Origin of the sequence: Streptomyces sp. NBC_01006 (assembly GCF_045162725.1) — a bacterium.
Lineage (GTDB): Bacteria > Actinomycetota > Actinomycetes > Streptomycetales > Streptomycetaceae > Streptomyces.
The window spans coordinates 227,895-284,805 of the sequence record NZ_CP108701.1; the positions used below are offsets into that span (position 1 = coordinate 227,895).

Sequence of the window (56,911 nt, forward strand, 5' to 3'; positions counted from 1 at the left end):
GGGTCCGGCCACCGGATTCGCGCAGTGGTGCGCGCAGACCCTGGGGCCCGCCGTCCTCGCCACCTCGGAGGCAACCGATGCCCACTGACCGAACCGAGCCGCCCGTCACTGCGTTCATGCTGGTCAAAACCACGCCCGAGTGGCTGGCGATGACCGTGGCCGAACGCGTCGAGGCCTTCACCACCCACGTCGCCCCGGTGATCGAGGCCCGCACCCGCGGCGTCCGCTCCCGCTTCTACGACACGGAGTTCTACTCGGCGCGGGTCACCGACGTCTGGGTCTGGGAGGCGGACGACCACGACGCCTACCGGCTGCTGATCGACGCGCTGCGCGAAACCCCCTTCTGGGACCGCTACTTCGAGGTGGTGGACCTGCTCGTGGGCATCGAGAACGGCTACGCCCGCACCTACGGCCTGGAACCGGTGGCCACCTTCGCCACCTGACGTTCCTCCCTGCCCGGCGAGCCGGACGAGCATCAGGCGGATCATCGCTACCTTGATCATGGCCTCGGAGTTGTCGCACTGGCACACACCACGTGATCATTCCGGGGGCCGTCACCATGCCCGGAGGGCAGATCGCGACCGTCACCCTTCACGCATGATCAGCCACCAGAGAGGCTCTGAGCGTCGCCATCCGCTCGCATCCGACTCCGCGGCACCAATGTGGCATCCAACGCCGTCCAGCATGCGGCGAGGTCCGGACAGGCATCACCGCGACGCCCGTCCGGACCTCGTGACGTACGCTCAGGCAGCCACGCAGCCGCCGCTGTGCCCATGGTGCTTGGCCGGGCGGCAGCGGCGCGTGTAGTAGGCGTAGGTCAGCACCAGTACGAGCGGACCCCACAGCATCCCGGGGGCGATGCAGATGCGGGCCAGTGTCTGCCAGCCGCCACTGCTGAACCCGGCGGCGTCACCCACACCTAACCAGCTCAGCAGCACGGGTGCCCAGAACGCGGTCGCGCCCAGGCCGCCGAGGGTGGCGGGGATGATCGCCGCAAAGGGAGCGATCCGCTTCCCGCCGATGAACGGCAGCCATGCGGGGGCGACCTCGCCCCATCCCCGCACCAATCCGAAGGACAGCAGCGCCAACCCCTCCGTGATCAGGCTGAGCCCGAAGACGTAGGGGACGGACACCCACAACGACGACGGCATCGCCCCGTCCACGTCCAGCCCCATCTCGAAGCCGAAGGCGAACGGCAGCCGCCACAGGCACTGGGGCAGCAGCAGCAAAGGGATCGCATGGGCGGTGATGGAAGCCCATGGAGGGACCGGCCGTTCGGTGCCGTGCGCAGTCGTGGTCGGGTGAGGGCCGTCGATCGCTGTCATGGCATCAGCCTCTTCGGTCCTCGGCGGCTGGTCGTCATCCCCGAGTTGGTACCGCCGTCTGCACGGGGGAGCCTTGAGTCAGCCTTCGGGATGATGCCTCGGCGGGAGGAGGCCCCCGGTCCCCGGTCCCCCTGCCATGTTCGCTCCGGCCTCGGAGCGAACGACAGGGCGGAAGAGACACGTGATCGTGGACACGATGGGCCTGATGCTGGTCATCGCCGTCACCTCCGCGTCCGTGCAGGGCCGGGCCGGAGGCCGCGACGTCCTGGCGCGGCCCACTGCCGACTTCCGCCCGGTCAGTCTGGTGTGGGCCGACGGCGGCTACGCCAACTCCGTTGATTCCACGCTTCTTTCATCGGCCCGGGATGTGTTGAACATCGTCGTCGACAGGCTCTAAGCCTGCGCGGTGGGGCGGACGACGATGTCGCCCACGTCCACGTTGCCCGGCTGCTCGACGGCGAAGGCGATGGCGCGCGCGATGGCGTCCGGCGGGATCGCGATCGCGTCCATGCGGTCGCGGATCTGCGTCCGCATCTCCGGTGCCATGGAGTCCGGGAAGTCCGTACGCGTGAAACCCGGCGAGACGACCGTCACGCGCAGGCTGTCACCGGCCTCCTGGCGCAGGCCCTCGGAGAGGGTGCGTACGGCGTTCTTGGTGGCGGCGTACACCGCCTGGAGCGGAGTGACGCGCAGTCCGGACACGGAGACCGTGTTGACGAAGTGCCCGGTGCCCTGCTCCCGGAAGACCGGCAGCGCGGCGGCGATCCCGTACAGCACGCCCTTGAGGTTGACGTCGATCATCTTCTCCCAGTCCTCTACGCGGAGCTCGTCCAGGGGGGAGATCAGGCCGATTCCGGCATTGCTGACGAGGACGTCGAGCCTGCCGAACCGGGCGCGCGCCACTTCGACGAGCCCGGTCAGGTCCTCGCGCACCGTGACGTCGGTGCGCGTCCACGCGGCTTCGCCGCCGGCCTGTTCGATGCGTGCGGCCAGCGCTTCGAGCCGCTCCGAGCGGCGCGCCCCGAGGACGACCTTGGCGCCGCGTTCGGCGAGCAGCAGGGCGGTCGCCTCGCCGATACCGCTGCCGGCGCCCGTGATCGCCACGACCTTGCCTTCGATTCCCGACATGAGCGGCAGTCCTTCCAGGAGGAGGAGTACGGGCAGGCCAGGGCATGCCCTAGAGTCAAGTGGAGGCGCCACCACTTATCGAAGGCTAACTGGGGGCGCCTCCACTTAGCAAACGGACCGAGCGGGAGAGAGGACGGCGGCCGCCGATGACCCCGGACGCAGCACGCCCGTTGAGAGCCGACGCGCAACGCAACAGGGACAAGATCCTGGCTGCCGCGGTACGGGTGTTCACCGAGGAGGGACTGGACGCGCACCTCGAACGCATCGCCAGGGAAGCGGGCGTGGGCACCGCGACCCTGTACCGCAACTTCCCCACCCGCGAGGCGCTCGTCGAGGCGGCCTACCGCAACGAAGTGGCCCAGCTGCGCGACGTCGTCCCCGGGCTGCTGGCAGCGCAGCCCCCGTACGAGGCGCTGCGCGCGTGGACCCGTCTCTTCATGGACTACGCCACGGCCAAACTCGGCATGGCCGACGCCCTGCGCGCCATCGCCGCTTCGGGGAGCAACCCGTACGCCCACAGCCACGACATGATCCAGAGCGCCATCGCCGCGCTCATGGACGCGTGCGCCGATGCCGGGGCGATCCGGACCGACATCAGCGCGACGGACCTGTTCGCCGCCCTCGCCGGGATCGCCCTCACCTCGGCCAAGCCCGAACAGCGGGAGCAGGCCGAACGCCTGCTGGACCTCACCCTGGACGGGCTGGCACCCCCTCGATCGCCGCGATGACGTCGCGCGCCCACTCGGCGGGCGGCGGGGTGGCCAGGAGGGCGGCGAGGCGGGCGGTGTGTGCCCGGCGCTCCGCGGGGGACATCGCCAGGGCGGTGCGCAGCTTCTCCACCATGTCGTGCGGGGAGTACGGGTCGGTGAGGAGGGCGTGGCCCTCCACGTAGGCGGCGGCGCCGGCGTGGCGGGAGAGGATCAGCACGCCGGAGCGGCCGGTCGCCGCCTGGACCGTGAGGAACTCCTGGGCCGTGAGGTTCATGCCGTCGGCCAGGGAGCTCACCCAGAAGACGTCGGCCGCCAGGTAGTGGTCGACGACCTCCTCGAAGGGCAGCCCCCGGGAGATGTACTCGACCGGCTCCCAACCGGCCTTCCGCTGGCGCCTGTTGAGTTCCCCGATGGCCCGTTCGAGCCGGCTGCGGGTGGTGTCGTACGCGCGGATGCCCGGCTCGGGCGGCGGGCAGACGAGGCGGTAGCGCAGCCGTCCGCGCAGTTCCGGCTGCCGGTCGAGGAGTTCCGCGAGGGCGTGGATCTTGTGTACGGGGGCCTTGGCGTAGTCGAGCCGCTCCACCGAGAGGATCACCGGGCCGTCGTCCCGGCCGCCGGTCGTGGCCGTGCCGGCGGCGCGGGACCGGGCGAGGGAGGCGACGGCCCGGCGGTCGATGCCCAGGGGGTGCACACCGGTGCGCGGTACGCGGGAGGCGGCCGCGCCGCTCAGCAGGGTGCGGAAGTTCTCGGCGAACGCGTCGGTGTGGAACCCGGCCCAGTCCAGCTGTCCGAGCGACGCGCACAGCTGCGCCGCCGCGGGCAGGCGCCGGAACGTCCGCGGGTCGGGGAAGGGCGTGTGGTGGAACAGGCCGACCGTCAGATCCGGCCGGTCCCGCTTGAGCAGGCCGGGGACGAGCCAGAGGTTGTAGTCGTGCAGCCAGACCGTTCCGCCGTACGCCGCGTGGACGCTGACGTGCTGCGCGAAGGCGGAGTTGACGGCCTCGTAGTCCGCCCAGTCGGCCGGGTCGTGCCGGATGAGGTGCGGCTGCGAGGTCAGGGCGGGCCACAGCGTCTCCTTGCAGGCCCGGTGGAAGTACCCGGCCCACTGGCCGGCCGGCAGCGGCAGGAGGGTCAGGGGCAGCCCCGGTGGGACCGTGGCCGCCGTGGCGGCGTCCTCGGTCGTGGCGGCGGCCCATACGGCGTCCAGCCGCCCGCCGGGGTCGGCCCCGAGGGCGGACACCAGGGTCGGGAGGATGCCGTTGGGGCTGGCCGGCGGCCGCCAGTGTCCCTCGTACCGCTGCCACGGCGGACGGTGGTATCCGATCACCACGCGCCGGGGGCGCCGCAGCCGCACCCAGCCGAGCCGTTCCAGTACGTGCAGTACGGCGGCGGCGCCGTCGAGTGCCGGGTGGTGGACCAGCGGGTCCCCGGCCACCTGGGCGACCAGCGCGGGCTCGGCGTTGCCGACGACGACGCCGTGCGTGCCGAGGCGGAAGAGCGACAGGTCGTTGAGGGAGTCCCCGGCCACGAGCAGGTGTGCGCGCGGCCAGTGCAGGCGGCGCATGAGCGCCCGCAGGGCCGGGCCCTTGCCGGCGCGGGGCGGGAGCACGTCGAAGTACCGGTCCGCGGAGTACGTCCAGGAGCAGCCCATCCGCTCGACGGCCGCCGTGATCTCGTCCGAGAGGTGCTCGGCGGCCAGGTAGTAGGAGCACCGGCCCTGCTGTGCCACGGCGTCCTGGTGTACGAGCTGCGGGAACCGGCGCAGTGCCCGCCGGACGTGGCGGTGCCCGGGCCATCCGGTGCGCAGCGGTCCTTCGAGGGACTCGGCATGGGACATGTCGGTGGTGTCGATGATGCTCGCGCCGACGTCGGCGATGATCCACCGCGGCCAGGGTGCGAAGGGGTCCTCGGTGAGCACGGTCCGGACGGAGGCGAGGCTGCGACCCGTCGCGTAGACCACGGTGATGTCGGGATGCCGGTCCAGCGCGTGGCGCAGATGGCGCCGGCTGTCCTCGTCGCCCGCCAGGAGCGTGCCGTCGAGGTCGGTGACCAGGACCCTTGCCGTGCTGCCCATGACGTGTCCTTCCTAGGCCGGCAGGGCCCGGCCCCCGGGGGCGGAGGCTCACCAGGCGGGGTCGTGGGTCACCGGGTCGATGGCGGCGGGGCCGGAGGGTTCCGCGGGCGGCGAGCCGGCGGTGTTCCCTTCGGTGTGCAGTGCGTGCTGGACGGCTCGCACGGCCCGGCCCAGCCTCACCGCGTGGACGTCGTCGCTCGCCAGGAGGCGATCGACGCTCTCGCGCGGGGCGTCGAGGGCGCAGCCGAGCAGTTCGTCGACCGGACGGGCCCGTGCGTTTCCGGACGGCAGCATCACGGAAACGTCTTCCGAGCCGTGCGGAATGCTGAAGGCGAAGGCGACGTCGCCGCCACCACCCTGCCGCGTGGCGGGCGGGTCCTGCGTCAGGGTGACGTGCACGTGGGTGTACCCGTGGCGGGGTCTTGTGTGCTCGATCCTCGGTGGCACGGCAGTACCCCTTCCTGTGAACGGGCAGCGGCTCCAGCATTGCCGCCAGGTGGCGCGCGGGCACCTCGGGAGCGCCCCGGGCTCGGCCGTTGGGGTGACGCCTGGACCTACCCCGGGGCGGCGGGTGCGGTGAGGAGGCGGTGGAGCCAGCGGGTGCGGGTTTCGCGGGCGGCCCGGGTGAGGGCGGCCTCGGGGGCCAGGCCGTCGAAGCCGTGGTACGCGCCGGGCCAGACGTGGAGTTCGGCGTGGCCGCCAGCCTGCCAGATGGCGTTCGCGTACGCCACGTCCTCGTCGCGGTAGATCTCGGCCGACCCGACCTCGATGAAGGCCGGCGGGAGTCCGGACAGGTCCGCGGCGCGGGCGGGGGCCGCGTAGGGCGGCAGGTCGGCGGCGCCGTGGCGGTCGCCCAGCAGGGCCTTCCAGCCGGTGGTGTTGGACGTGAGGTCCCAGACGCCGAGGCCGGTCATCTGGTGGCTGGAGAAGGTGGTGCCGCGGTCGTCGAGCATGGGGCAGAGCAGCAGTTGACCGAGGGGGACGGGACCGCCGCGGTCGCGGGTCAGGAGGGCGAGGGGGTGTCTTACGGATCAGGCCGGATCAGGGAGCGGCGTCTGGTGCCGTGCATCGCAAGGCCGAGGAGGGAGTCGACGCGGAGTGTCGGCGACCGACGAGAACGCGGCGAGGCGCGGCACTCGACGGAGATGACGGCCAGTTCCAGGGGGAGGGCCCACTCGCGGAGGATCCGCGGGAGCACGGACCAGGCGTTGCCCATGACCATGCCGCCGCCGTGCACGTAGTAGAGGAGGGGCAGCGGCCGCCCCGCGAGCCCGGCCGGACGGGCGCTGACGAGCGTGACGGCGGGGCCGTCCGGTGGCCCGGGGACCTGGAACTCGCTCACCTCGAAACGGCCTTCGGCGCGAAGGTCCTCGGCCGCGGGCCGGGGCCGGGACGTGGCGTCCCGCTCCTGCCGGGCGGCGAGGTTGGCCGGGGTGATCGGCTCGCGCGCCCTCGCGTCCAAGGCCGCGAGGGCGACGGCCAGTTCGGGGTCGAAGGGCGGTACGGGCATCCCCGTCGGCGACTGGTTTCCTTCACCGGTGAGACCCATACGGCGTATCCCATCACACCGTCACCCGGGCGCGGCGGGGCGGCACATGACAGCTGTCATACGGCACAGGTGACCTGGAGCCCTGCCCCCGAGACCCCTCCCCCGGAAAAATAGCGATCATCACACCGACCACGGGGGCAGCGGCATGAACATCCTGAAGAAGAAGAACGGGAGCGCACCGGCCGAGGCGATCGACACGAGCGCCATGACACCGGCCGACTACCGGCTCCCGCTCTGGTTCTTCGGCTTCGAAGGGGTGCTCGCGGCCGCCTTCGACATCCTGAAGGCCTTCCCCTCGGTCTGGCCCGTACTGCTGGTCCTGCTGGCCGTGAACATCATCGTCTCGCTGACGATGATGCGCAGGCGGATCAAGCTCGCCAAGGCGCTGTGGCGCGGCAAGGAGACGCGCAAGGTCGCGTTCGCGCTCATCGCCCTGCGGGTCGGCAGCCACTTCGCCCTGAGCGCCCTGGGTCTGGCCGTGACCTCGACCCTGGGCCACGTGCTCTTCGCCCTCGTCATGAGCGCGATGACGATCGGCCTGCTCGCCTACTCCCAGGAGACCGCCATCCGCGCCCTGACCGCCAGGGGCACCCGCTAGCGGGCGCTGCCCATGTTGCGGTCGGCGGCGGAGCCTTCGAGCATCAAGGTGGTCTCCTCGATGCGGTCGAACCGGCCGTCGGGCGCGAGGTCCGCGAACACGTAGACCTCCATGGCCACGGTCGAGCCGTCCTTCTTCGTGATGTGGGCGGTGTGCCGGTCGGCGTACTTGCTGCCGTCGTACAGCTCCTCGTGCACCTCGACATGGCCGTCGGCCACCAGGCCGCGCACGTGGGTGATGTGCTCGATGAACCCGGCGCGGTCGGCCCACTCCCCGTCCGTGCGCTGGCGGTACTCCGGGGTGAAGTAGCGGTCGGCGGCCTCCTCGACGGTGATGTCGCGATTGAAGAGCAGGTCGTTGAGGGCGGCCTTGATACCGGTGCGCGTCATGGGATTTCCTCACGGGACGAAAGAGCGAAGGAGAAGTGCGTGCGATTCGCACGCATCTCCATCACTGTAACATCAACAGCGTGTGCGGCGCACGCTATTCTTGTGGCGTGGAGAACGAAGCAGGTCATGAGATCGCGGACGCGCTGGGCATCCTGCTCAGGCGCACCACGCGCACGCAGCTGCACCGGCGGCTCACCGAGGACATGGGCGAGGGGCTGGACGAGCTGACGTACCCGGTACTCAGCGCGCTGGCCCGGACCGGTCCCCGCAGCGCCGCCGATCTGGCTCCCGACGTCGGAGTCGACCGTTCCGGCGTCACCCGCCGCGCCTCCCGGCTGGAGGCCGCCGGCCTCATCCGCCGCGAGCCGGACCCCGCCGACGGGCGCGCGCACCTGCTCGTCCTCACCGAGCAGGGCCGGGCCGCGGTGGCGGAACTGCGGGCCCGGCTGGCCGCCCACATCACGGCGAGCCTGTCCTCGTGGCCGCCGGGCGAGGCCGAACGCTTCGCCCACGACCTGCGCCGCTTCACGACCGAGGGCCCGTTCGCCTAGTCCTCGCTAGTCCTCGTCAATGAGGACCTGTACGCCGTCCAGGATCCGGTCCAGTCCGAAGGCGAGCGGGTCGGCGGCGGGCGGCGGGGCGAACGCGCCGTCGGCGATCGCCCTGGTCAGGGCCGGGAAGCGGGCGGCGTGCCGGTCGAGCAGTTCGCCGGTCAGCCGCCCGAACTCCCGGGCGTGCTCGGCGTCGAAGTCGGCCGACTGCTGGGCGAGGGCCCGTACATGGCCGACCACCAGGAGGAAGACCTGGTGGCGTTCGGCCGCGGTCAGCCCGGTCCGCTCCAGCGCCGCGTGCGCCTCGTCCAGCCAGCCGAGCTGGTTCGGCCCCATCAGGCGGCGCCGCATCGCGGTGGCGACCAGCAGCCACGGGTGGGCCTCGTACACCGCGAGCATCCGGTGGGCCCAGGCCGTCAGCCGGGGCCGCCAGCAGGAACCCGCGTCCGCCACGTCGGGGCGTTCGGCCAGAACGGCCTCGACCATCAGCTCCACGAGCTCGGCCTTGCCGGGCACGTAGCGGTAGAGCGCCATCGCCGAGACGCCGAACTCCGCGCCGACCTTGGTCATCGACACGGCCTCCAGCCCCTCCGCGTCCGCCAGCGCCACGGCCGCGGCGGCGATGCGGGACGGGGTGAGGCTGGGCTTGGGGCCCCGGCTGGGCTGCTCCTGCTCACCCCACAGCAGCGCCATGCCCGCGCGCAGATCGCGCGCCTTGTCCTCGCGTGCCTTGGCCATCCCGCATCCCTCGTTCGCATCTCGGTGCCGTCATGGCGGTCGGCGCCCGGGTGTTGACGCCGCCCAACAACTGTATATACCTTAAACCCACTAACTGATGATGTAGTAAACAGTTTAAGGAAGTAACAGTCATGGTCGACGTCGCCCTCATCGCCGCTTCCGCCGCCGCCCTCCTCACCGCCCCCGCCCTGGCCGGCTACCGCGGGCTGCGGCGCGCCGCTCACGCGCGGCGGCTGCGCATCACCACGCCCCACGGCATCGACGAGGCCGGCTTCGTCCGAATCGGCGGCATCGACCAGTGGATCTCCGTGCGCGGAGACGACCTGTCCAACCCGGTCATCCTTGAGCTGCACGGCGGCCCCGGCGCCACGAACCTGCCGTACGCCCCCCGCACCCGCGGCTGGGAGCGCCACTTCACCCTCGTCCGCTGGGACATGCGCGGCGCCGGCAAGACCTTCGGCCGCTCGGGCCCCGAGGGCCGGGGTGAACTCACCCTGGAGCGGCTGGAGTCCGACGCCCTGGAGGTGACCCGCCACATCCGCGGCCGCCTCGGCGTGGACCGGGTCGTCCTGCTCGCGATGTCATTCGGCTCGGTCATCGGCCTCCGGCTGGCCCGCCGCCACCCCGAGCTGTACTCCGCGTACGTCGGCACCGACCAGAACATCAACGCCGGCGGGCGCGACCGCACCGCCTACGACGGCCTGCTGGACCGGCTGACCGCGGCCGACAGCCGCAAGGAGCTGGCCGCCGCCACCGCGATGGGCCCCGACCGTGCGGCCTGGGCCACCGAGCAGTGGGCGCAGTACAACAAGCTGACCGTCGGCTCCGACCCGCTGACGCTCGACACCGTCAAGAAGGTGGTGCTCGGCTCCCTGCTCACCTCGCCCCGGCACGGCCTGGGCGAACTGCGCACCCACATGAAGGCCATGGCCTTCTCCGAGCACCTCGGGCCGGAGTCCGTCGCCATCGACGAGCGGGCCGAGGGCGTCGACTTCCGGCTGCCGTTCTTCGTCTTCCAGGGCGCCCAGGACGTCATCACGCCGGTCGGTCCGGCCCGCCGCTTCTTCGACGAGGTCGCGGCCCCCGTCAAGGAGTTCGCCCTCATCGAGGACGCCGGCCACTTCGCGGCCTTCCGCCACCCGGACCGCTTCCTCGGCCTCCTCCTCACCAAGGTCCGCCCGGCCCTCACCGGCGCCCCGGCAACGGCCCCGACGGTTGTCACGGGCGTATCGAAAAGCGCATACACCGCCGCAACGGCCCTGCGTCTGCAATGACGCTATGAACCACAACGCGCCCCCGCCCGTACCGCCGGCGGTCTCCTGGTCACGGTCCGGCTCCCCGGCACGACCTGGCACAACCCCCTGACCGAAGGGAGGAGCCGCGGGCGGCCGGGATCGGCCGTCCGGGCGGTGTGACCAGGACGACGGCGAACCTAGCGTGGAAGGACCGCAGGGGGGACCTGCTGGGATCGGAGGCCGTCGTGCCTGCTCACCGCGTTGACATCACCCTGCCCGCCACGCCCGAGGCCGCCCGCTCGGCCCGGCGGGCCCTGTCCGAAGCCGCCATCGGCAGCGACCTGGCGGACGACGCCCGCCTCCTCGTGACCGAGGCCGTCGGCAACGCGGTCCGGCACACCGTGAGCACCCGGATCCGCATGGTGGTCGCGGTCGAACCGGGGACCGAGCGGCTGCTGTGCGCCCTGCGCGACGACACCCCCCACCTCGGCCCCGCGAACCCTGCCGCCGCGGGCTGCGCGAGGCGCGAGTCCGGGCGGGGGCTCGGGCTGATCGCCGCCCTCAGCCAGTCCTGGGGCGTCGCCACGGACGGGGCCGGCAAGTGGGTCTGGTTCTGGCTCGCCGCCTCCGCGGGCCGCGCCTGAGGGTGGCAGCGCGGTCCTGAGGGGTCAGCGCAGTACGGACTCGGGCGCGCGGATGGCGCGCAGTGCGCGGTCCACCGTCTCGTCCTGCTCGCCCACCGGGGCCGCGTAGCCGATGGCGCCTCGCGCGGCTTCCTCGCCGAGCGTACGGGTGATCACCCACGCGGCGAGGTACTGCGACGCCAGGCAGCCGCCCGCCGTGGCGATGTTGCCCTCGGAGTGGAACGGCGCGTCCAGCACGGTGACGCCGCAGGCCTCGACGTACGGCCGGCTCGTCAGATCCGCGCACGCCGGCATCCCGCCCAGCAGCCCGAGCCGGGCGAGGACCAGCGCGCCGGAGCACTGCGAGCCGATCAGCTGCCGCGCCGGGTCCAGGGGCAGCATGGCGAGCAGCCGGTCGTCGGCGACCACGTCGCGCGTTTTCACCCCGCTGCCGATCAGTACGACGTCGGCCTCGGGAATGAAGTCCATGGGGCGCTGGCCGGTGACCTCGACGCCGTTCATCGAGGTCACCACGGGCGTGGGCGTGGTGATGAAGGCCTCCAGGCCGTCCTTGCGGCACCGGTTGATCAGGGCCGACGCGATGAAGCTGTCGAGCTCGTTGAACCCGTCGAAAGTGACCACCGCTACCTGCATCACAACCTCCTGAGCATGACGTTCGAGGGACCTGGGGGCCAGCCTCTCAGTTGAGTGGGGACGGGTCACAGGCCAATCCGCCGCCATTGGCCTACTTAACGCATCAATTTCGATGCATCTTTCTTGATGCATCAAGAAAGATGGATTACCTTCGTGCCGTGGCCGCCGGAACCTGCCGGGGCGCGGACGGAGGGGTGGGGGACGACATGCAGAAGTGGGCCGGCAATCCCTGGGCGGCCCTGGTGACCGTGTCACTGGGGTTCTTCAGCACACTGGCCGGTGCGGCGTCCGGGGTGAACAACACGATCCGTCAGATCGGCTCGGTCATCGGGGCGGCCTCGGTCGGGGCGCTGCTCCAGGGGCGGCTGGCCGCGGAACTCGCCGCGGGCAAGGCGTACGCGGACGCCTTCGTCGCCACCCTGCACGTGACGGCGGCCCTGCCGATCGCGGCCCTGGGGATCGCGGTGCTGCTGTGCCTGCTGGTACGCAACCACACGAAGAAGCCGGCACCGGAGCCCGAGCCCGTACGTACGGCCACGACTCCCGGCGCGGGAGCCACGCAGGCGGCCGACACCTCAGCCGCCTAGACGGCCGGGGCGTCCGGGGTCAGGCGGGCCAGCACCTCGGGCGAGAGGCGCTGCGCGAGGGCGTCCAACAAGGCGACGACCTCGGCGAGTTCGGCGGGGTCGCTGGTGCCGAGCGCGGCGGACAGGGCGCCGTCGACGGAGGCGGAGGCGACCTCGGCCCGCCGGTCGGAGAGCTCGGGGTTGCGCCGCAGGAGCGTGCGCCGCCGGTCGCGGGGGTCGGTGGCGGTGACCACGGAGCCGGTCTCGCGCAGCCGGGCCACGCAGGCGGACACCGCGCTCTGCGGCAGGCCCGAGCGGACGGCGATCTCGCCGACGGTGGTGTCGGGGTGGGCGTACACGTCGAGCATCACGATCAGGACCGATCGCGTGCTCGTCGTGCGCTTGCCGACTCCGCCGGCCGGGATGGCCTCTTCGCCGATCTTCATCAGCGTCCGGCCCAGCAGGAAGAGCTGCACTGCGTTCATGCGCCCGACCGTACATCAGGACAGATGTATCCGATCTGATGCAACCTTGCGACCTCCGACCTCCGACTTCCCTGCCCTGACCGAGAAAAACCCTTGGCACGGCCACGTAAGCGGCGGATACGTTCCCGTCCATGCCCGATACGAAGATGCATGCCGACGAGGTCGACATCGACGAGTCGCTCGTCGAGCGGCTGGTCGCGGCGCAGTTCCCGCAGTGGGCTCGGCTGCCCGTACGGAAGGTGCGGTCGGCCGGTACGGACAACGCCATGTACCGGCTGGGCGAGGACATGACCGTACGGCTGCCGCGCATCCCCGGCGCCGAAGGCCAGGTCGGCAAGGAGCAGCGGTGGCTGCCGCACCTCGCGCCCCACTTGCCGCTGGACGTGCCCGTACCGCTGGGGCACGGGACCCCGGGCGAGGGCTACGCGTTCGCCTGGTCGGTGTACCGGTGGCTCGACGGCGAGAACCTGTACGACGAGCCCCTCGCCGAACGCGGACTGCGTGACGCGGCCGCCGGGTTGGGGCGTTTCGTCGCGGCGCTCCACCGCGTCGACACCGCCGGTGCGCCGGCGTCGTTCCGGGGCGGGCCGGTGGGCAGGGCCGACGAGGGTGTCCGCGCGGCGATACGGGACCTGGGCGCCGACGGCACGCACGACGCCGAGGCCGCGACCGCCGCGTGGGAGGCGGCCGTAAGGGCACCGCAGTGGCAGGGCGCGCCCGTATGGCTGCACGGCGACCTACTGCCCGGAAACCTCCTCGGCCACCAGGGCCGGCTCAGCGCCGTGATCGACTTCGGCGGGGTGGGCGTGGGCGACCCCGCGTGCGATGTGATGGCGGCCTGGACCCTGCTGACCGCCGACACCCGCGAGGTGTTCCGCGAGGCGGCGGGCGTGGACGACGCGACCTGGGCCCGCGGCCGCGGCTGGGCGCTGCGCTTCGGGGTCACCGCGGAGCACTACTACCGGGTGACGAACCCCGTCCTGGCCCGTGTCGCCCACCGGGCGGCGGCCGAGGCCATCGCCGACCACCACGCCTCCTGACGCCGGATATCAGGCGTCAGACGTCAGGCGTCGAAGCGGCGGCAGGATGCCTCGATCTCGCCGAAGTACCGGTGGGTCCAGTCGCACAAGCCGTCGATCGTCTTGCGCAGCGCCCTGCCCGGCTCGGTCAGCGTGTACTCGACCCGCGGCGGCACGGTGGGGTACGCGGTGCGCTCCAGCAGTCCGTAGCGCTCCAGCATGCGCAGGTTCTGGGTGAGCATCTTGTGGCTGATGCCCTCGACCTCGCTCCGCAGCTCGCTGAAGCGCAGGGTGTCGTCACCGAGGGCCTCGATGATCAGGAGCGCCCACTTGTTGGCGACGTCGGAGAAGATCTCCCGCCCCAGTGAATCGGCGCGCCGCAGGTCCGCCTCGTCGCGTACACCGTCGCTGAACTGCTTGGTCACCATCAGGTTCCCCAGTCACCAAAAAGTGCGTTCTTCCATGTCAGCGACCACTCTCCTACGGTTCCTGAGTAACCACAAGAGATCACGACACGGAGGCTGTGCACCATGGCCATCACCCTGCTGAACCCCGCCGGACTGCCCGAGATCCCCGTCTACCGGCAGGTGTCGGTCGCGTCCGGCTCGAAGCTCGTCTTCATCGCCGGGCAGGTCGCCTGGGAGGGGGACGACCTCGCCACCCAGGTCGAGCAGGCCTACCTCAACGTCGCCACCGCCCTGGCCGCGGCCGGCGGCTCGTTCGACGACGTGGCGAAGCTGACCGTGTACGTCGTCGACTGGACCCCGGACAAGATGCCGCTCCTGCTGGAGGGGATCGACCGGGCGACCGCGAAGCTCGGCGTCACCCCCGTACCGCCGGCCTCGCTGCTGGGCGTCGCGGCCCTGGACGTACCCGAGCACCTGGTCGAGATCGAAGCCACCGCGGTCCTCGACTGACGAGGCGGCGCAGGAAGGCGGGACCGCCGCGCGGCGCCGGGGGCTGCGGGGGCTGCGGGGGTGTGAGGGCCAGGATCGTCAGGAGGCTCACTTCGCGGTGATCCTCACCGGGAGGCTCTCCAGTCCGTTGACGACGATGGAGCGCAGCGGTACGGCGGGCCCGGTCTGTTCGATGGAGTGCACGGAGTCCAGGAGTTCCGTGAACAGGATCCGCATCTCCGTACGGGTCATCATCGCGCCCAGGCAGAAGTGCTCGCCGGCCCCCAGGGCGAGGTGCCGGTTGGGGCGGCGCGCGATGTCGAAGGCGTCCGGGTTCTCGAAGTAGCGCTCGTCCCGGTTGGCGGAAGGCGTCCACATCACGACGCGGTCGCCCGGTTCGAGCTGGCGCTCGCGCAGCATCACGGGTTCGGTGACGGTCCGCATGATGTGGGTGGCGGTCGAGGTCCAGCGCAGGACCTCCTCGACCGCCGTGGGCATCAGGCTCCGGTCGGAGCGCAGGCGTTCCCAGTCGGCCGGGCGGTCCAGGAAGGTCTGCATACCGCCGGCGACCGCGAGGCGGACGTTCTCCGTACCGCCCACGAGGAGGTTGTCGCAGTTGAGGAGGATGTCCTCCTCGGTGAGCATTTCGCCGTCGACCTCGCCGTTGACCAGGGCGCTCACGAGGTCGTCCGCGGGCTCGTCCATCCGCCGGTACATGAGCTCCACGAAGTAGGCCATGATCTGCTGGTGGGCGATGCTGCGGGTCTCGGGCTCGCCCGCGCCGAAGGCCTGGCTGGTGAGCGAGAAGAGCATCTCCTGCTCGTGCTCGGGCACTCCCATGAGCCGGCAGATGACGTAGAGCGGCAGCCGCGCCGCGATGTCGGTGACGAAGTCGCACTCGCCGAGGGCGACGGCGCGGGCCAGCACCGCCCGGACCGCCTCGCGCATCGCATCCTCCAGCGCCCGCACCGAGCGGGTGGTGAACCAGTCGGCCACGAGGGTGCGCAGCGCCTTGTGGTGCGGCGGGTCGGTCAGGGCCAGGGTGCGGCCGCCGCCGGGGTCCTGGCCGTGGCCCTGGGGCCGCAGCAGGATGCCCTGGGCGGAGCTGAAGACGCGGGCGTCACCGTAGACGGTGCGGATGTCGTCGTACCGGGTCACCGACCAGAAGCCGGGGTACTCGGTGGCGCCGTGCCAGCGCACCGGGTCGTTGTCGCGCATCCAGCGGAAGACGGGGTACGGGTCGCCGGTGGCGTAGAGCTCGGGGTCGACGAGGTTGACGGTCTCGGGTGCGAGCAGGGTCATCGGGGGTCTCCTTCGGGCAGCGGCAGGGTGTGGACGAGGTCGGCGAGGCCCTTGAGGAGTTCGCGGGCGACGGTCTGCGGCACCGCGGCGGTGCGGTGGCTGACCGCGAGCCGCAGCCGCCCGTCGGGGCGGGGCCAGATCTCGGTGTGGACTTCGAGCGGGAGGTCCAGGTAGGGCGGGCGCAGGAGCCTGGTGCCCAGGCCTGCCAGAGGCAGCTCGGCCGGGGCGTTGTCCTGGAGTACGAGCAGCGTCTGGAAGAGCGGGGGCCGGCCCGTGCGCGGCGGGTTGAGGTGGCGTACGAGGGCGTGGAAGGACACGTCCTGGGCGCCGAAGGCCTCGCGGAGGATCCGCCCGGCCTCGGCGACGGCGGCCGGGCCGCCGTCGAGGACCGGACCGCGCAGCCGCAGGCAGGCCATCTCGATGTGGCAGCCGACGACGTCGTGGAGCCTGGTGTCGTCGCGCTGGGCCACGGGCACGCCGACGGCGAAGTCGCGCCCGCCGGTGACCCCGGCGAGCAGCCGGCCGTAGAGCGCGAGCAGGACGGCGTACCGGGTCGTACCGGCGAGGGCGGCGGCCGCGTCCAGGCGGGAGCCGGCGTCCGCGTCGAGGAGCAGTTCGGCGCGGGCCGTGGCGCCGTCGGGTGCGGGGCCCGGTACGGGGGCCGCGGGCCAGCGCAGTTCGGGTACGTCGCGCAACTCGGCCGCGAGGGCGGCGAGCTGACGGTCCGGGTCGGTCTGGGCGAGCCGCTCGGCGCGCAGCCGGGCCGCCTCGGCGACGGGGAGCGCGGCGGGCAGGGCGACGGGGAGCGCGGGGTCGGTGGCCCGGCGGGCCGCGTCGTAGGCGGCCGCGAGGTCGGCGCCGAGGACCGATTCGGACCAGCCGTCGAAGGCGATGTGGTGCACGACGCAGCCGAACACCCGGCGGGTGCCGCCCTCCAGCGGCACCAGGGCGGTGCGCCACACCTCCCCGTCGGTGAGTTCGAGGGGGTCGCCGAGGATCTCGCCCAGGAGCTCGACGGCCGTGCCGGTGTCGGGGCACGTCTCCAGGATTTCCAGGACGGGAGCCGGGAAGTCGCAGGGCCGGGCCACCGGTCGGGGGTCGGCGAGATAGGCGGTGCGCAGTGTCTCGTGGCGTTCGTGCACGGCCTCGATCGCCGATTCTAGGGCGTCCTCGTCCAGTGCGCCGTCGATCTCGAAGAGCAGCAGGCAGTGGGCCGACCGGTCCTCGGGGTGGAGGAGGTGCTGGGTGAGGTAGCCGGTCTGCATGGGCGTGAGCGGTACGTCGGATCCGGCTGCGGCGGGGGCCGCGGCGGCCTCGGCGGGGCCTGCGGCGAGCCACTCGCCCAGCGCGCGGGCGCTCGGGTGGGCGTACAGCCGCGACACGGGTACGGGCCGGTCGAGTTCGGCGGCCAGGCGTGCGCAGACCCGCCCGGCCGCCAGCGAGGTCCCGCCGAGGTCGGCGAAGGGGACGTGCGGGGGTACGGAGGGCAGGCCCAGTACCGCGGCGAACACGCCGGCGGCCAGTGCCACCAGCGGGTGCTCGTCCACCGCCGGCCCGGGCGCACCGGCCGGGGCCGTCGGGGGCGGGGCCGGCGCGCCCGCTGCCCCGGCGGACTCCAGCAGCGCCCGTTCGTCGAGCTTGCCGTTGCCGGTCAGCGGGAAGGCCGCGAGGGTGATCACCGCCTCGGGGCGCTGGTAGGACACGAGCGCTCCGCGCAGCACCTCCTCGGCGCCGGCCAGCGTGTCGCCCGGTCGCGCGGGCACGCAGAAGGCCAGCAGGGCCTCAGCGGTGCCCGCGGCGTCCCGGCGGGGCACGACGCGGCAGGCGCGCACGCCGGGCAATACCGCCTCGATCTGCCGTTCGACCTCGGCGGGTTCGATCCGGTGGCCGCGGATCTTCACCTGCCGGTCGGCCCGGCCCAGGTAGTGCAGTACGCCGTCCTCGTCGAGGCGGCCGAGGTCCCCCGTGCGATAGACGCGGGTCACGGAGCCGTCCGCGAGGACGATGTGGGGGAACTTCTCCTCCGTGAGCCGGTCGTCGCCGAGGTAGCGCAGCGCCAGCCCGTCGCCGGAGACGCAGATCTCCCCGTCGACGAGGTGGACCGCGGTGCCGGGGACGGGGCGGCCGACGGGGATCCCGCCGGGCAGTTCGCAGTCGGCCTCGGTGATGCGGTGCGTGGTGGCGAACACGGTGCTCTCCACCGGTCCGTAGCCGTTGATCAGGGCGATCGAGGGGTGCCGGCGCAGGAAGGCGCGCACGTGCGGTACGGAGAGCCGTTCGCCTCCGGTCATCACCTGGGCCAGTCCGCGGAAGGCGTCCGGGTCCTCGTCCACGGTCATGTTCAGCAGACTGCTGGTGAGCCAGAGGGTGTCGACGCCGTGCACGGTGACCGCCTCGCGGATCGCCTGGCCCGACAGGTACGGCTCGTCGACGACGAGCGAGGTGCCGCCGCCGAGCAGCGCGCCCCACAGTTCGAGGGAGAACGCGTCCCAGGGCAGGGCCGCGGCCAGCGGGATCACCGTGCCCGTGCCGAAGCGGGCGAAGGTGCCGGGGCGCAGCAGGCGTGCGGTGGCGCGGTGGGGGGTCAGCACGCCCTTGGGCCGGCCGGTGGTCCCGGAGGTGAAGAACACGCAGGCCGGGGCGGAGGGGTCGGTGTCGGCGGGCCGGAACCCGGCGGGCGGACGCGGGACTTGACCGGCGGGGGGCGGGTTCCAGGACGGCAGTCCGGCGCAGGCACCGGCGGCGCTGTCGCCGATGATCAGCGGCGCGTCGAGTTCGGCGGCCACCTCCCGGATCCGCCGGTCGGGCCAGGCGGGGTCGAGGAGGGCGTAGGCGGCGCCGAGCTTGAGGATCGCGAGGACCGCGGTGATCAGCTCGATGCCCCGGGGCAGCAGTACGGGCACCAGGTCGCCTTCGGCGACGCAGTGCGCGCCGAGCTCGGCGGCCCAGGCGTCGGCGGCGGCGTCCAGTTCCCGGTATCCGACGCGGCGTGCGCCGTGGATGACGGCGGTGGCGTCCGGGCGCTCGGCGGCCCGCAGGGCGACCGCCGTGTGCAGGGTCTGCGGGCGGTGGCCGCTCATGCCCCGGCTCCGACGGCCGCGTGCAGGGCCCGCCCGAACACCTCGATCTCGTCGAGGGTGTTGTAGTAGTGGACCGAGGCCCGTACGGCGGTCTCCACGCCGCGCTCCGCCATGAAGATCGGCGTGTGGTGGCCGACGATCTTCCAGACGTTGATGCGCTGCTCGGCGAGCCGGGCCCGGATCACCTCGGCCGGGACCCGGTCGTGGCGGAACGAGACGATGCCCGACTGCCGGGTGCCCGGGGCGATCAGCTCGGTGCCCGGGGTGGCCTCCACGGTGGCGCGCAGCGCCTGGAACACCTCCTTGTGGTCGAACGGGGTGCCTTCCTCGAAGAGGGTGAGGGCGGTGTTGAACCCGGCCGTGGCGGCGGTGCCGCGCTCGGCGAGCTCCAGGGAGCGGGCGCTGTGGTCGTCGACGCGGTAGCCGGTGGGCGAATCGACCTGGGCCACGTGCAGATCGTGGAAGTCCGTGTCGAGGGCGGCGCGCAGTTCCGGGGCGATGTACGCGAAGGCGGTGCCGCGCGGGCCGCGCAGGAACTTGCGGCCGGCGCCGGTGAGCAGCTGGCAGCCGATGCGGCGGGCGCTCACCGGGATCTGGCCGATGGACTGGCAGGCGTCGACGGCGTAGAAGCAGCGGTAGGGGGCGAGCAGCCGGCCGATCTCCTCGACGGGGTTGACGATGCCGCAGCCGGACGGGATGTGCGTCACCGAGACCAGGGCCACGTCGTCGGAGATGTTCGCGGCCATCCAGTCGAGGTCGAGGTCTCCGCCCGGGAGGGTGGGGACGACCTCGATGCGGCAGCCGGTGCGGTCGCGCAGGTTGAACAGGGAGATGAGGTTGCCGGCGTACTCGTACGGGGTGACCCAGACCCGGTCGGCGGGGCCGAGGCGCAGCCTGGGCACCACGGCGCACCAGGCGCGGGTGGCGCTGTCGAAGAGCGCCACGTCCTGGGCAGGGGCGTCGAGCACGCGGGCGATCCGCCGGTAGACCTCGTCGCCCACGATCGGGGAGTAGTACTCCTCGGTCTCGTAGCAGCCGTGTGCGGCTTCACGGTCGAGGACCTCCGCCATGGTCCGCCGGACCTCCGCGGGTACCAGGCCGGCGCCGGCCGTGTTCAGGTGAATCATGTTTCCCACTGCTCTGCCTCTGCTCGTTCGGGTAAGGGCGCGCTGCGGCGCGGTCAGTAGCCGGCGCCCACGGTGTGGCCGCGGTCGTGGTGGCGCTCGGCGATGTCGGCGAGCGCGGTCAGCACCATCGGCGGGTGCTCGGCCAGCCGGTGCAGGAGGTGCAGCCACCAGTTCTCGCCGTAGGTGGCGTAGATGCGGCAGGCGTGGCCGGCTTCGCGGTACGTGCGCAGCAGCTCGGGGCGCACCCCGTGCAGCATCTCGATCTCGGTGACGCGCTCCAGCAGGCCGCGCTCCGCCGCCTCGGCGAGGACCGCGGGGTCCTGCGTGGCCAGGCTCAGCCGGGCGCCGCGGTCGACGAGTTCCCCGGCCAGCTCCAGGTAGCGCTGGTCGAGGGCGGGGCCCCGGCCCAGGGCGGTCCCGGTGGGCTCGTTGAAGGCGCCCTTGACCAGGCGGATCTTCCGGCCCTCCAGGGGGAGGGAGTCGAGGTCCGCCGCGGTGCGGTGCAGGTAGGCCTGGAGGGTGACGCCGAGGTTGGCGTGGTCGGCGGCGAGTTCGCGGTAGGCGCCGAGGACCTCGTCCACGGCGGGTGCGCGCTCCATGCTGAGGACGACCTCGGCGCCGCGGGCGGCGGCGGCGTCGGTGATCCGGGCGGTGTTCTTGACCGCGAGTTCGCGGGACACGGTCAGGCCCAGGTTCGAGAGGTCGAAGCCGAGCTGTCCGGGGACCGGCTCGTGCTCCAGGACGGCGAGGTACTCGTCGACGACCCGCTCGATCTCGGCGGGGTCGGAGTTCTCCTCGCCGACGAACTCCACGGCGATCCGATAGGACTTGTCCCGAAGCGTCCGGAGGTGGCCGAGGAACTCCTCGCGGCCGGGGGCCAGTACGTAGCGCCGCGCGGCCGGCGAGAGCACGTCCTGGAGGACGGAGCCGGGAGTGGTGAAGGCGTCGCGGCAGCGTTCGTCGGCGGCCAGGATGCGCAGGCCCTGGCCTGCGGCCTGGTGCAGTGCGCGCTGGGACATGGCGGAGGTCATGACAGCACCTTGATCTTCTCTTCGGTACGGGAGGTGGGGGAGGTATAGGCGTCGGTGGAGGAGAGCGTGTCCGGGGCGGGAACCAGGGAGGCGGGGTCCACGGGGGTTCCGGCCCGGCCGGCGAGCATCATCAGCTGGGCGAAGCTGGGCCCGGCCGCGGCGGGGTCGCCGCCGGCCTGCCGCCAGACGCGGTACTTGGCCGCGTAGCTGATCACGGTCTCCTTGTCGCGGCGGGAGCGGGGACGGGTGAAGGCGCCGGCCCACAGGCCGTCCCAGGCCGCGTAGCCGGGGTCGGCGAGCAGGACCTCGTGGGCGCGGCCCAGGTTCCAGAACGGGATGCCCGCGTTCATGTGGTGCACGAGGTGGTAGCGGTCGTTGTGACGGCTGATCAGGAACCGTTCCAGGAAGATGCCGTGGCGGTTGCGGGTGAGCAGGACCTGCTTGTTCTCGCTCTCCGGCATGGGGTAGTGCTCGGAGAGTTCGGCCAGCCAGCCGATCGCCACGTTGGTGGTGAACAGCGGCACGAACCAGAACAGCAGCAGCTGGGGCAGGACTCCGAGCCAGGCGCAGGCACCGAAGATCGCGGCCCACTGGCCGAGGAAGACGATCCGCTCGGTCCGCAGCGGGACCGGCACGGAGACCGTGATCTGGGAGCTGTCGCAGAAGACCCGCTCGCGGGCTATGTAGCCGAGGTAGGCGAAGGTGCGCAGGCCGAGCGCGGAGAGGATGACCTCCTTGAGGAAGAAGTGCCGGTCCGAGCGCTCGGTGTCGTAGAGCCCGCACTCGATGTGGAAGGAGTAGTCGGGGTCGTTCTGCTCGTCGCCGAGGTTGCGGTGGTGGTTGCCCACGTGGGAGCTGCGGTAGGGGCCGTAGAGGTGCCACACGAGGTAGCCCGCGAGGACGGAGCCGCCGAACAGGTTGAGGGCCTTGTTCTTGGCCAGGACCTTGTGGCTGGACTCGTGCAGGAAGTGGGCGAGGAAACGCTGGACGGAGCCGATGACGAGCAGGGCCAGCGGGTAGAACCAGTAGGAGACCCCGACGCACAGCGCCACGGAGGCGGCGATCAGCGCGTACTCGAAGAGGATGGCGAGCGGACCGTGGTGGTTGTCCAGGGTGCGCAGGGCGCGGAGCTCCTTGCGGACGCCTGGCGCGAGCCGGTCGAAGTTCAACTGTTCGAATGCGGACATGCGGATGCCTCTGTTCGTTCGTGGAGAGCGCGCTCAGTGCGCGGGTGAGAAGCCGAGTGCCTGCCCGTAGAGCCGCAGCTCGGCCCGCAGCGAGTCGGCGACGGTGGCGGAACGCCGGAAGCCGTGGCCCTCGCCTTCGAAGGTCAGATAGCGGTGGGGGGCGCGGGTCGGGTCGATCCGCTGGAGCAGCCGCTGCGCCTGCGCGGGCGGGCAGACGGTGTCGTCGAGCCCTTGCAGCAGTACGAAGGGGGTACGGATGGACTCGGCGCCGGACAGCGGGGACTGCTTCTCGTACCGGTCGGCGGCCTCCGGCCAGGGCCCGATCAGGCCGTCCAGGTAACGGGACTCGAAGTCGTGGGTGCCGCCCTTGGCGCGCCAGCTGACCGGGTCGAGCACCGGGTAGTAGATCCCGGCCGCCCGGTAGAGGTCCGGTTCGGCGACGAGCGAGGCGACGGCCGTCCAGCCGCCGGCGCTGCCGCCGCGGATCGCGATCCGTCCGGGATCGGCGAGCCCTTCGGTGATCAGGCCCCGGATGGCGGTGGCGCAGTCGTCGACGTCGGTCAGCCCCCAGCTGTGGCGCAGCCGTTCCCGGTAGGCGCGGCCGTAGCCGGTGGAGCCGCCGTACTGCACGTCGAGCACTCCGATGCCGCGGCTGGTGAAGTAGCTGATCTCCTGGTTGAGGACCAGGTGGCTGCGGCTGGTGGGGCCGCCGTGCACGAAGACCAGCCAGGGCGGCAGTTCGCCGTCGGGCCCGGTGAAGCCGGGGTGGTACGGCGGGTGGACGTGCGCGTGGACGTCCTCGCCGTCGGGCCCCCGGTAGGTGCGCCGGTACGGGGTCGTGGCGTAGGCGTCGAGCGCGCCGCCGGACGGGGCGCGGACGGTGTCGACGCTCCCGTCGGCCGGGTCGGCGAGCACCACGGTGCGGCGCTGTCCGGGCGAGGAGACCACCGCGGCGATGCGGCGGCCGTCGGTCGCGGCGAAGTGCCATTCGGTGGCCGGGCCCTCGAAGTCCGTCAGGGTGCCGTCGGCGGTGAGGATGCCGAGCCTGCGCTCGCCCACTCCGTGGACGACGGCGAGCCGGCCGTCCAGCAGGGGAAGGCACCAGCGCAGGCCGATCCGCCACAGCGCCTCGCCGAACTCCTCCGGGCGCGGGCAGAGGTTGCGGGGCCTGCCGTCCGGGGGGATCGCGTGGACGTTCCACCAGCCGTCGGGGTCGCTGACGGCGTAGAGGGTGCCGGATCCGTCGGCGGCCCATTCGGTCTGGGTGACCGACTCCCCGCGGCCGCCCATGAGCGGCAGCGCCCGGGCGAGGGTGGCGTCGGCCCGGATCTCGGCGACCATCAGGTCGGTGGTGTCCCAGGGCATGTCGGGGTGGTCCCAGCCCAGCCAGGCCACCCGGTCCCCGCCCGGCTCGATGCGCGGGCCGGTCATGAAGTGGTGGGTGGCGGCCAGTTCGCGTACGGCGCCGGGGTCCGTGGCGGCGCGGCCGTCGAGCGGCAGCGCCACCAGGTGGCGTACGGCCTCCACGGCCCGTTCGTCGCCGACCGTCTCGCGCATGCACCACACCTCGGCGCCGCGGACGGCGAAGTCGGCGTAGCGCAGTTCGCCCGGCCAGGCCCCGGCGGGGCTGAGCGGCACCGGGTCGCCGCCCGGCTGCCAGCGGTAGACCCGCTGGTCGGGGCCGTGCGTGAAGACGATGCCGTCCTCGGCCCGGTCGCCCAGGGCCAGCCACGGGCGGCCGCCGTACTCGATGACCCTGGTGCGCACGTCCCAGCCGGGCGCCAGCACTTCCCGCACTCCCCCGGGCGTACGGCGCATCAGCGCGCTGCGGCCGTCCTGTTCGGGGAGCACCTCGGTCCAGCACACGTCGGCGCCGAGGAAGCCGACCCATTCGAGCAGGGCGTCACCGCGGGCGGCGTCCTCGGGGGCGACCGGGGAGGGCCAGCTTCCGTACGGGAGCGGCTGCCTTGCGGCGGTCATGCCGCGCCGCCCTGTCCGTACGCGATCCGGGGGATGCCCGGGGCGCTGCTGTCGAGCCCGTACTCCGCCACGGCCGGGTCGTCGCTCACCCAGAAGTGCCCGTCCAGGTCGGACCAGTCGCACAGCCCCGCGAGCTGCGCGGCGTACGCGATGGCGCGCGGCGGCTCCAGGAAGCAGCCCAGCATGCGGGCGGCGCCCTGCCCGGTCGCGGCGGTCAGCGCGGTGAGGGCGGGCAGCAGTCCGCCGAAGCGCATCGGCTTGACGTTGAGGCCGCCGGCCACGCGGACGGCGAACTCGGCGTCGGCCGGGGTGGCGATGCCCTCGTCGAGGAGGACGGCGGTCGCGGGCAGCGCGGCGCGGATCTCGGGGAGCAGCGCGGGATCGCGGACCGGGTCCTCCAGGACCGTCGGGGCGAGTTCGCTCACCAGGGGGCGCAGCCGCTCCCAGTCGGCCCGGTCCCAACCGCGGTTGGCGTCGAGGATCAGCGGGGCGTCGACCCCGAGCAGGGAGCGCAGTACCGCCTCGTCGTCGGGTCCGCCGAGCTTGATCTTGAGCGGCCGGCCGTCGCGGGGGATCTCCTCGCCGATGGGCACGGTGTGCAGGAGCCGGATGCGGCCGGGCTCGGGCAGTCCGAGGAGCTGCCACACCGGTACCCCGGACCGGCGGGCGGCGCGGTCCAGGAACGCCATCTCGACGAGCATCCGGGCGGGCGCGCTGACCCCGTCGGCCGCCGCCTTCGCCAGGCGGGTGCGGATCGGCTCCACCGGGTCGCCGGTCGCGGTGCACTCGCCGGCCAGGGTGCGGGCCAGTGCCTCGGCCTCGGCGGCGATGGCCCGGCCGTCCTGTCCGTAGCCGAGGTCGGCGGCGATCTCGCCCTCGCCATCGTCCCCGCCCTCGCCCTCGCCGCCGTCGGCGGACAGCAGCCGCAGGCGGACGATGTCTACCGTCTCGATGGTCATGTGGGAGATCTGGAAGGAGCTGGTCAGCCGCCTCGGCTCCACGGTGACGGCCACCTCGGGCGCCGGTGCGGGCGGTTCGACGGTGATCCGGACGGAGTCGACGAGTGCGCGGGCGAGTTCCCGGGCCTCCTCGGGGGTGTCCGCCCCGACGACCACGGCGCCCACCCGGTCCCCTCCGCTGCGGAAGCCGGAGACGGTGTCGCCGGGCGCGAGGCGGAGTTCGGCGTGCAGTACGGCCGGGTGCGCGGCCACCTCCGCCCAGCCCTCGACGGCGGTGACCCGGCCGGCGGGCGGGGCGAAGTAGCGGGTCGCCGCGGCCCGGGTGAGGGCCGGCAGCTCCACGCTCCGGCCGAGCGCGTCGTCGTAGACGGCCCCGTACGGCTCCAGGCCTGCTCGGGCGTGCGGCAGCATCCGGTGGATCCAGCCGCCGCCGATGCGGGCGTGCACCTCGCCGAGCACGATTCCCTCGGCGGTCAGCCACAGTTCGACGTGGAACAGTCCGAAGCGCAGGTCGAGGGCGGTGAGCGCGGCGCGGACCGTGTCCTCGATCGCCCGGCGCGTGTCCTGGGGGAGGGCGGCGGGCAGTACGTGGCCGATCTCGACGAAGTACGGGGGCGCCAGCTTCTCCTTCGCCGTGACGGCGAGGACGCGGGGGGCGCCGCCGAGGAAGATCCCCTCGACGCTGAACTCCTCGCCCTGGACGAACTCCTCGACGAGGAACGGGGCTTCGGGGTCGGGCAGCCGGTCGAGCGCGGCCCGCAGGTCGGCGGGGCCGGTGACCTTGCGCACTCCGGCGCTGTCCGCGCCGTCGCGCGGCTTGACCACCCAGGGCCCGGGCGTCGCGGCGAGGAAGGCGAGGGCGTCGGCCTCGCCGTGGCACAGGCGCACGGCGGGCTGGCGGAATCCGGCGGCGGCGAGGGCCTCGCGGCAGGCGTCCTTGGTGCGGATCCGGCGGACCGCGGCGGGCGGGTTGCCGGGCAGGCCCAGCCGCTCCGCGGTCTCGGCGACGGCGACCTGGGCCATCTCCCGTACGCCGAACACGACGGCGGGGGTGTCGCCGGATGCGGCGCGGGCGGCGGCCCAGTCGGCGGTCTCGCCGGGGCGGGTGAAGTCGACGGCGGTGGCGCCGTCGGCGGCGGCCGTGACCTCGGGGGTCGCGGCGAGGGTGTCGGCGAGGTTGGTCACGTGGGTGCCCAGTCCCCGGGAGCGTGCCTGCTCCAGTGCCCGTACGGCGACGTCGACGCTGAGGGTCATCGCCCCGCCGCCGCCGATCAGCAGCAGCCCGGGGGCTTCGGATGCGGTGTTCATGCGGCCGCCTTCGCGTCCTCGCGCAGGAGGTACACGCGCTCCGCGAGCTCCTGGATGCGGGCGTAGTCCCGTTCGAGGACCTCGGTCGAGTCGTGGCGGGTCCACACCACGAGGGTGGCGGTGTAGAGGTCGACCGTGGGGCGGATGCGGCTGCCCGGGGCGAGCTTGGGGATCGCCAGGTGGACGGATTCCAGCGCCTGGATCTGCGCGAGGACGTCCTGGTCGAGGCTGTCGACGACGCCGTCGAGGGTGGTCGCGGCGAAGATCTGGCTGGCCTCGGTCAGTTTGCGGTAGGGGCGGCCGGCGTACCGGTCGAGGAACTCCTGCGGCCGGGCGTAGGCGAGGGCGGTGAGGTCGGCCTGGTTGACGCCCACGCAGAGGTCGTGGAAGTCGGGCAGGACGCCGCCGGAGAGGCGGGCGCCGATCTCGACCAGGGCCGGCCCCTGCGGGGTGACGATGACCTCGGCGTGGGTCGGTCCGTACTGGATGCCGAGGGCGTCGAGCACCTCGTGCATGTAGGCGGTGATCTCCGGCTCGGGGCTCGACCCGGGCGTGGTGATGGAGTCGCGGTCGTAGATCCGGTGGGTGCCGTCGAGGCGCTTGTGGTACTGCCAGATGCCGCACGAGCCGCGCTGCCCCGCGTACGAGACGAAGTCGACCATGTACTCCTCGCCCTGGAGGAAGGACTGGACGAGGACCTCGTCGTTGCGCTCGCCGAAGATGTTGACGGTGCCCAGGACGGCTTCGGCGGCCTTGCGCACCTCTTCGGGACCGCGGCAGACGGCCACCCCGTCGGTGGCGGCGGAGGACAGCGGCTTGACGACCACCGGGTACTCGCCGCGCCGCTCGGCCCAGTCGACGAGCTCCTCGGCGCTGCCGCTCTTGAGCTGGTCGGCGCAGCGGACTCCGGCCCGGCGCAGGGTCTCGATCATCTCGTACTTGTCGCGGCGGGCGCGGGAGAGCGCCGTGCCGTTGGTCGGCAGGCCCAGCAGCTCGGACAGTTCGTCGGCGAGCTCCACTCCGGGCTCCTGGCCGGCGACCACGCAGACCGGGTCGAACTCCCTTAGCCGGTCGGCGGTTTCGGCCGGGGTGCCGTACGGGACCGCTGCCCGGTATGCGGTGAGATCGGGCAGCCGCATCGAGGTCATCAGCTCGGGCGTGCTCTGCACGTGCACGACGTCGACATCCAGCTTGGCAAACGCCGGGGGCAAGTGGTTGCCGCTGGTGTACGCGTCCACCAGCACCGCCACCGGGCGCTTTTGAGCGCTCCTCATGTTCTCCACCTTGTGCTCAGAAGACCCACACAACCGGTTGGGCCGGGGTTGTTTCCAGGGATTGGCAAGAGATTGCCACACGGGTTGCCTAGCTGGCAATATCGTTCCGGCACCATCCACTGATCCCGTACGCGGAGGGACGGCCATGACCGTCACAGCACTCGACACACCATCCCGACCGGGCCTGAGCCGCGGCACCGCGGTGGCGCTCGCGACCGCGGGCGCCCTCACCGTCGCGAACATCTACTTCCCGCAGCCGCTGTTGGACGCCATCGCCACCGGTCTCGGCATCTCGGGATCGGCCGCGGGCCTGGTGGCCACCGCCGCCCAGGTCGGGTACGCACTGGGCATCGGCCTGGTCGTCCCGCTCGCGGACGGGGCCCGGCTGCGCCGGCTGACCACGGTGCTGCTCCTGCTGACCACGGCCGGGCTGCTGGCGGCGGCCCTCTCCCCCGGGCTGGCCACGCTGACGGCCGCGACGGTGGCCCTGTCCACCACCACCGTGCTGCCGCAGGTGATCATGCCGACGGCGGCCTCGATGGCGGGCCCGGGCCACAGCGGCCGCGCCCTCGGCATGATCGGCATCGGGCTGACCCTGGGCTCGACGCTCTCGCGCACGCTCTCCGGGGCGGTCGTGGGCCTCAGCGGCGACTGGCGCACCGCCTACTTCGCGGCGGCGGCGCTCACCGGCTCGCTGGTGTTCTTCCTGCCGAGGCTGCTGCCCGAGCGGGCGGCCGGCGGCGCGGTGCCCTACCGGCGGCTGATCGCCTCACTGCCGCGGCTGGTGACGGCCCATCCGGAGCTGCGGCTGTCGGCGTTCCTCGGGGCGACGGTCTTCGCGGCGTTCAGCGCGTTCTGGGCCACGCTCGCCTTCCACCTCGCCGGTCCGCCCTTCGACAAGGGGGTCGCCTGGGCGGGTCTGTTCGGCCTGTTCAGCCTGCCGGCGGCGCTGCTGTCGTACTCGGCGGGCCGGCTCAGCGACCGGCGCGGCCCCCGCCACGTCAACCTGGTGGCGTTCGCCTGCGTGTGCGCCGCCTTCCTGGTCCTCGGCCTCTTCGGCGACCGCTCGACGGCCGCCCTGGTCGTCGGCTCCAACCTGCTGGTCTACGGCGGCAGCTGCTGGCAGATCGCCAATCAGGTGCGCATCTTCCGGCTGGACGAGGGGATCCGGGCGCGGCTCAACACGCTGTTCATGCTGGCCAGTTTCGCGGGCGGCGCGGCGGGGTCGTTCACCGGCACGGCGCTGTACGCGGCCCACGGCTGGGGCGGGATGGTCCTCGGCTGCGGCGGCTTCCTGGCGCTGGCGGGCGCGGGCCTGGCCGCCGGGCGGCGGCTCGGCTGAGGCGGTACGCGGCATACGCGAAGGGGGTGTCGTACGGGCGGGGCCCGTACGACACCCCCTTCGGCTGCGCGGTGCGCGGTGCGCGCCGCAGCCGTCAGGACCGGGAGGTTCCGCGCGACCGGGCGAGGGTCTCGGCCAGCAGCCGCCAGATGTCCGCGGCGAGGTCGATGTTGGAGGCCGCCTGGGCCTGTTCGGCGAGGCGCCGCATCCGCTCCAGCCCCTCCTCCTCGTCGCCCTCGATGATCAGCAGCCGGCTGTCCAGGATGTCCAGCCGGACCCGGTTGCGGTACGTCATGTTCGGGTCGGCGCCGCGCACCCGGTCCAGCAGGGTGCGGGCGTCGGCGAACCGCCCGCCCTCGAAGGCGATCTCTGCCTTGAGGGCGTTCACCTCCTGTCCCAGCGCCGGGATGCCCACGAAGGCGAGGCTCGTCTCGGCCTGTTCGACGTAGCTCTCGGCGACGTCGAGTTCCGGCGGGGCCTTCTGCAGGTGCAGCCGGGCGGCCGCGACCCTCAATCGCGTCCACAGCGACAGGTTCTCGGCGCTGCCGAACCCGGCCAGGGCCCGGTCCAGGAGCTTCTGGGCGCTGGTGAGATCGCCCTGCCGGACCCGGACGGCGGCGGCCGTCCACAGCGCCTCGGCCCACAGGGTGTCGGTGCGGCCCTCGGTGAGGGCGGTCAGCTCGTCCGCGTGGGCGCGGGCCTCCGAGAGGCGGCCCGCCTCGGACTCGACGGAGACCAGCGCGAGCAGGCTGGCGGCCACGTCGGCGACCGGGAGCCGGTGTTCGCGGGCCAGCCGGTGGGCCTCCGAGGCGGCCTCGGCGGCCCGGGGGATCTCGCCGCACGCGCGCAGGCAGCGCGCCAGCTGGGTCAGGCTGCGGGAGCGCAGTTCGGGCAGGCCGAGTTCGTCGCCGAGCCGGACCAGCTCCTCCAGCGCCTCCCCCTCCTGCTTGTGCTCACCCCGGCGGCGGCGCCACTGGGCGACCATCCACAGGGCCTGCCAGCGCAGCAGCGGATCCTGTCCGCCGCCCGCGTCGAGCGCGCGCTGGACCTCCACCAGGTTCTCGTCGGAGTCGGCCGAGGCCGCTATGGCCAGGGACCGCGTCAGCGAGTCCGTGACGGCCTCGGCGAACGCCGAGGCGTCGACTCCGAGTTGCGCGGACAAGTGCTCCACGGCACGGGCCGTGGGCTGCCGGGCGCCGGACTCCAGCCTCGACAGGTAACCGGTGGACATGCCCTCGCCGGCCAGGGCGGCCTGCGAGAGCCCCCGCTCGGTCCGGAGCTGCTTGAGCCGGCGGCCGAACAACGGCTGTTCCAACACGTGATCAACCCCAGGGATCGGACGGACAGGGGACTTGGGGGGGGCCGCGGGCGGGGCGGGTGGTCCCGTCGCTCTCCATGCGGCGGGAGGGGTTCCGCTGCAGACAAGGCGAGGCTAGCCCGTAACGGGACGGCCGGGCAAATTCTTGCCCAATGGGCGGACAGGGGAAACCGCGGACATCAGAATCCGGCCAGTACCTGAATTGCCAATCACTTGGCAACATCTTGCCAAGGCGTGGGTACCTGCACTAGCTTCATCGTCATCGCGGCAGTCACGACCACGCCGCGGACCTCCTACTTTTCCTCTGCCAAGGAGTCGTTTTGCGTTCCTTCATCCGTGCCATCCGGGTTCGCGTCGCCGCGGGCGCCATCGCCTTCGTCGCCCTGCTCGCCGTCACGGGAGCGGCCGGAAACTCCCTCGCCGACATCGGCTGGCCGTCGCCGCCGAAGAGCAACGTCGTCGCCGGCGACATCGGCTGGCCCGCCGCCGTGGTGTCGTCGAACGTCGCCCGCGGCGACATCGGCTGGCCGTCCCCGCGCCCGTAACCGCGCCCCTGACCCCGCCCCCGAGCGCGCCGGCATCCCCGGCCGGCTCGCCGGCCGCCCCTCATACCTCGCACACCGCTCCAGAGAGTGAAGGACCCGATGGCTTCCGACTCGCCTCCGGCCCACCCGGTCAAGACCGCAGTGATCGTCGACGGATACTCGACCGGGACCTTCCTGCCCCCGGCCTTCGCCCGGCTCGGCGTCGACGTGGTGCACGTGTACAGCTCCGCCGAACCGATGTCGACCATGCTCCAGCCGGATTCCGGCGCCTACCGGCAGCAGTTCTCCTGCCCGGACGCCGCCGCCTTCGAGAGGACCGTCGAGGCGCTGCGGGCACTGGGCCCGGTGGCCGTCCTGGCGGGCCAGGAGCCCGGTGTCCCGCTCGCCGACGCGCTCAGCGAGGCCCTGGGCCTGGCCACCAACGGGACGGCGCTCTCCGCCGCCCGGCGCGACAAGTACGAGATGATCGAGGCCCTGCGCCGCGGCGGAGTGCGCTGCGCGGACCAGTACAAGAGCGGTGACCCGCAGGCCCTCGCCGACTGGGCCGAGCGGGCGGGCACGTACCCGGTGATCGTCAAGCCGCTGAGCTCGGCCTCCACCGACCACGTCTACCGCTGCCACACCGCGGCCGAGGTCCTCGCGGCCGCCCGCGCGGTGCTGGACTCGACCGACATCTTCGACCGGCGCAACTCCGAGGCGCTCGTGCAGTCCTTCCTGGAGGGCACCGAGTACATCGTCGACACCGTCAGCGTCGCCGGACAGCGGTACGTCTGCGGGGTGTGGGAGTACGAGAAGGAGATCCTGCCCAGCGGCAAGAACATCTACGACCTCGACGTCCTGCTCGCCCCCGACGCCCACCCGGTCCCCGAGCTGATCGCGTACGTCGACACGGTGCTCCAGGCCCTCGGCATCGAGCACGGCCCCGCCCACGCCGAGGTCATCATGACCCCGCAGGGCCCGGCCCTGGTCGAGATCGGCGCCCGCCTCAACGGCAATATGAACCCGGGCTTCCACGACGTGTGCCTGGGCGCCAACCAGGCCGACCTGACCGCCCTGGCCTACGCATGCCCGGGGGAGTTCACCCAGCGGTACGCCGGCCAGGTCTACTCCCCCCGCGCCGCGGCCGCCGTCCACAGCACCCGCACCGAGCGGAGCGGCCTGGTCGAGTCCGTGGACCGGGAGGCGGTCGAGCGGATCGAGGCCCTGCCCAGCGTCCACCTCGTCGGGGTCAAACTCGGCCCCGGCAAGCGCATCAGCCCCACTGCGGACCTGCTCACCAGCCCGCTGCGGATCTTTCTGACGGCGGACGACATGGAGCGGATCCGGGCCGACCGGCGCACCATCCAGACCCTGAAGGACGAGGTCTACACGATCGCCGAGGACGCGCGGCGCCCCAGCGTGCTGCTGCTGGGCACCGACAAGTACGTCATGCAGGCCTGCGTACGCGGCGGCATCGACACGGTGGTCGTACGGGGCGCCGCCGGGTACGACCACGGACTCGCCGAGGTCCCCGAGGAGCTCACCGTCCTCCTCGTCGACGACCACAAGAGCCCCGAGGCCATCCTGATGGCCCTGCACCGGGCCGGACTGGGCGAGCACCGCTTCGACGCCGTCCACACCTCCGACGAATGGGCGCTGGTCACCGCCGGCGTGCTCGCGGCCCAGCTCGGCTGCCGCGCCATCGACCCGGTCACCGCCGTGCACTTCCGCGACAAGTCGCTCCAGAAGCGCAAGGTGGCGGCGGCCGGCATACCGACCGCCCGGGTGACCGTCATCGACGACGTCCACGACGTCTCGGGCGTCGCCTGGGAGTACGACAAGGCGGTGCTCAAGCCGGTCGCCGGCGCGGCGACCGCCCGCACCGCGGTCGTCGACAGCGCGGAGGGGCTGCGCGCCCTCAGCCGCCGCTACCGCGCGGACCGCACGGCGCAGCGCACCTTCGTCCTGGAGGAGTACGTCGGCGGCGAGGAGTGGATCGCGGACGGCTTCGTGTACGACGGCGAGCTGCTCTTCCTGGCCGTCGGCCGCTACGGGGCGCCCTGCCTGACCATGATCGACGAGCAGACCCCGCTCTCGATGTGGCACTTCGACCCCAAGGACGACACCTGGGCCTACGACCGGGGCGAACCGGTGGTACGGCGGGCCCTTGAGGCCCTCGGCCTGCGCGACGGCGTCTTCCACATGGAGCTCTTCCACGATCCCGGGACCGGGCGGCTGACCTTCAGCGAGTGCGCGGCACGCCGCGGCGGCGGGCTGATCCACGAGCAGATCCAGGCCAAGTTCGGCATCCACCTGGGCGAGGCGGCGCTGCTGGGCGCGCTCGGCCGGACCCCCTCGACCGCGGTCGAGCGCCGTCCCGGGATCTTCGGCACCAGCTACCTCAAGGGCCGGGCCGGCATCATGTTCTCCTGCCCCTCCCCCGCCGAGCTGCGCGCCCTGCCGGGTGTGGAGTTCGCCCGGGTGGAGTTCCCGGCCGGCGAGCGCTTCCTCGGCGACATCGACAACACCAACCACCGCGTGGGACAGGTGCTCGTGTCGGCGCAGGACGAGGAGCAGCTGCACGCCCGGTTCGCCGAGGTGGGTGCCTGGTTCGACGAGCGCCTGGTGATCGCCCCGCAGGGCGTCACCGGCCGCGAGATCCGCGCCTGGGGCCGCGAGCTGCGGCCCGAGGCGGACTTCCGGGACCCGCTGTGGCCGTGACCGCACCCGCCCGGGGCCCGCAGGCCGACGGGGCGGCGCCCCGGCGGGGGCCGCTCGCGCGGCTCCTGCCGGAGCCCGGTCCCCGCCGGACCCTGGCCGGGGCGACCTTCGTCAACGCGTTCGGCAGCGGGATGTTCATGTCGTCCAGCGCCCTGTACTTCACCCGCGTCGTCCACCTCCCCATGTCCCAGGTGGCGTTCGGGCTCTTCGCCGGAGCGATGGTCGGCCTGGTGGCCGGTGTCTTCGGCGGCCGGATCGCGGACCGCTGGGGCGCCCGGGAGACACAGATCGCCGTGATGCTCTCGGGCGCGGTCTTCATGGGCTGCTTCCTGCTGGTCGACGCCTTCTGGTCCTTCCTGCTCATCTCGGTTCTGACCGGGGTGGTGTTCGCGGCCGACAAGTCCAGCCGGGCGCCGCTGGTACGGGGCTTCGGCGGCGAGGACCCGGCCGGCTTCCGCGCCTATCTTCGGGCCGGGACCAACCTGGGCATCTCGCTCGGGGCGCTGGCCGCGGGGGTGGCCATCCAGCTCGACACCGCGCCGGCCTACCTGAGCCTGGTCACCGGCCGGGCCCTCGCCTTCGTGGGCTGCGCCCTCGCGCTCCTGTGGCTGCCCCGGCTCGCCCCCGTGGAGGCGCCGCCGCTCAGCGGCCGCTGGGAGGCCCTGCGGGACCGGCCGTACCTCGCGGCCACCTTGCTCAACTCCCTCATGTCCCTGCACTTCGCGGTGCCGACCTTCCTGCTCCCGCTGTGGATCGTCGAGCACACCGAGGCCCCCCGCTGGATGGTCTCCGGGGTGCTCGTCCTCAACACCGTCCTGGTCATCACCCTCCAGGTCGCGGTCAGCAAGAACGTCAGCGACCCGGCGTCGGCCGGCACCCGGATGCGCTGGGCGGGCGGCGCGGTCGCCGCCGGGCTGGTCCTGATGATGGCGGCCGGCGATCTGCCCGCCTGGGCCTCCGCCGCGCTCCTGCTGGCGGCCACCGCCGTCTACACGCTCGGTGAGCTGTGGCACGCGGCCGCCGCGATGGAGTACTCCTTCGGGCTCGCCGCCCCGCACGCCCAGGGCCAGTACTCCGGCGTGTTCGGTCTCGGCGGCGGCCTCGCGGAGGCGCTCGCCCCCGCCGTGCTCGGCACCCTGGCCTTCGGCCTGGGGCGCCCGGGCTGGCTGCTGCTGGCGGTCGTGTTCCTCGCCGTCGGCTGGGCCGCCCGCCCGCTCGTCGCCTGGGCCGTACGGACCGCTCCGCAGGCCCGGACCTACGAGGGCCCGGTCGTCTGAACCGTCCGCGCCGGACGCCCGCTGCCCCTTCTTCTTCTCCCCTTCCTTCGTCATTCCTTCTTCCCCTTTCTGCACCTTTCAGGAGATCACCATGGCCACCCCGACCCTCAGCGTCATCGACCCCGAGCTCGTCGAGATCGTCCCCGGGCTCACGCTCGACCACGACGAGCTCCAGAAGGCCTACCAGCAGTACCTCGACCTCCTCCCCGACGCCCCGTCCGGCAAGCCGGAGGACCGCCTGCGCCGCCTGGGTCTGACCCACCGCGCCGGCGCCGAGGACCCGTGGCGCGACGCGGGCAACGGCCAGTTCGACCAGCGGACCGGCCTCAAGAACTTCGAGGAGGGCGATTTCGCGTTCTTCAACGAGGAGCTGAAGGACACCTACTTCCACGAGCTCTACAAGAGTCTGCCGTTCCGCCCCGGCCGGATGCGCCTGGTCACCCTGCACCCGGGCGAGATCTACCACATGCACACCGACCACTCGCGCGTCGCGCACGTGGCGCTCACGACCAACGAGGACAGCCGCCTGCTGTTCCGCAGCGGCCACACCTACCACGTGCCGACCGACGGCCGGGTCCACATCCTCAACACCCTGCGCCACCACTCCGCGTACAACGCCGGTGGCACCGACCGCATCCACCTGACGATGACGCTGGCCGACTGACCCCCGCCGCCCCGCGCACCGACCGTCACCGAAGGAGTACCGATGTCAACGCCGTCCGCCGCCCGGGCCGGCCAGCCCCTGGCCCACCGCAGCACCGAGGAGTTCCGGCAGTGGGCCGACGAGGTCCGCGCCGCCACCACCGATCGCCCGCTGGGCGTCGGCGGGGCCCGTCCAGCCCCCGGCGGGCGATCCGCGCTGGTGCGGCTGCCCCTTGACGCCGCCCTGCGCGCGGCGGTCGGGCGCGCGGCCCGCGCACACCGGGTCACCCCGCTGACCGTGGGCCTCGCCGCCCTCGCCGTGACGCTCACCCGGCGGACCGGCACGGACCGGGCGGTGGCCGGGGCGCTGCGGGTGCCCGTCGTACTGGAGGTACGGGACGAGGCGGCCCCGGCCGAGCTCCTCGCGGCCACCGACCGGTCGCTGGAGCGGTCGATCTCCCTGTGGGCCGACGGGGCGGACGGCCCGGTCCCCGACCACCTGGTCGAGTTCCGGCACGGCGCCGCCCCGGCCGCGCTGTCGGGGGCGCTGGAGATCTCCGTCGCCCTGTGGGACACCGACCCGGCCAATGGCGCGGCCGAACTCGTCGCGCGGTACAGCGAGGAGCGGTACTCCGCTTCGGGCGTCCTGCGGCTGCTCGCCCAGCTGCGCACGGTCCTGCGCGGGCTGACCGGCGAACAGGCTCCGGCCGTCGGCACGCTGCCGCTGCTGGAGGAGGACGAGCAGCGGGAGCTGCTGGCGCTCGGGCAGGGCCGCGCACTGCCGGCCGAGGGCCGCGAGCCGGTGCACGAGCGGGTCTCCGCACTGGCCCGCACCGAGCCCGGCCGGACCGCGGTGGTCTGCGGCGACGACCGGGCCGACCGAGGCGAACTGGAGGCCTGGGCGGGCCGGATCGCCGCCCGGCTGGCCGCGGCCGGCGTCGCCCCGGGCGACCGGGTCGCCGTACTGGCCGACCGCTCCGTCGCCATGGTCGCGGCGGTGCTCGGCGCGCTGCGCGCGGGCGCCGCGTACGTCCCCGTCGATCCGGCCAACCCGGACGCGCGGATCGCGGCGGTGCTCGCCGATGCCGGGGTCGCCGCGGTCCTGGTCACCGGGGAGCTCGGGCAGCGGATCACGGAACCCGGTCTCACCGTCGTCGCCGCCGACGAGGATGCCCTGCGCGAGCCGGGCGAGGGCGTGGTGGCGGGCAAGCCTGCGGGCGAGGTGCTCCCGGTGGTGAAGACCCGCCCCGAGGACCCCGCGTACCTCATCTACACCTCGGGGAGCACCGGTACCCCCAAGGGCGTGGTGGTGGAGCACGCCCAGCTGGCCGCCTCCACCCTCGCCCGCCGCGAGGTCTACCCGGACCGGCCCGTCTTCCTGCTGCTCTCCCCGCTCGCCTTCGACTCCTCCGTCGCCGGTCTGTGGGGCACGCTGACCGCGGGCGGGCAGCTGGTGGTGGCGGGCCCCGACGAGTACCGCGACCCTGAGGCGCTGCTCGGGCTGATCGAGCGGCACGCGGTGACGCACCTGCTGTGCGTACCGTCCCTGTACGACGCGATCCTGACGGCGGCCGAGCGGCTGGGCCGGCTGCCCGCCGGTCTGACCACGGTGATCACGGCCGGCGAGGCGCTCTCGGAGGACCTGCTGCGCCGGCATGCCGGACTGCTCGGAGCCACCGCCCTCGTGAACGAGTACGGGCCCACCGAGGCGACCGTGTGGGCGAGTTACCGGCGCTTCGAGGCGGCCGGCCCGGTCGACATCGGCGGTCCCGTGCCCGGCGCCCTGCTGTACGTACTGGACCGGGCGGGCCGGCTGGTGCCGCCCGGCGTCACCGGTGAGCTGCACATCGGCGGAGCCGGTGTCTCCCGCGGCTACTTCGGGCAGCCGCAGGCCACCGCGAAGTCCTTCGTCCCGGACCCGTTCGCGGGCGGCGACGCCCGGATGTACCGGACGGGCGACCTGGTCCGCTGGTCCGGGACGGGCACCCTGGAGTTCCTCGGGCGCCGCGACAACCAGGTCAAGATCCGCGGGCACCGGGTCGAGCTGGGCGCGGTCGAGTCGGCGCTGCGGTCCTGCCCCGGCATCCGCGACGCGGTCGCCGTCGCGGACGCGGCCGGGACCCGGCTGACCGGGTTCGTGGTCACGAGCGATCCCGCGGCCCTGGACTCGGTACGGGAGCGGCTGGCCCGGGTGCTGCCCGCGGCGGCGGTGCCGGCCCGGCTGCGGGCGGTGGACGCCTTTCCGGTGACCGTCAACGGCAAGGCGGACCGGGCGGCGCTCGCCACGCTCCCGGAGCAGGAGGCACAGGCCGCGCAGGAGGCGGTCCTCGGGGGCGTACCCGGCGAGCACGCGGCGCCGGCTCCGGCCGCCGACGGCGTCAACGTTAACGGCGTTAATGGCGTTAACGCCGTTAACAGCGGCGGCGATACGGTCGCGCAGGTCTCGGCCGCGTGGGCGGAGGTTCTTGAGATCTCCTCTGTGCCCACCGGTGTCAACTTCTTCGACCTGGGCGGGCATTCGCTGCTCATCATGCGGCTCCAGGAGGCGCTGGGCCGCCATACCGGCGTACGGCCCTCCGTCGTCGAGCTGTTCCGCTGCTCCACGGTCGACGCCCAGGCCGAGCTCGTACGGGCCGGCGGCGGGGCGGACGCCGCCGCGGCCGCTCCGGCCGACGGCCGCGCCGAGCGGGCCCGCCGCGAGCGCGCCGCCCGCGCCCGCCAGCGCCGTGCCCTGCAGGGAGCCACCCGATGACCGCACCGACGGCACCTTCCGAGTTCCCCGGCGCCCCCGGGGACGACGACCGGGACCGGTCCCTGGACATCGCCGTCACCGGCATGGCCGGCCGCTTCCCCGGCGCCGGCGACATCGGCTCCTGGTGGCAGGCCCTGCTGCGCGGCGAGATCCTCACCTCGCGCCTGGACCGCGAACGGCTCCTGGCCGACGGCGAGCCGGCGAGCGTCCTGGACGACCCCGACTACGTTCCCGTACGGGGCCTGCTGGAGGACGCCGACCGGTTCGACCACGAGCTCTTCGGCATCAGCCCCCGCGAGGGCGAACTCATGGACCCCCAGCACCGGCTGATGCTGGAGGCCGCCTGGACGGCCCTGGAGGACGCGGGCTGCGATCCGCTGACGGAATCCCGGACCACCGGCGTGTACGCCAGCGCGAGCAGCAGCGCGTACCTGCGCGCCATGCTCACCTCCAACACGCTGGACGCGGCGGGCATCGAGGAGGCCCTGCGCGCCAACGAGCCGGACTACATGGCCACCCGGATCGCCTACCGGCTCGGGCTGACCGGCCCGGCGATGAGCGTGCTGACCGCGTGCTCCTCCTCGCTGGTCGCCGTGCACCTCGCCGTACAGGCCCTGCTGGCCGGCGAGTGCGAGCAGGCCGTGGTCGTCGCGGCCGCCGTCGACTTCCCGCAGGCCGGCCACGTGCACCTGCCCGGCGGCATCCTCTCCGCCTCCGGCGAGTGCCGGCCCTTCGACGCCTCGGCCGACGGCGCGCTGGCGGGCTCCGGGGTGGTGGCCGTGGTCCTCCGTCCGGCCGAGGAGGCCCTGGCCGACGGCGCCGACCCGTACGGACTGATCATCGGCAGCGCCGTCAACAACGACGGCTCCGCCAAGGCCGGTTACCAGGCCCCCTCCGCCGCCGGGCAGGAGGCCGTCATCCGGTCCGCCCTCGCGGCCGCGGACATCGGCGCCGACACCCTGGGCTACCTGGAGGCGCACGCCACCGGCACCCGGGTCGGCGACCCCATCGAGTGGTCGGCCGCCTCCTCCGTCCTGCGCGGCCTGGGCGCCGAGCCGGGCCGGATCGCCGTCGGGGCGGTGAAGGCCAACATCGGCCACCTCGACGCGGCCTCCGGGCTGGTCTCGCTGATCAAGACGCTGCTGGTGGTACGCGAGGGCCGGATCCCGCCGGTGGCCGGATTCAGCAGCCTCAACCCGCTGCTGGAGACCGACGGTTCGCCCCTGTACGTGCCCACCGGTCTGCTCGACTGGGCGGGCCCCGGCCCGCGCCGGGCCGGCGTCAGCTCCTTCGGCATCGGCGGGACCAACGCCCATGTCGTCGTCGAGCAGCCCCCCGTACGGCCCCGGACGCCGCAGCCCGCGGACGGCGGCCCGCAGGACCGGGTGCTGATGCTGTCGGCCGGCGGGCCCGAGGCCCTGGCGCGTACCGCACGGCTCCTCGCCGACCGGCTGCCCGCCCTGGACTCCACGGCCGTCGGCGACATCGCCCACACCCTGGCCGCCGGGCGGGCCCGGCTGCCCCACCGCACGGCCGTCGCCGGGCGTACCCACCGGGAACTCGCCGACCGCCTGCGCGCGGCCGCCGACTCCCCCTCGTACGCGGGCAGGCCGGCCCCCGTGGTGTTCCTGCTGCCCGGTCAGGGCAGCCAGCGCCCCGGCATGGCCCTGCCGTTCCAGGACGCGCTGCCCGGGTTCGGCGCCGCGCTGGAGGGGTGCCTGGCGCACTTCGAACCGGCCCTGGTGGCGCGGCTGCGCCCCGCGCTGTTCGATCCCGCGTTCCCCGCAGGGGAGCTGGCGCGGACCGAGCTGGCCCAGCCCGCCCTGTTCTGCGTGGAGTACGCGGCGGCCACCGCCCTGACCGGGCTCGGCCTCGCCCCGGTCGCCCTGGCCGGGCACAGCCTCGGCGAGCTGACCGCGGCCGCGCTGGCGGGCGTACTGCCGCTCGGCGACGCCGCGGCGCTGGTGGCGCTGCGCGGCCGGGCCATGCAGGCCTGTCCGCCCGGCGCGATGCTGTCCCTCGCCGTGGGCGAGGCGGAGGCACGGGAGCTGGCCCGGGAGTTCGCCGCGGCGGGCGGGCCCCTGCTGGAGCTCGCCGCCGTGAACACGGCCGACAGCTCGGTCCTGGCCGGGCCCGCCGACGCGGTGGACGCCTTCCGGGCCTGGCTCGGCGACCGGGAGCGCACCCGGCGGCTGCAGACCAGCCACGCCTTCCACACCTCGATGATCGATCCGGCCGTCCGGGAGCTCGGGAGGGCCGTGGCGGAGGTGGCCCTGGGGCGCCCGCGGCTGCCGTACCTGTCCAATGTCACCGGAACCCTGGTGGCGGCCGGCAGCGAGGTCGAGGCCGGGTCGTTCGCCGAACAGGCGCGCAGCACCGTACGGTTCGCGGCCGGACTGGCGGCGATCGCCGAGGCCCACCCGGACGCGGTGGCGATCGAGGTCGGCCCCGGCAGGGCGCTGAGCGGTATGGCGGAGGCCGCGGGGCTGACCGCGGTGGCCCTCGCGGCGGGGCGCACGGACCGGCCCGGCGAGGAGACGCTGGTGGCGCTGGCCGGCCTGTGGAGCGCCGGACTGCCGCTCGACGCGGTGGCACTGGCGGGGCCGGGACGCCCCGTACACCTTCCCGGCCACGCCTTCGCGGGGCCGCGGCTGGTGGCGCCCGCGGCCCGGACCGGGGCGGCGCACCCGGCCGCCCGGACGGTGTCCGGACCGGGCGGCGGGGTGGGGAGGACGGCCGCGGCCGCGCCGGCCGCGCCGGCCGCGTCGGCGACTCCCGCGACTCCCGCGACTCCCCCGGCTCCCCCGGCTCCCTCGGCTCCCACTCCCGCGACGCCCGGCGAGGCGGTGTCGGCCCGGTGGACCGAGCTGCTCGGCCGGCCCGAACTGTCGCCCGAGTCGGACTTCTTCGACCTCGGAGGGGACTCGCTGCTGGTGGTCCGCCTCGCCCGGCGGCTCGGCGACGACCTCGGGGTCCGCGTCCCGGTCCGCGCGCTGATCACCGGCCCGACGCTGGCCCAGCAGACGGCCCTCGTGGAATCGCTGATCACGGCAGGAGAGCGACGATGACGATGACGACGACGACCTGGCTGAAATGCCCCGCCGTGCGCCCGGAGGCGACCCATCGCCTCGTCTGCTTCCCGCACGCCGGCGGCTCGGCCTCCTTCTTCCACGACTGGGCCCGGCAGCTGCCCGGGTACGAGGTCCACGCGGTCTGTTACCCGGGCCGCGCGGCCCGGCTCGACGAGCCGCTCCACACCGACCTGCACCGGCTGGCCGACGACATCGCGGACGCCCTGCTGGCCCTGCGGGACGACCGGCCCGTGGCCTTCCTCGGCCACAGCATGGGCGCGGTCGTCGCCTACGAGACCGCACGAAGGCTCCAGGCGGCCGGCCGGCCGGTGGCCCACCTCTACGCCTCCGGCGCCCGGGCCCCGCACCTGGCGCACCCCGCCGACGACGGCCCCGACGGGGCCGGCACGGCGGACATGGACGACGAGGCCATCGCGGACGCCCTCGTGGCGCTGGGCGGCACCGACGCCGAGCTGCTGTCCGACCCGGACTTCCGCGAGCTGGTCCTGCCGTACGTGTGCGGGGACTTCAGGATGTTCGACGCCTACGAGCACCGGCCCGGGCCGCTGCTGACCTGCCCGGTCACCGCCGTCGCGGGCGACGCGGACCCCCAGGTGGGCGAGGCGCACGCGGCGGCCTGGGCGGCCGTGACCGAGGGGGCGTTCCGCCACCACACCGTGCCGGGCGACCACTTCTACCTGATCCCGCGGCCCCCGCTCGCGGTGCTCGCCCAGGGGTTGCCGCATGAAGTCCGCTGACCTGTTCCCGGCTTCCCGGGCCGGCCGGACCATCGCGTACGGCGCGGCCGTGGACGCCATCGCCGTCGGGATGTTCCTGGCGGCCGCCACCCTCTACTTCGTGGGCCTCGTCGGGATCCCGGCGGTGGCGGTGGGCGGCGCGCTCACCGCGGCCAACGTGCTGGGCCTGCTCGCCCCGGCGCCCTTCGGGGCGCTGGCCGGGCGGCTCGGGGCACTGCCCGTCTACGTGGGGCTGACCCTGGCGCGGGCGGCGGGCTTCACCGCGTACGCCTTCGTCGACGGGTACGCCGGCTACTTCGCCGTCACCTGCCTGATCACGGTGGCCACGCGCGCGGCGATGCCGCTGCTCCAGGTGGTGGTGGGCGAGCTGGAGTCGCCGGCCCAGCGGACCAGGACCATGGCTTCGCTGCGGGCCGTGAGCAACGTCGGGATGACCGTGGGCTTCCTCCTCGCGGCCGTCGTGCAGGCGGCGCACTCGCGGGCCGCGTTCACCGCGCTCTTCGCCTTCAACGGCGCGGCGTTCGTGGCGGTGGCGCTCCTGATCCGCACGGCGGGGGCGCGCCCGGCGGCGGGGTCGGCCTCGGGGTCGTCCGCCGTGACGGAGCCGGATGTGAAGCCGGTTCCGGGGCCGGTCCTTTCGGGCCCGGAACCCCACTGTCCGGACCCGCGCGCGGGAACCACCGCGGCGGGCTCGCCGTACCGGGACCGCCGGTTCCTGACGGCCACGCTCGCCAACTCCGTGCTGCTGCTGAACGACTCGATCCTGTTCATCCTCGTACCGCTCTGGATGACCGAGCGGGCCGGACTGCCCGAGGGGGCCAGTTCCGTGGTCCTCGCCGTCAACACGGTGCTGACGGTGGTCCTCCAGGTGTACGTGGCCCGGTTCGCCCAGGGCGCCTCGAAGGCCCTGCGGCTGCTGCGCTGGGCCTGCGCCCCGCTGGTGCTCTCCTGTGCCCTGTTCGCCGCGGCGGACGGCGGGGGCCTCGTCGTCGCGCTGGTGGCCGTACTGCTCGCCGTGGTCGCGCTCACCGTCGGCGAGAACCTGCACGCCGTGGCCGCCTGGGAGCTCTCGTACGAGATGGCCCCGGCCCGCTCGCGCCCGCAGTACTTGTCGGTGTTCAGCATGGGCATGAGCGCCCAGCTGATCGTCGGCCCGTTCCTGATGACGGCGTACGTGCTGCCGGCCGGCCCGGTCGGCTGGCTGGTCGTCGCCGTGCTCTTCCTCGCCGCCACGGCGGCCTTCTCCGTGGCCGCCCGGCCCTTCACCGCCGCCGCGCCCTCCCCGACTCCCACCCCCGAAAGGGTCGTGTCCCATGCCTGACCTCGCCCACGCCGAAGCCCAGGTCGGCACCCACGCCGAAGCCCAGGCCGGCGACCACTACCTGATGTTCGCGGTCGGCCCCCGCCTGGACTTCGCGGCACGGCTGCTGGAACTGGACCCGGACGCCGCCATCTCGGTCGTCTGCCGCCCCGAGCACCTGGCCCGGATCACCGATTCCGGCCACTACGTGCGCGTGCTCGCGGTGCGCCAGGACGCCCCGCTCGACGAGGTCGTCGCGCTGGCCCGCACCGTCCACGCGATCCGGCCGGTCACCCGGATCACCACGTTCTGGGAGCACGACCAGGACCGTGCGGCCGCGGTGGGCGCGGCCCTGGGCATCGCCACGCACAGCCCGGAAACGGTCCGCCTGGTGCAGGACAAGCACGCGATGCGGGAGCGGCTGCGCGAGACGGGCGTGGAGGACACGAAGGCGGCACGCGCGTACGGCGAAGCGGACCTGCTCGCGTTCGGCGAGGCGGCCGGGTACCCGTTCATCGTCAAGCCGACGGCGGGTACGGCCAGCTTCGGGGTCACCCTCGTGAACACCCCTCAGGAGGCGTCGGCGGCCTACCGTACGGCGACCGGCGACTTCCCCGGGATCGCCCGCCTGGGCGTGCTCGCGGAGCAGTACCACACGGGTCCGCAGTACAGCGTCGAGGCCTTCTCGGAGGCCGCCGAGCACGTGATCGTCGCGATCACCCGGAAGTACTCCGACCCGCGGGACATGGTCGAACTCGGCCATGTCCTGCCGGCCCCGCTGGACGCCGCCGCGCAGGAGGCGATCGGCGGGCACGTGATGCGCGTCCTGGACGCCCTCGGCGTCGAGTTCGGACCGACGCACACCGAGATCGTCCTCACCGGCGACGGCCCGCGGATCATCGAGACCCATCTGCGGGTGGGCGGCGACGAGATCTTCAACCTGGCCAAGGACGCCACCGGTGTGGACATGATCGAGTTCCAGGCCCGCCAGGCCGCCGGCCTCAAGGTCCTGCCGGACATCCGCGCCGTCCTGGAATCCGGGCGCGCCCCGCGCTGCGAGGCCATCTGGTACACCGCCCCGGAGGTCACGGGCACCTTCATGGGCCTGGCGGACGGGGACCCGGGTCTGACCGACCCGAACGTCACCGTCCTGCTGCCCGAGGGCTCGGAACTCACCGGCCTCGCCGGGTCCTTCACCCGCATCGCCCGCGCCCGCGGCGCGGCCCCGACGGCGGAGGAGGCACTGGCGGCCGCCCGCTCGACGGTGGAGGCCCTGTCCTTCGTCTTCCACGTCTCCCCGCCCCCGCGCCGACTGGTCTGACACGGCCCGCGCCCGGCCCACACCGCCCGCCCCCCGACCTGCCGTCAGGGGGCGGGCACGCCGCTGACCGCCCGGCCTGGGGGGGGTGGCCGGGCGGCGTGCGGGATCGTCCTTCGTGTGGGGGGCGGGCGGTTGGGTGAGGGCCTACGAGGCCCAGGCGCCCGGCGCTATGAAGGACGGTCGGGGGCGCAGGGGCAGCTTGTACACCTGGGCCTCCGTCTGTGAGGCCTGCGCCTCGTTCTGGAGCCGGATACGGGCGGTGAGGAGCACGGCCAGGGCCGCGACCTCCTCCGCGGTCGGGTTGCCCCTGGTGATGCGGATCGAGGCCGCGAGGGCGAGGGCGGACGTGTCGCCGGCGGCGTCCGGGGTGGGGCCCGGAGCCGGCGTGGGAGCGGTCACAGGGGGACGTTCCCGTGCTTGCGGCTCGGCTGCTGCGTGTGCTTCGTACGCAGCATGTCGAGCGTGGAGATGAGCCGCGCGCGCGTCTCGGCCGGGTCGATGACGTCGTCCACGAGGCCGCGTTCGGCCGCGTAGTACGGGTGCATCAGCTCGGTCTGGTACTCCTTGATCTTCTGCGCGCGCGTGGCGTCGGGATCGTCCGAGGCGTTGATCTCGCGCCGGAAGATGACGTTCGCCGCACCCTCCGCGCCCATCACCGCGATCTCGTTCGAGGGCCAGGCCAGGGCGACGTCCGCGCCGATGGACCGGGAGTCCATGACGATGTAGGCGCCGCCGTAGGCCTTGCGCAGGATCAGGCTGATCCGCGGGACGGTCGCGTTGCAGTACGCGTACAGCAGCTTCGCGCCGTGCCGGATGATCCCGTTGTGCTCCTGGTCGACGCCCGGCAGGAAGCCGGGTACGTCGATCAGCGTGACCAGCGGGATGCTGAACGAGTCGCAGAACTGGACGAAACGCGCCGCCTTCTCGGAGGCCTGGATGTCCAGGACGCCCGCGAGGTGGGCCGGCTGGTTGGCGACGATGCCGACGACGTGGCCGCCGAGGCGGGTCAGGGCGCAGACGACGTTCTGGGCCCACTGGGCGTGGACCTCGAAGTAATCCCCGTGGTCGGCGACCTCCTCGATGAGGTCGCGGATGTCGTAGCCCTGGGTGGGCTTGGCCGGGACCAGGTCCAGCAGGCTCTCGCAGCGCCGGTCCACCGGGTCCTCCAGGTCGCCGGCGGGGGCGAGTTCCCGGTTGTTGGAGGGCAGCAGGGAGAGGAGGTGGCGTACGTCCTCCAGGCAGCTCTGCTCGTCGTCGTACGCGAACGCCGCCACGCCCGAGGCGCCGGCGTGGCTGTCGGCCCCGCCGAGGTGCTCCATCGTGACGGCCTCGCCGGTGACGGCCTGGACGACGTCCGGGCCGGTGATGAACATCTGCGAGGTGCCGCGCACCATGAAGACGAAGTCCGTGAGGGCGGGCGAGTACGCGGCGCCGCCGGCGCACGGGCCCAGGATCACGGAGATCTGCGGGATGACGCCCGAGTTGCGGACGTTGCGCTGGAAGATGCCGCCGTAGCCGGCGAGCGCGGTGACGCCCTCCTGGATGCGGGCGCCCGCTCCGTCGCACAGGCCCACGATCGGGGCGCCGGCCGCCTCGGCCAGGTCCATCAGCTTGTGGATCTTCTCGGCGTGGGCCTCGCCCAGCGCGCCGCCGAAGATGCGGAAGTCGTGGGCGTACGCGAAGACGGTGCGGCCGTGGACCTTGCCCCAGCCGGTGACCACCCCGTCCGTGTGCGGCTTCTTGTCCTCCAGGCCGAAGCCGGTGGCGCGGTGCTTGCGGAGCTGCTCGACTTCGTTGAACGTTCCTTCGTCGAAGAGCAGTTCGATCCGCTCGCGGGCGGTCAGCTTGCCCTTCGAGTGCTGGGCCGCGGTGGCGCGTTCGCTCGGGCCGGCCTCGGCCAGCGCCCGTACGGCGTGCAGTTCCGCGGTGCGCTCGCGCAGGGAGGCGAAGCGGGTCTCCTCCCGGCGCGGGGAGATCGCAGCCGCGGGTCGGGAGTCCGCAGCGGGTCGGGAGTCCGGCGCGAGTACGGTCTCCAGTGGTCTTTCCTCGACGATGCTCATACGGGCCCTTTCGACACAGAGGCACCGGGTCCGGCCGGTGTCGCGTCGCCCAGCTTCACCGTGGGCGCTACAGCTTGGCTTGACTCCGGCCCGGGAGCGGGTCGAGCTCCCGGGCCGGGGCACGTGACGGGAGGTCAGACGGGGTCCAGCAGCCCGGAGACCATCGCGACGAACCCCTCGTCCAGCATGGTGGACACGGCGGTGTCGCGGGACGGATCGAGTCCGGCGTCGTGGCAGGCGACGCTGACGAGGTAGCGGCCGAGGACGGGGTAGGTACCGAAGGCCCATTCGCCGTGGGCGGCGGGAGTGCCGTCGGGGGCGAGCAGGCCGGTGTCACCCGTACCGCCCGCGGCGAAGCCGAACTCGGAGAAGCCCATCCGCAGGCCCTGGCCGAGGGCCTTCGTGTACGCCTCCTTCAGCGTCCACAGGCGCAGCATGCCGGCGGTCTGCTCCGCCTCGGGGAGGGCGGCGAGCGCGGCGCGCTCGGCCTCGGTGCACACCTGGTTCTGGAGCAGGGAGAACGCCAGCCTGCGGTCGGCGGGTTCGGTGTCGATGCCGATGCGGCCGTTGCGGCTGATGCCGACCGCGATGAGGTCGTCGGTGTGGGTGAGGCTCAGGTCGATCTGGTCCAGGCCGCGCAGGTACGGGCGCCCGCCCGGCTTGTACGAGAGGTCCAGCTTGGCGGGGTCGGTCCCGAGGGCGGCGGCGGCCGTGTACCGGACGGCGAGCCGGGAGGCGACGAAGCGGAAGCGGATGGTCGGGTCGGTGGTGTGGCGGTAGCGCTGCCAGTCCCGGCCGAGGAGGGGCCGCAGGGCGGGCTCCGCGAGGGCGGCGGTGAGCCATTCGCCCCAGGTTGTGTGGACGGAGGCGTTGCCCCGCCGCGCCATGCCCTCCCGTACGGCATCCCAGGGCCCGGCGGGGCCGGTGACGTGGACGGGCGCCGTGATGCGCTGCGCCGTGTCGCATCGGGGATCTTCCATCGGCATCGGCATCGGCATCGCCCTCTCGTGGCATGTGTTCCCGCTGGCGGCGGCGGTGACGTGGCGCTGTCACGCTCGGCGCGCCGGGTCGAGGAATCCTCGAAGTCCGCTTGAGAAGCACCACAGACAGCACCGCGGAACAATCGGTACCGCCTCCCCCCCCCGGCACCTCCCGCGGCGGGCGCCGGATCGGGGAGCCCCTCAGATAGGGGGTGTCTTACGGATCAGGCCGGGTCAGGCCGGATCAGGCCGGATCAGGGAGCGGCGTCCGGTGCCGTGCATCGCAAGGCGGGACGCCGCCCGATGACCGGCCGCTCCGGCTCCTCAGGGGCGGCCCGCGCGGAGAGCGGCTCACTCGGATGCCGACGGGCAGCGCCTACGGCGCGCCGGACATGGCAACGCGGAGCGGAGCCCGATCACCGGATGCACGTGCACACTCCGAACGCGCGTCCCATGCAAGGCCTGCGGCAGCTTCGACCCCAGGGGGGCGCCTCGCGGATCGGGCCTGTTCGGGAAGCGGGGCGTGCCGCTGGCGCCGCCGGGGCGGTGACTGGCTGCCGCAGGGCCGGCGGGTCAGGGTCCGTCTCCGGATCGGGCTGGATCGGCGTGCCGGGGGGCGAGGTGCGGGGTGCGGGACGCCGCGGCGTGGCCCGATCCGGAACGCGAGCCCCAACGCAAGCCCTTGGACCACCCCGGGCGGCCCGGGGTCTTTTTGCTCCGTCTGCGCTCGACCACCCCTGTAGGCGCGGCTTCGACCCTGACCGGGGTGAGGGGTGGAGTTTCGATGACGGGGGCACGTGTGACGCTGGTGGGCAGGGACGCGGTGATCGGAGCGCTGGACACGGCGCTCGCGGAGTGCGCCGAAGGGGGCGCGCGGATCGTTCTGGCCGAGGGCGCCACGGGCTGCGGCAAGAGCGCGCTGGCGGACGCAGCCGCCGAACGGGCGTGCCGGGCCGGGGCGTTGGTGCTGACTGCGGTCGCCTCCCCGGAGGAGCGCCACGTGGCCCTGGGTGTGCTGCGGCAACTGGCACACGGCGAGGAGGGCTTCGCCCTGCCCCTGCCCGTGCCCGCCGCCGACGGTTCGGGCGCGCCGCCCGCGCGGGTGGAGGCCATGCAGGCCTTCTGTGCGCGGCTGCGGGAGCTGAGCGCGCAGCGCCCCGTCGTGCTCGTCGTCGACGACATCCAGCACGCCGACGGCGCGTCCCTCCAGTACCTCCAGTACCTGGCCCGGCACGCCCGCACGGCCGCCGTACTGACCGTACTGACCGGCACTCCGCACGCCGAAGACCTCGACCCGGTCTTCACCACCGAGCTGATGCGCCAGCCGCACTTCGCCCGCCTCCGCCTGGACCGCCTCACCCCCACCGAGGTCGCCACAACCCTCGCCACCCTCCGCCCGACGGCCGGCCTCGCACGGCCCGGCGAACTCACGCCAACGGGCGGGCCCCTCCCGACCGGCGGGCTCCTGCCCGTTGGCGACCTGTACCGCATCAGCGGGGGCAACCCCCTGTTGCTCCGCGCCCTCGTCGAGGAGACCGGCGCCGGGCAGTCCCCCGCGCCCGAGCCGGGCGGCCCGTACGGCCAGGCCGTCGCGGCCTGCCTGCACCGGACCGGGCCCACCGCCCTCGCAGCGGCCCGTACCGCAGCAGTACTCGGGGAACAGGCCACCCCGGAACGGGTCGTACGCCTCCTGGGCGGATCGGCGGCGGGCACCCGGCGAGCCCTGGCCGCGCTGGATGCCTCGGGCCTCCTGGTGGCTTCGGCCCAGCCGGAAGCCCCGGGGCGGTATGCGGCCGCAGGGCAGTACGAGGCCTCTGGCCTACTGGCGGCTTCGGGTTCGCCGGACGCCTCGGGCCGACACGAAGGCCAGGGTTGGTATCAGGCCCCGAGCCGGTACGAGGCCGCAGGCCAGTACGCGGGCACCGGCCTGCTGGAAGCTTCGGGCCTGCCGGAGGCCTCGGTCCTGCCGGAAGCCTCGTGGTGGACCGAGGCTTCGGGGCTGCCCGAGGCGGCGGGCCGACCCGACGGCGCGGGCCGCCCGGACGGCGTCCGGTTCCGGCACCCCGCCGCGCGGGCCGCCGTACTGGAGGACACCACCCCCGGCATCCGCGCCGACCTGCACCGCCGGGCTGCCCGGCTGCTGCGCGAGGACGGCGCCCCCGCCACCACCGTCGCCGAGCACCTGCTGGCCGCCACCACCAACCACGCCTCCAGCGACCCCGCCGACGTAGAGGTGCTGCGCGAAGCCGCCGAGGAACTGCTCGCACAGGGCCACGCCCGCGCCGCCACCCGGCTCCTCGAACTCGCCCTCCAGGCCGGCGCCGACGCGCACACCTGCCACGGGATCCGGCTCCGCCTGGCCCAGGTCGCGGCCCGCTTCGACCCGGGTGCGGCCGAGCGCCAACTCACCGCGCTGCTGGCAGCCCACCGGGCCGAAGCCCCCGCCCACACCCCGAACGACCCGCACGCCACGCCGCTCGGACACCCCGGCCGCCCCGCGGACATCGGGGCTGCCGGGAGCACCCGGGACACCGGGCACGCCGACCGCCCGGGGCGCACCGACCCCGCCGAACCCACCGGCGTCGACCTGGTCAGGAACACCGAGCACGCCCGGCTGCTCGTCGGGCTGTTGTACTCGCAGGGGCGGGTCGGGGAGATCCCGGGTCTCCTACCCGGCGGAGGCGGAGGCAGCGGCAGCGGCAGCGGCAGCGGCAGCGGCAGCGGCAGCGGCAGCGGCAGCGGCAGCGGCAGCGGCTCGGCATTCGACAGTGACCTCGACACGCCCCGGGCCGTCAGCGAGCGGCTGTTGCAGGGGACCCGGCTCGCCGATGCCACCGCCACCCCACTCGCCCAGGCCGTCCGGTCGCTGACCGCCTCCGACCAGCCCGACCGCGCCGTCTCCTGGAGCCGCAGGCTGCTGGAGGAGGCGGAGCGGGCGCACGCGCCCGGCTGGGTCTCGCTCTTCGGCACCCTCCACGCCGAGGCCCTGCTGCGGCTCGGCGACCTCACCGGGGCCCACGCCCACGCCACCGCCGCCCTCCAGGCCCTCCCCGACCGCACCGGCAGTGCGTTCCACTGCGCCCCGACGGCCGTGCTGATACGAGCCGGCAGCGCCATGGGCCGGTTCACCGAGGCCTCCCGGCTCGCGGACCGGCAGCTGCCGCCGCGGCTGCCGGCCAGCCTGCACGGGCTCGCGTACCTGCGCGCCCGCGGCCTGCACCGCCTCGCCGTCAACCAGCCCCACGCCGCCCTCGCCGACTTCCTCGAAACCGGCCGCCTCATGGCGGCCTGGGGCATCGACCGCCCCGCCCACCTCCCCTGGCGCACCGACGCCGCCGAGGCCCTGCTGCTGCTCGGCGAGGCCCGGCAGGCCGAACAGCTCGTCCTCGACCAGCTCGCCCACCCCGACGCGCGGCGCCCCTGGGTACGCGGCCTCTCCCTGCGCCTGCGCGCCCACACCGGCGAACCCCGCCGGCGGACCGCCCTGCTGGGCCAGGCCGTCGAGGAGCTGCACCGCTCCGGCGACCGCGTCGAGACGGCCCGTGCGATGGCCGACCTCGGCCGTGCGCTCCAGTCCGAGGGCTCCTCCAAGGGCAACACCATGGTCCGCAACGCCTGGAACCTCGCCAAGGACAGCGAGGCCGTCGCCCTGTGCCGGGAGATCCTCCCGGACGCACCCCTCACCCCGCCCGTACGCGACCGGGCGCAGGCGGGCGGTCAAACGGCGTCCGGCGGCGCCAAGCTGAGCGGTTCGGAGCAGCGCGTGGCGACACTGGCGGCCCAGGGACTGACCAACCGGGAGATCTCCGCGAAGCTCTTCCTGACGGTGAGCACCGTCGAACAGCACCTCACCCGGGTCTACCGCAAGCTCCGGATCAGCTCGCGCGGCGATCTGCCGATGGACCTGGCACCCGTCAGCCGGACGGCGCTCTGAGCTGAGGCCCTGTTCTCTGTTCGCTGTTCTCCGGTCTCTTGACAGTCCAAGTGATTAGCCGCCATATTATCTGCATGACGAGGGACGGCATCGACGGCGAGGCACCCACGCTGGACCAGGCCAGGCGGCAGGTCGAGCACTACGGCCTGGAGGTCGACCCGCAGGCGGTGCTGGTCGCGGTGCGGCTGATCTCAGCGGGCGCGAGGGTCGGCCGGGCGGCCGAGGCGCACTTCGCCAGGTTCGGCCTGTCGACGGGGCGCTACCGCCTGCTCGCCGACCTCGAAGACCACGGCGGGGAGAAATCCCCCTCGCACCTCGCAGTCGACCTCGGTGTCTCCAGGGCCACGGTCACCGGCCTGCTGGACGGCCTTGAGCGCGAGGGCCTGATCGCCCGCCGTCCGTCCACGGAGGACGGCCGGGGCACGGTGGCCATTTTGACCGCGCGCGGCGCGCAGCGGCTGCGCGACATGGCGTCCGAGCATTTCGGGCGGCTTGAGGCGATGGTGAGCGGGCTTTCCGTCGAGGAGCGTGCGGTGTTCCTGGACCTGCTCGCCCGCGTCGTGCGCGGCAGCGCGGCCCTGGCCGCCGACTGACCCGCCTCTCAGCCGACTTGGCCCCGCCCTCCGGGTAGGGCCTCTTTTTACGAAGTGATAGTTAGCCACCTAATTACATTGGCGGAGTAGGCCTGACGCCCCACCCCGCCGCCGCAACCCTCGCTTCCCTCACACGAACGAGAAAGAGGCCAGCATGCCCGCAACGAAGGACAGAGCGAACAGAACGAACAGAACGAATCGAAACCCGGCAGCCCCCCGGCCGTCCCGGCCATCCCGGCCGTTCACCCTGTGGCGCGAGGTGCTGACCGCCTACGCCGCCCCCGCGCTGATGGCGGGTACCGCCGGAGTCATCACCGGGCAGCAGGACCTGGCCATGGCCGCCTGCACCTCCATCGCGGGCACCTCCGCCGTGGTGGCGTTCCTGGTCGGCAGCTGGCTGCGGCACGGCGGGCAGCCCCGACGGTGGACCACCACCACGCCGCGCGTCGCCCTGACCGCCGCACTCGTCATCACCGCCGCCGGCGCGGCGGCCCTGCTGGGATGGTTCACCGCCCAATGGCTACCCGCCCACAGCCCGATCCCCGCCACCCCGTGGCTGGAGCGCCTGCGCATCGACCTGCCCGTCTCCGCAGCGCTCGCCACCACCATCGTCACCCTGCGCTGGCGCAGCACCACCAGCACCACCACCACAGCATCCCGGGCATAGCCCACCCCGGCACCGGGTCCACCCACCCCGCGGTATCTGCCGCAGGGAAGTCACCAAGGAATGAGCACACCGTGATCGTCGTCATGGGAGCGACCGGAGCAACCGGGAACGCCCTGCTCCACAGCCTCCTCGCGCTCGGCGCACCCGTCCGCGCACTGACCCGCACCCCGCAGAGGCCGATCCCCGGCACGACCGGCGCACACCGACCGCCCGTCGAGGTTCAGTACGCCGACGCCACCGACCCCCACTCCCTGCGCACCGCCTTCAAGGGCGCCGACCAGCTCTTCCTCGCCATGGCCAACAGCCCCGCACAGGTCGAACTCGAAACCCGCGTCATCGACATCGCCGCCGATACCGGCATCGGGCACATCGTCAAGATCTCCGCACCCGCCGCCGAACCCGATTCCCCGGTCGCCATCTCCCGCGGACACCACGCCATCGAGGAACACTTGCGCACCGGCGGCCTCGCCCACACCATCCTGCGCCCTTACGCGTTCATGCAGAACCTCCTGCGCCTGGCCCCCACCGTCGCCCAGGGCGTCATCCTCGGCACGACGGGCGACGCGCCCTGCAACTACATCGACTGCCGCGACATCGGCGACGTCGCCGCAGCCGCCCTCACCAGATCCGACATAGCCGGAGGCACCTACACCCTGACCGGACCCGAAGCCGTCGCCTACCCCGAACTCGCCTCACGGCTGACCGACCTGACCGGGAATCGGATCCGCTACGTCAACCTCACCCCGGACGAACTGCGCGACAACCTGACCCACAGCGCCCACATGCCCACCTGGCTCGCCGACCACGTGACGGAGATCCAGCAACTCGCCATGACCCGACCCGAGACCCCCACCACCACCGTCAACGACATCCTCGGCCGCCCGCCCCGCACCCTCGACACCTTCCTGCACGAACACCGCGCCCACTTCCGCCGATAAGGACCCCGGCAGGGCGCCGCCCGGCCGGACGGGGCCTTCGCGGTGCCATGCCCCGCTCGCTGTCCGCCGGAGTTTTAGGGGGAGACAGGGGTACCTCGGGGCGGCCGGGCCCTCGTAGCGTCACTTGCCCACCACGCGAGAGACGGGGAGTCCACCATGGCCGCCTGGGACCGGCGATTCGAGGAACTGCTGCGCGAGTACCTGCCGTTCCTCTCGGAGGGCGAGCCGCTCGCCCCCGACACCAGCCTGCGGGACGCGGGCCTGGACTCCCTCGGGACGGTCGAGCTGCTGGGGTCGCTGGAGAGTGCGTACGGCGTCCGGTTCGTCGACGACGCGCTCAGCCCCGAGACCTTCGCCACGCCGGAAGTGCTGTGGGCCGCGCTGGGCAGGTTGTCCCAGGCGGCCCACTGACACACGTCGCTCAGGCGACTACCGTCCACGTGTCGCTGCCGGCCATGACGCCGGCGAGGTCGCCCTTGCCCTTGCTGTCGACGGCCGCCTGGAGCTGCTGCGCCATCAGCGTGTCGTAGACGGGGCGTTCGACGTCGCGGAAGACTCCCATGGGGGTCCGGTGGAGGGTGTCCGCGTCGGCGAGGCGCGAGAGCGCGAAGGCCGTGGTCGGGGACTTGGCGTGGGCGTCGTGGACGAGGATCGCCGATTCGTTCTCCGGCGTGACGTCCACGACGTCCAGGTCCCCGGTGGCCTGGTTGCGTACGACGCCCTTGTTCCCGTCGGCGCCGAAGCGGATCGGCTGCCCGTGCTCCAGCCGGATCACGGCCTCCTGGGCGGTGTGCTTGTCCTTCAGCACCTCGAAGGCGCCGTCGTTGAAGATGCTGCAGTTCTGGTAGATCTCCACGAGCGCCGTGCCCTGGTGGTCGGCCGCCGCGCGCAGTACCTCGGTGAGGTGTTTGCGGTCGGAGTCGACGGTCCGGGCGACGAAGGTGGCCTCCGCGCCCAGCGCCAGCGAGACCGGGTTGAAGGGCGCGTCGAGCGAGCCCATCGGGGTGGATTTGGTGATCTTGCCGACCTCGCTGGTGGGCGAGTACTGGCCCTTGGTCAGTCCGTAGATCCGGTTGTTGAAGAGCAGGATCTTGAGGTTGACGTTGCGGCGCAGGGCGTGGATCAGGTGGTTCCCGCCGATGGACAGCGCGTCGCCGTCTCCGGTGACCACCCACACCGACAGGTCGCGGCGCGAGGTGGCCAGACCCGTGGCGATGGCCGGGGCGCGGCCGTGGATCGAGTGCATCCCGTACGTGTTCATGTAGTACGGGAAACGCGAGGAGCAGCCGATCCCCGAGATGAAGACGATGTTCTCCTTCGCCAGCCCGAGCTCGGGCATGAAGCCCTGCACGGCAGCGAGCACCGAGTAGTCACCGCAGCCGGGGCACCAGCGGATCTCCTGGTCGGAGCGGAAGTCCTTCATCGACTGCTTGGCCTCGGCCTTCGGCACGAGGTTGAGGAGCTCACTGGCCACGGTTCGCCTCCTGAATGGCGTCGGCCAGCTGTCCGGCCTTGAACGGCATGCCGTTGATCTGGGTGAAGGAGATGACGTCGACGAGGAAGTCGGCGCGCAGGAGCCGGGCGAGCTGGCCCATGTTCATCTCGGGGACGACCACGCGCTCGTATCGCCTGAGGACCTCGCCGAGGTTCTTCGGGAAGGGGTTGAGGTGGCGCAGGTGGGCCTGTGCGATGGCCTCTCCGACCGTGCGGAGCTCGCGGACGGCGGCGGTGATGGGGCCGTACGTGGAGCCCCAGCCGAGGACCAGGGTGCGGGCGCCGTCCGGGTCGTCGACCTCCAGGTCGGGGACCCGGATCCCGTCGATCTTGGCCTGGCGGGTGCGGACCATGAAGTCGTGGTTGGCGGGGTCGTACGAGATGTTGCCGGTGCCGTCCTGCTTCTCGATGCCGCCGATGCGGTGTTCGAGTCCGGGCGTGCCCGGTACCGCCCACGGGCGGGCCAGCGTCTGCGGGTCGCGCTTGAACGGCCAGAACACCTCGGTGCCGTCCGCCAGTACGTGGTTCGTGGTCGTCTGGAACCGGACGCGCAGGTCCGGAAGTTCCTCCACGTCCGGGATCCGCCAGGGCTCCGACCCGTTCGCGAGGTACCCGTCGGACAACAGGAAGACCGGGGTCCGGTACGTCAACGCGATCCGCGCCGCTTCGAGGGCGGCGTCGAAGCAGTCCGCCGGGGTCCTGGGCGCCACCACCGGCACCGGGGCCTCGCCGTTGCGCCCGTACATCGCCTGGAGCAGGTCCGCCTGCTCCGTCTTCGTCGGCAGACCCGTCGACGGGCCACCGCGCTGGATGTCGAGGATCAGCAGCGGCAGCTCCAGGGATACCGCCAGTCCGATCGTCTCCGACTTCAGGGCCACACCGGGGCCCGAGGTCGTCGTCACGCCGAGTGCGCCGCCGAAGGCCGCGCCGAGCGCCGCGCCGATGCCCGCGATCTCGTCCTCGGCCTGGAAGGTCCGTACGCCGAAGTTCTTGTGCTTGCTCAGCTCGTGCAGGATGTCCGACGCCGGGGTGATCGGGTACGCACCGAGGTACAGCGGCAGGTCCGCCTGCCGGCTCGCCGCGATCAGCCCGTACGACAGGGCCAGGTTCCCGGAGATGTTCCGGTACGTGCCCGCCGGGAAGGCCCGGGTCGCCGGGGCCACCTCGTACGAGACCGCGAAGTCCTCGGTCGTCTCGCCGAAGTTCCAGCCCGCCCGGAAGGCCGCCACGTTCGCCTCGGCGATGTTCGGCTTCTTCGCGAACTTCTGCCGCAGGAACGCCTCCGTACCCTCCGTCGGGCGGTGGTACATCCAGCTCAGCAGCCCCAGCGCGAACATGTTCTTGCTGCGGCCCGCCTCCATGCGGGAGAGCCCGAAGTCCTTCAGCGCCTCGATCGTCAGGGACGTCAGCGGCACCGGGTGCAGCTGGTAG

Annotated in this window: 49 protein-coding genes and 1 pseudogene (2 of these 50 only partly in view); 26 read left to right on the plus strand and 24 right to left on the minus strand. The window is 73.2% G+C overall.

Annotated elements, in window-relative coordinates; translation table 11 throughout:
- Both OG509_RS40815 and OG509_RS40820 read left to right on the plus strand, forming a co-directional pair.
- Positions 1-88: the 3' end of an NAD(P)H-binding protein gene (locus OG509_RS40815; protein WP_331742057.1), read on the plus strand. 830 nt of this gene lie to the left of the window's left edge; 88 of the gene's 918 nt are visible here — the last part of the coding sequence; the start codon falls outside the window, past its left edge; its stop codon occupies positions 86-88.
- Positions 78-443 carry a darcynin family protein gene (locus OG509_RS40820; protein WP_331742059.1) on the plus strand — a complete coding sequence of 122 codons (366 nt, stop codon included), beginning with the start codon at positions 78-80 and terminating at the stop codon, positions 441-443. Before OG509_RS40815 ends, OG509_RS40820 begins: the two co-directional genes overlap by 11 nt.
- Before the next feature lie 300 nt (positions 444-743).
- On the opposite strand, the gene OG509_RS40825 is transcribed toward OG509_RS40820, so the two are convergent.
- Positions 744-1,325, minus strand: coding sequence for a hypothetical protein (locus OG509_RS40825; RefSeq protein WP_331742061.1), 582 nt, complete (start codon positions 1,323-1,325; stop codon positions 744-746).
- 136 nt (positions 1,326-1,461) lie between these two features.
- Between OG509_RS40825 and OG509_RS40830 the strand changes: the two genes are divergently transcribed.
- A complete protein-coding gene (locus OG509_RS40830) occupies positions 1,462-1,722 on the plus strand; it encodes a transposase (protein WP_331742063.1) in 261 nt (86 codons plus the stop codon).
- Here the strand turns inward: OG509_RS40830 and OG509_RS40835 are convergent.
- The gene (locus OG509_RS40835) at positions 1,719-2,453 is read right to left on the minus strand and encodes an SDR family oxidoreductase (protein ID WP_331742065.1); all 735 of its coding nucleotides are present in this window, start codon (positions 2,451-2,453) and stop codon (positions 1,719-1,721) included. The two genes, OG509_RS40830 and OG509_RS40835, sit on opposite strands and share 4 nt — an antisense overlap.
- Before the next feature lie 146 nt (positions 2,454-2,599).
- Here OG509_RS40835 and OG509_RS40840 point away from each other — a divergent pair, with 146 nt between their 5' ends.
- Complete coding sequence (locus OG509_RS40840; RefSeq protein WP_331742067.1) at positions 2,600-3,181, plus strand: helix-turn-helix domain-containing protein; 582 nt, start codon at positions 2,600-2,602, stop codon at positions 3,179-3,181.
- On the opposite strand, the gene OG509_RS40845 is transcribed toward OG509_RS40840, so the two are convergent.
- The 3 genes and pseudogenes from OG509_RS40845 to OG509_RS40855 all read right to left on the minus strand — a co-directional run bounded on the left by OG509_RS40845 (position 3,141) and on the right by OG509_RS40855 (position 6,747).
- A complete protein-coding gene (locus OG509_RS40845) occupies positions 3,141-5,237 on the minus strand; it encodes an HAD-IIB family hydrolase (RefSeq protein WP_331742069.1) in 2,097 nt (698 codons plus the stop codon). The genes OG509_RS40840 and OG509_RS40845 overlap by 41 nt on opposite strands.
- A 48-nt stretch (positions 5,238-5,285) precedes the next feature.
- Positions 5,286-5,684, minus strand: a complete 399-nt coding sequence (locus tag OG509_RS40850; RefSeq protein ID WP_331742071.1) for a hypothetical protein — start codon at positions 5,682-5,684, stop codon at positions 5,286-5,288.
- A 107-nt stretch (positions 5,685-5,791) separates the two neighbouring features.
- Positions 5,792-6,747 (minus strand): annotated as a pseudogene (locus OG509_RS40855) (alpha/beta hydrolase).
- Between the two features lie 184 nt (positions 6,748-6,931).
- On the opposite strand from OG509_RS40855, the gene OG509_RS40860 reads away from it, so the two are divergent.
- Entirely contained in the window at positions 6,932-7,384 is a 453-nt protein-coding gene (locus OG509_RS40860) for a hypothetical protein (protein ID WP_331742076.1), read from the plus strand.
- Here the strand turns inward: OG509_RS40860 and OG509_RS40865 are convergent.
- Complete coding sequence (locus OG509_RS40865) at positions 7,381-7,773, minus strand: nuclear transport factor 2 family protein (protein ID WP_331742078.1); 393 nt, start codon at positions 7,771-7,773, stop codon at positions 7,381-7,383. The genes OG509_RS40860 and OG509_RS40865 overlap by 4 nt on opposite strands.
- 107 nt (positions 7,774-7,880) lie before the next feature.
- Between OG509_RS40865 and OG509_RS40870 the strand changes: the two genes are divergently transcribed.
- A complete protein-coding gene (locus OG509_RS40870) occupies positions 7,881-8,324 on the plus strand; it encodes a MarR family transcriptional regulator (RefSeq protein ID WP_331742080.1) in 444 nt (147 codons plus the stop codon).
- A gap of 6 nt (positions 8,325-8,330) precedes the next feature.
- Here OG509_RS40870 and OG509_RS40875 read toward each other — a convergent pair whose 3' ends face one another.
- Positions 8,331-9,062, minus strand: a complete 732-nt coding sequence (locus OG509_RS40875) for a TetR/AcrR family transcriptional regulator C-terminal domain-containing protein (RefSeq protein WP_331742082.1) — start codon at positions 9,060-9,062, stop codon at positions 8,331-8,333.
- A gap of 131 nt (positions 9,063-9,193) precedes the next feature.
- Here OG509_RS40875 and OG509_RS40880 point away from each other — a divergent pair, with 131 nt between their 5' ends.
- Together OG509_RS40880 and OG509_RS40885 are read left to right on the plus strand one after the other, a co-directional pair.
- Entirely contained in the window at positions 9,194-10,336 is a 1,143-nt protein-coding gene (locus OG509_RS40880) for an alpha/beta hydrolase (RefSeq protein ID WP_331742084.1), read from the plus strand.
- A gap of 206 nt (positions 10,337-10,542) precedes the next feature.
- A complete protein-coding gene (locus OG509_RS40885; protein ID WP_331742086.1) occupies positions 10,543-10,941 on the plus strand; it encodes an ATP-binding protein in 399 nt (132 codons plus the stop codon).
- A gap of 24 nt (positions 10,942-10,965) precedes the next feature.
- On the opposite strand, the gene OG509_RS40890 is transcribed toward OG509_RS40885, so the two are convergent.
- Positions 10,966-11,574: a DJ-1/PfpI family protein gene (locus OG509_RS40890; RefSeq protein WP_331742089.1), complete on the minus strand. Its 609-nt coding sequence runs from the start codon at positions 11,572-11,574 to the stop codon at positions 10,966-10,968.
- A 158-nt stretch (positions 11,575-11,732) separates the two neighbouring features.
- Here OG509_RS40890 and OG509_RS40895 point away from each other — a divergent pair, with 158 nt between their 5' ends.
- Positions 11,733-12,161, plus strand: a complete 429-nt coding sequence (locus OG509_RS40895; RefSeq protein WP_406187896.1) for a hypothetical protein — start codon at positions 11,733-11,735, stop codon at positions 12,159-12,161.
- Here OG509_RS40895 and OG509_RS40900 read toward each other — a convergent pair.
- Complete coding sequence (locus tag OG509_RS40900) at positions 12,158-12,625, minus strand: helix-turn-helix domain-containing protein (protein WP_331742091.1); 468 nt, start codon at positions 12,623-12,625, stop codon at positions 12,158-12,160. The genes OG509_RS40895 and OG509_RS40900 overlap by 4 nt on opposite strands.
- Before the next feature lie 131 nt (positions 12,626-12,756).
- Between OG509_RS40900 and OG509_RS40905 the strand changes: the two genes are divergently transcribed.
- A complete protein-coding gene (locus OG509_RS40905; protein ID WP_331742093.1) occupies positions 12,757-13,665 on the plus strand; it encodes an aminoglycoside phosphotransferase family protein in 909 nt (302 codons plus the stop codon).
- A 23-nt stretch (positions 13,666-13,688) separates the two neighbouring features.
- Here the strand turns inward: OG509_RS40905 and OG509_RS40910 are convergent, their stop codons facing one another.
- A complete protein-coding gene (locus tag OG509_RS40910) occupies positions 13,689-14,072 on the minus strand; it encodes a helix-turn-helix domain-containing protein (protein WP_331742096.1) in 384 nt (127 codons plus the stop codon).
- Between the two features lie 102 nt (positions 14,073-14,174).
- On the opposite strand from OG509_RS40910, the gene OG509_RS40915 reads away from it, so the two are divergent.
- Positions 14,175-14,561 (plus strand): RidA family protein, encoded by a 387-nt coding sequence (locus tag OG509_RS40915; protein WP_331742098.1) that lies wholly within the window; start codon positions 14,175-14,177, stop codon positions 14,559-14,561.
- Positions 14,562-14,648: 87 nt separating this feature from the next.
- Here the strand turns inward: OG509_RS40915 and OG509_RS40920 are convergent, their stop codons facing one another.
- From OG509_RS40920 to OG509_RS40955, 8 genes are read right to left on the minus strand one after another with little or no spacing between them, the layout of a single operon-like run.
- Positions 14,649-15,842 carry a cytochrome P450 gene (locus OG509_RS40920; RefSeq protein WP_331742101.1) on the minus strand — a complete coding sequence of 398 codons (1,194 nt, stop codon included), beginning with the start codon at positions 15,840-15,842 and terminating at the stop codon, positions 14,649-14,651.
- Entirely contained in the window at positions 15,839-18,922 is a 3,084-nt protein-coding gene (locus tag OG509_RS40925; RefSeq protein WP_331742104.1) for an AMP-binding protein, read from the minus strand. The genes OG509_RS40920 and OG509_RS40925 overlap by 4 nt, the downstream gene beginning before the upstream one ends.
- Positions 18,919-20,049: an aminotransferase class V-fold PLP-dependent enzyme gene (locus OG509_RS40930; RefSeq protein ID WP_331742107.1), complete on the minus strand. Its 1,131-nt coding sequence runs from the start codon at positions 20,047-20,049 to the stop codon at positions 18,919-18,921. The genes OG509_RS40925 and OG509_RS40930 overlap by 4 nt, the downstream gene beginning before the upstream one ends.
- A gap of 53 nt (positions 20,050-20,102) precedes the next feature.
- On the minus strand, positions 20,103-21,080 hold the full coding sequence (locus OG509_RS40935; RefSeq protein ID WP_331742110.1) for a proline dehydrogenase family protein: 978 nt from the start codon (positions 21,078-21,080) through the stop codon (positions 20,103-20,105).
- Positions 21,077-22,267: a fatty acid desaturase family protein gene (locus OG509_RS40940; RefSeq protein WP_331742114.1), complete on the minus strand. Its 1,191-nt coding sequence runs from the start codon at positions 22,265-22,267 to the stop codon at positions 21,077-21,079. Before OG509_RS40940 ends, OG509_RS40935 begins: the two co-directional genes overlap by 4 nt.
- Positions 22,268-22,300: 33 nt before the next feature.
- On the minus strand, positions 22,301-24,247 hold the full coding sequence (locus OG509_RS40945) for a prolyl oligopeptidase family serine peptidase (protein WP_331742118.1): 1,947 nt from the start codon (positions 24,245-24,247) through the stop codon (positions 22,301-22,303).
- Positions 24,244-26,514 carry an ATP-grasp domain-containing protein gene (locus OG509_RS40950; RefSeq protein WP_331742121.1) on the minus strand — a complete coding sequence of 757 codons (2,271 nt, stop codon included), beginning with the start codon at positions 26,512-26,514 and terminating at the stop codon, positions 24,244-24,246. Before OG509_RS40950 ends, OG509_RS40945 begins: the two co-directional genes overlap by 4 nt.
- Entirely contained in the window at positions 26,511-27,788 is a 1,278-nt protein-coding gene (locus OG509_RS40955; RefSeq protein ID WP_331742124.1) for an ATP-grasp domain-containing protein, read from the minus strand. Before OG509_RS40955 ends, OG509_RS40950 begins: the two co-directional genes overlap by 4 nt.
- Positions 27,789-27,933: 145 nt before the next feature.
- Between OG509_RS40955 and OG509_RS40960 the strand changes: the two genes are divergently transcribed.
- The gene (locus tag OG509_RS40960; protein ID WP_331742127.1) at positions 27,934-29,130 is read left to right on the plus strand and encodes an MFS transporter; all 1,197 of its coding nucleotides are present in this window, start codon (positions 27,934-27,936) and stop codon (positions 29,128-29,130) included.
- Positions 29,131-29,224: 94 nt separating this feature from the next.
- On the opposite strand, the gene OG509_RS40965 is transcribed toward OG509_RS40960, so the two are convergent.
- Entirely contained in the window at positions 29,225-30,448 is a 1,224-nt protein-coding gene (locus tag OG509_RS40965) for a helix-turn-helix domain-containing protein (RefSeq protein WP_331742130.1), read from the minus strand.
- A 320-nt stretch (positions 30,449-30,768) separates the two neighbouring features.
- On the opposite strand from OG509_RS40965, the gene OG509_RS40970 reads away from it, so the two are divergent.
- From OG509_RS40970 to OG509_RS41010, 9 genes are all read left to right on the plus strand, one after another.
- Positions 30,769-30,993 (plus strand): hypothetical protein, encoded by a 225-nt coding sequence (locus OG509_RS40970; protein WP_331742133.1) that lies wholly within the window; start codon positions 30,769-30,771, stop codon positions 30,991-30,993.
- 99 nt (positions 30,994-31,092) lie between these two features.
- On the plus strand, positions 31,093-33,693 hold the full coding sequence (locus OG509_RS40975; RefSeq protein ID WP_331742137.1) for an ATP-grasp domain-containing protein: 2,601 nt from the start codon (positions 31,093-31,095) through the stop codon (positions 33,691-33,693).
- Entirely contained in the window at positions 33,690-34,970 is a 1,281-nt protein-coding gene (locus OG509_RS40980; RefSeq protein WP_331742141.1) for an MFS transporter, read from the plus strand. Before OG509_RS40975 ends, OG509_RS40980 begins: the two co-directional genes overlap by 4 nt.
- Positions 34,971-35,061: 91 nt before the next feature.
- A complete protein-coding gene (locus tag OG509_RS40985) occupies positions 35,062-35,634 on the plus strand; it encodes an aspartyl/asparaginyl beta-hydroxylase domain-containing protein (RefSeq protein ID WP_331742144.1) in 573 nt (190 codons plus the stop codon).
- Positions 35,635-35,676: 42 nt separating this feature from the next.
- Positions 35,677-38,364, plus strand: a complete 2,688-nt coding sequence (locus OG509_RS40990) for a non-ribosomal peptide synthetase (RefSeq protein ID WP_331742148.1) — start codon at positions 35,677-35,679, stop codon at positions 38,362-38,364.
- The gene (locus tag OG509_RS40995; protein WP_331742151.1) at positions 38,361-41,432 is read left to right on the plus strand and encodes a beta-ketoacyl synthase N-terminal-like domain-containing protein; all 3,072 of its coding nucleotides are present in this window, start codon (positions 38,361-38,363) and stop codon (positions 41,430-41,432) included. The genes OG509_RS40990 and OG509_RS40995 overlap by 4 nt, the downstream gene beginning before the upstream one ends.
- Complete coding sequence (locus OG509_RS41000) at positions 41,429-42,193, plus strand: thioesterase II family protein (protein ID WP_406187897.1); 765 nt, start codon at positions 41,429-41,431, stop codon at positions 42,191-42,193. The genes OG509_RS40995 and OG509_RS41000 overlap by 4 nt, the downstream gene beginning before the upstream one ends.
- A complete protein-coding gene (locus tag OG509_RS41005) occupies positions 42,180-43,514 on the plus strand; it encodes an MFS transporter (protein ID WP_331742157.1) in 1,335 nt (444 codons plus the stop codon). The genes OG509_RS41000 and OG509_RS41005 overlap by 14 nt, the downstream gene beginning before the upstream one ends.
- Complete coding sequence (locus OG509_RS41010; RefSeq protein ID WP_331742160.1) at positions 43,507-44,814, plus strand: ATP-grasp domain-containing protein; 1,308 nt, start codon at positions 43,507-43,509, stop codon at positions 44,812-44,814. The genes OG509_RS41005 and OG509_RS41010 overlap by 8 nt, the downstream gene beginning before the upstream one ends.
- A gap of 144 nt (positions 44,815-44,958) precedes the next feature.
- Here OG509_RS41010 and OG509_RS41015 read toward each other — a convergent pair whose 3' ends face one another.
- From OG509_RS41015 to OG509_RS41025, 3 genes are all read right to left on the minus strand, one after another.
- Positions 44,959-45,213: an acyl-CoA carboxylase subunit epsilon gene (locus tag OG509_RS41015; RefSeq protein ID WP_331742163.1), complete on the minus strand. Its 255-nt coding sequence runs from the start codon at positions 45,211-45,213 to the stop codon at positions 44,959-44,961.
- A complete protein-coding gene (locus OG509_RS41020) occupies positions 45,210-46,874 on the minus strand; it encodes an acyl-CoA carboxylase subunit beta (RefSeq protein WP_331742166.1) in 1,665 nt (554 codons plus the stop codon). Before OG509_RS41020 ends, OG509_RS41015 begins: the two co-directional genes overlap by 4 nt.
- A gap of 134 nt (positions 46,875-47,008) precedes the next feature.
- Positions 47,009-47,854, minus strand: coding sequence for a 4'-phosphopantetheinyl transferase family protein (locus OG509_RS41025; protein ID WP_406187898.1), 846 nt, complete (start codon positions 47,852-47,854; stop codon positions 47,009-47,011).
- Positions 47,855-48,620: 766 nt separating this feature from the next.
- Here OG509_RS41025 and OG509_RS41030 point away from each other — a divergent pair.
- From OG509_RS41030 to OG509_RS41050, 5 genes are all read left to right on the plus strand, one after another.
- Positions 48,621-51,788, plus strand: a complete 3,168-nt coding sequence (locus OG509_RS41030; protein WP_331742756.1) for a BREX system ATP-binding domain-containing protein — start codon at positions 48,621-48,623, stop codon at positions 51,786-51,788.
- A 74-nt stretch (positions 51,789-51,862) separates the two neighbouring features.
- On the plus strand, positions 51,863-52,381 hold the full coding sequence (locus OG509_RS41035) for a MarR family transcriptional regulator (RefSeq protein WP_331742172.1): 519 nt from the start codon (positions 51,863-51,865) through the stop codon (positions 52,379-52,381).
- Positions 52,382-52,640: 259 nt separating this feature from the next.
- Positions 52,641-53,048 (plus strand): hypothetical protein, encoded by a 408-nt coding sequence (locus tag OG509_RS41040; RefSeq protein ID WP_331742175.1) that lies wholly within the window; start codon positions 52,641-52,643, stop codon positions 53,046-53,048.
- Positions 53,049-53,119: 71 nt separating this feature from the next.
- On the plus strand, positions 53,120-53,986 hold the full coding sequence (locus OG509_RS41045; RefSeq protein WP_331742178.1) for an NmrA family NAD(P)-binding protein: 867 nt from the start codon (positions 53,120-53,122) through the stop codon (positions 53,984-53,986).
- 156 nt (positions 53,987-54,142) lie between these two features.
- The gene (locus OG509_RS41050; RefSeq protein WP_331742181.1) at positions 54,143-54,397 is read left to right on the plus strand and encodes a phosphopantetheine-binding protein; all 255 of its coding nucleotides are present in this window, start codon (positions 54,143-54,145) and stop codon (positions 54,395-54,397) included.
- A gap of 10 nt (positions 54,398-54,407) precedes the next feature.
- Here OG509_RS41050 and OG509_RS41055 read toward each other — a convergent pair whose 3' ends face one another.
- Together OG509_RS41055 and OG509_RS41060 are read right to left on the minus strand one after the other, a co-directional pair.
- A complete protein-coding gene (locus OG509_RS41055; protein WP_331742758.1) occupies positions 54,408-55,409 on the minus strand; it encodes a 2-oxoacid:ferredoxin oxidoreductase subunit beta in 1,002 nt (333 codons plus the stop codon).
- 40 nt (positions 55,410-55,449) lie between these two features.
- Positions 55,450-56,911 carry the 3' portion of a 2-oxoacid:acceptor oxidoreductase subunit alpha gene (locus tag OG509_RS41060; protein ID WP_331742760.1) on the minus strand. It continues 428 nt past the right edge of the window, so 1,462 of the gene's 1,890 nt are visible here — the last part of the coding sequence; its start codon lies beyond the right edge, outside the window; its stop codon occupies positions 55,450-55,452.

Coding starts and splice junctions, on each gene's coding strand:
- OG509_RS40820 (WP_331742059.1), top strand. CDS start 78: ATGCCCACTGACCGAACCGAGCCGCCCGTCACTGCGTTCATGCTGGTC.
- OG509_RS40825 (WP_331742061.1), bottom strand. CDS start 1,325: ATGACAGCGATCGACGGCCCTCACCCGACCACGACTGCGCACGGCACC.
- OG509_RS40830 (WP_331742063.1), top strand. CDS start 1,462: ATGTTCGCTCCGGCCTCGGAGCGAACGACAGGGCGGAAGAGACACGTG.
- OG509_RS40835 (WP_331742065.1), bottom strand. CDS start 2,453: ATGTCGGGAATCGAAGGCAAGGTCGTGGCGATCACGGGCGCCGGCAGC.
- OG509_RS40840 (WP_331742067.1), top strand. CDS start 2,600: ATGACCCCGGACGCAGCACGCCCGTTGAGAGCCGACGCGCAACGCAAC.
- OG509_RS40845 (WP_331742069.1), bottom strand. CDS start 5,237: ATGGGCAGCACGGCAAGGGTCCTGGTCACCGACCTCGACGGCACGCTC.
- OG509_RS40860 (WP_331742076.1), top strand. CDS start 6,932: ATGAACATCCTGAAGAAGAAGAACGGGAGCGCACCGGCCGAGGCGATC.
- OG509_RS40865 (WP_331742078.1), bottom strand. CDS start 7,773: ATGACGCGCACCGGTATCAAGGCCGCCCTCAACGACCTGCTCTTCAAT.
- OG509_RS40875 (WP_331742082.1), bottom strand. CDS start 9,062: ATGGCCAAGGCACGCGAGGACAAGGCGCGCGATCTGCGCGCGGGCATG.
- OG509_RS40880 (WP_331742084.1), top strand. CDS start 9,194: ATGGTCGACGTCGCCCTCATCGCCGCTTCCGCCGCCGCCCTCCTCACC.
- OG509_RS40890 (WP_331742089.1), bottom strand. CDS start 11,574: ATGCAGGTAGCGGTGGTCACTTTCGACGGGTTCAACGAGCTCGACAGC.
- OG509_RS40900 (WP_331742091.1), bottom strand. CDS start 12,625: ATGAACGCAGTGCAGCTCTTCCTGCTGGGCCGGACGCTGATGAAGATC.
- OG509_RS40905 (WP_331742093.1), top strand. CDS start 12,757: ATGCCCGATACGAAGATGCATGCCGACGAGGTCGACATCGACGAGTCG.
- OG509_RS40910 (WP_331742096.1), bottom strand. CDS start 14,072: ATGGTGACCAAGCAGTTCAGCGACGGTGTACGCGACGAGGCGGACCTG.
- OG509_RS40915 (WP_331742098.1), top strand. CDS start 14,175: ATGGCCATCACCCTGCTGAACCCCGCCGGACTGCCCGAGATCCCCGTC.
- OG509_RS40920 (WP_331742101.1), bottom strand. CDS start 15,842: ATGACCCTGCTCGCACCCGAGACCGTCAACCTCGTCGACCCCGAGCTC.
- OG509_RS40925 (WP_331742104.1), bottom strand. CDS start 18,922: ATGAGCGGCCACCGCCCGCAGACCCTGCACACGGCGGTCGCCCTGCGG.
- OG509_RS40930 (WP_331742107.1), bottom strand. CDS start 20,049: ATGATTCACCTGAACACGGCCGGCGCCGGCCTGGTACCCGCGGAGGTC.
- OG509_RS40935 (WP_331742110.1), bottom strand. CDS start 21,080: ATGACCTCCGCCATGTCCCAGCGCGCACTGCACCAGGCCGCAGGCCAG.
- OG509_RS40940 (WP_331742114.1), bottom strand. CDS start 22,267: ATGTCCGCATTCGAACAGTTGAACTTCGACCGGCTCGCGCCAGGCGTC.
- OG509_RS40945 (WP_331742118.1), bottom strand. CDS start 24,247: ATGACCGCCGCAAGGCAGCCGCTCCCGTACGGAAGCTGGCCCTCCCCG.
- OG509_RS40950 (WP_331742121.1), bottom strand. CDS start 26,514: ATGAACACCGCATCCGAAGCCCCCGGGCTGCTGCTGATCGGCGGCGGC.
- OG509_RS40955 (WP_331742124.1), bottom strand. CDS start 27,788: ATGAGGAGCGCTCAAAAGCGCCCGGTGGCGGTGCTGGTGGACGCGTAC.
- OG509_RS40960 (WP_331742127.1), top strand. CDS start 27,934: ATGACCGTCACAGCACTCGACACACCATCCCGACCGGGCCTGAGCCGC.
- OG509_RS40975 (WP_331742137.1), top strand. CDS start 31,093: ATGGCTTCCGACTCGCCTCCGGCCCACCCGGTCAAGACCGCAGTGATC.
- OG509_RS40985 (WP_331742144.1), top strand. CDS start 35,062: ATGGCCACCCCGACCCTCAGCGTCATCGACCCCGAGCTCGTCGAGATC.
- OG509_RS40990 (WP_331742148.1), top strand. CDS start 35,677: ATGTCAACGCCGTCCGCCGCCCGGGCCGGCCAGCCCCTGGCCCACCGC.
- OG509_RS40995 (WP_331742151.1), top strand. CDS start 38,361: ATGACCGCACCGACGGCACCTTCCGAGTTCCCCGGCGCCCCCGGGGAC.
- OG509_RS41000 (WP_406187897.1), top strand. CDS start 41,429: ATGACGATGACGACGACGACCTGGCTGAAATGCCCCGCCGTGCGCCCG.
- OG509_RS41005 (WP_331742157.1), top strand. CDS start 42,180: ATGAAGTCCGCTGACCTGTTCCCGGCTTCCCGGGCCGGCCGGACCATC.
- OG509_RS41010 (WP_331742160.1), top strand. CDS start 43,507: ATGCCTGACCTCGCCCACGCCGAAGCCCAGGTCGGCACCCACGCCGAA.
- OG509_RS41020 (WP_331742166.1), bottom strand. CDS start 46,874: ATGAGCATCGTCGAGGAAAGACCACTGGAGACCGTACTCGCGCCGGAC.
- OG509_RS41025 (WP_406187898.1), bottom strand. CDS start 47,854: ATGGAAGATCCCCGATGCGACACGGCGCAGCGCATCACGGCGCCCGTC.
- OG509_RS41035 (WP_331742172.1), top strand. CDS start 51,863: ATGACGAGGGACGGCATCGACGGCGAGGCACCCACGCTGGACCAGGCC.
- OG509_RS41050 (WP_331742181.1), top strand. CDS start 54,143: ATGGCCGCCTGGGACCGGCGATTCGAGGAACTGCTGCGCGAGTACCTG.
- OG509_RS41055 (WP_331742758.1), bottom strand. CDS start 55,409: ATGAAGGACTTCCGCTCCGACCAGGAGATCCGCTGGTGCCCCGGCTGC.